Raw genomic sequence first — 57,671 nt, 5'->3', positions numbered from 1 at the left:
ACAACGTCTTCCATATTTTTCAGTATCTCTGTATTTGCTTTCCCCTCATCTTTTAACTGAAACCGTAAACGCGTTATACAATGTACAACACTATTTATATTTTCTCTTCCTCCAACATTTTTCAGTATGTCTTTTGCCAATTGTTCATACTTCATAGTAGTTCTCCCTCCTTACAATCATTCCATTTATCATTTTTATAAAAGAAAAAACCTAAACTAACCCTAACGCGTGATACATACGAATCACTCCATTAGAAGTCAATTTAGGTTTTGCCTGCCAAACAGTAACAATCCCGTTTATTCAATTACATAATTCATTGCGTTTCGTTACACGATGAATGTGCAACGTTAAATACACTTTTTCATCTTTTGAAAGATGATTATTATGTGCTTTTTGTAAGTATGCTTCAATTTTTTCTGTACAACAATATGCTTCATAATACTTACTTTTCACTTGCTCATATAAAAAATCATCATCTGCCGAATTTAATTCCTTCTGCATTAAACGCTGGGCGAAATATCGTAAATGCGTTACAAACCGACTATAATTAAATGAATTTTCATCTACGTTCATCTTATAGTGGTACTTTACAACATTTAAAATATCTTGGACGATTTTCGTCATTGCCACCGTTTGCTGCATCGCTGGTTCTCCTTGTTGAGCATTAACGAAATGTAGTGCAATTGATCCAGCTTCATCTTCAGAAAGTCTAAGCCCAGTCTCTTCCTCAATAATGTTCAAAGCTTGTAGACCGATTTCAAACTCTTTCTGATAGAACCTTTTAATTTCCCAAAGCAATGTATTTTTAAGATCCATTCCTTCTTTATGTCTCGTCAATGCGAAACTTAAGTGATCAGTTAATGTAAGATAAATATAATCACTTAAAGGTCCTGACAAAACTGTCTTAGCAGATTGAATAATTCTCTCTGTAATTTCAAGATTCTCCACAGGAATTTCAGTTAACAACCTAGCAAGTTTCTCTGATAATTCTTTTGTTTCTATAACAAAGGTTTTTTCTATCTTAGATTCATCAATTGTATCGCCTACTTTTTTCTGAAATCCTAAACCTCTGCCCATTAGTACTACTTCAGTTTCATTCTCCTTTTTCGTGCAAACAACATTGTTATTTAAGATTTTGTGGATCTTCATATTGTTCCACCTTCTTTTTCTTATAAAGTCACAAAAGGTAATAAAAAAACCTAAACTGATTCCAAAAACTACACATGTAGCCCCTTTGGATCAATTTAGGTTTTGCCTGCCGAACAGTAACAATCCTTTTAATTATTAACTTAACTTTATTATACACAACAAGTAAGCGTTTGCAATAACAAATTATTGAACATTTTTTTACAAGGGAAAACAAGTACATAATAATTTTTCAGTTTTTTCTTAAATTCCATAAAGGACTTCCCTTTCTTAATCCATATACTACACCAAATGTACGATTCTGAATAATTAAACGTAATTATTACACAAATTCCATATAGACCCATTATTGGTTAAAATGTTATAATTGAATTACCCTACATAGTTACTCATAGTCAGACTGAGAAACTAACGTCTTATTAAGCAATGCGCATAACTCAAATAAAAAAGGCACTGTAAAGTGTCTTTTTTATTTATATTCGATTCATTATTTTTTCATAGGAATTATCTCTTTTATACACAAAATCTAACAAACAACAAAGGAGACTACCAAATGGAAAATTCTATTGCAAGAGAACTGCGTTACATACGTGTATGCCTTATCATTTTGATCATTGCCGTTGCATTCTGGGACCGTGAAAAAGTTGTGGAAATCACTGATCATGGTAGCGATCCTACCTCAAACATCAGCAATATGACCCAAATCGGTGAGAATACATTTGCAGACAAAGATAACTTTGGTCAAATTAAAATATTTAAGTTTAACCCTGATACATACGAAGTACAACTAATAAGAGAGTTTACTGCTGAGGAATATTAATTAAATAAAGCTATAGATGAAATAAAGTGGATACTTCCAATCGATAAAAGCCTTTAGTTGCAATTGCAACTAAAGGCTTTTTTATATAAAACATAGTAAAAATGGAATACTTGCTTGAATTGTTTTTTCAATGTAAAAATCATATCCAAAAAGTTGGGTAACTTCTTTTACTACACATGTTATTAATAAATAAAGCAATAACTACAATAACAACGGAGCCAATTAAAACCAGCGTTATTAAATAACGCCAACTGTTCGCCCCTAAAATAACGATACTTGGATCCGCTCCTGCTGAAGGATGCGTTGTTTTCGTTAACATCATAATAGCAATCGCCAGCCCCACCGCTAAAACAATTGACCAATACTCATTCCAAAATAAATGATATATTGATAGACCGATGAAAGTTGAAATAAAATGCCCACCAATAATATTACGTGGCTGAGATAACGGTGCAACTTTTTATAAATTCATATCAATAAAAAAATCCCGTTACTAGAGCATCTCATTCACATTTAAAAGGAGATACGTATACCTTCTTTCCTTAAAATCAGTAAAATCCCATTTACAAATCTATAAAAATAGATATAATATCCTTATGGAACCTTCATTAATTTATAAAGCATTGTCAAATGAAACAAGATGCCAAATTTTATCATGGCTAAAGAATCCAGAAGACCATTTCGACGAAAAACCTTATTTAGAACAAGGGATTAATTTTCAGATTGGAGTGTGTGTAGGAGATATCCAGCTTAAAACTGGCTTAGCCCAATCGGTTATTTCTAGTTATTTATTAACTATGAAAAAGGCAGGGCTACTTGACTCTGACCGAATTGGAAAATGGACATACTATCGTCGAAATGAAGAAACAATACGAGAGTTTTCTGAATACGTCCAAAACGAATTATAAAAGTAAAAGCTAATAATCAATTAGCATACCAATTGATTATTAGCTTTACACATTCTGCTTTTTTACAGGTATCCAATTACTTTTTTATAAAATTACACTACCTATAAAAGCAAGAAACATAGAAAGGAGAAATTTTTTTAACATATCATATCTAGTTATTTAGATATCTGTTATTGTATTTAAAATTACATAATCCTGATAATATTGACATCCAATCATACTTGTAATGCACATTTCTTTGTTAATGAATTTACTTTCAAAATACTAATACGAATGGAGAGTTGTATAAATGAAAAAAGTAAATCCTTTACTTATTCTGACACTCGCAATAGGTGTGTTCGGAATTATTACTACCGAGATGGGTATTGTCGGTGTATTACCACAAATCACTCAGAAATTCGGTATTTCAACTGCACAAGCCGGATTTTTAGTAAGTATATTCGCACTAGTTGTTGCTATTTCTGGTCCGTTTTTAATTCTGCTCGTCTCTAGTATTAATCGCAAAATAATTTTATTAACAGCAATCTTTATTTTTGTTATTTCAAATATAATCTACGCTTATACAACACAATTTGAAATCATGCTTATTTTTCGTATTTTACCGGCAGCACTTCATCCACTCTTCTTTTCAATTGCTCTTGTAACCGCTGCTAAACTTGTCCCACCAGAAAAGAGTGGTCAAGCAGTTACAAAAGTTTTCATGGGCATTACTGTTGGATTTGCTCTAGGTGTACCATTAACCTCTTACCTTGCAGACCAGTTTTCACTAGAAATTGCTTTCTTATTCGGAGCGCTTGTTAACACCCTTGCATTCATTGGAATATTAATCTTCCTTCCTTCTATGCCTGTTAAAGAAAAAATGTCTTTCGGCAAACAAATTCGTATACTCGGAAAACCAGGATTATGGTTAAATATTTTAACCGTCACATTCCTTTTTGCAGCCATGTTTTCTGTATACAGCTACTTCGCCGAGTATCTTGCAAAAGTAACTTCCATGAATGGATCTCTCATCAGTATCATGCTATTCATATTTGGTATAGTTATGATTTTAGGTAATCATTTATTTGGTGGTCTCCTGCAAAAAAGCATAGTAAACACCGTAATATCATTCCCTATTTTATATTCTGTTGTTTACATATTGGTTTATTATTTAGGTTCCTACCTTGTTCCAATGATTTTTATGGTATTCATTTGGGGAATCGTACATGCTGGTGGATTAATTGTTGGCCAAACATGGTTAATAAGCGAGGCAAAAGAAGCACCTGAATTTGGTAATAGCCTATTCGTTTCATTCTCAAATCTCGGAATTACTTTAGGAACATCAATTGGAGGCTGGTTCATTTCAAACTTAGGTATTCACCAGCTTATTTGGAGCGGATTTATATTCACACTACTTTCATTTCTATTAATTATAATAAAACTAAAATTTTTCAATTCTAATAGCCAGGCTTCGTTATCAAGCTAGTACATTTTCAACTTAAATTTTATTCATAAAAAAAACATAAATTCTTCTCCATATAAAATACAGGTTATTCTTCCCGTAAGATTTTATAAACTAAACAGTATGATGATCGAAGCCTTTAGCCATAATTATGACTAAAGGCTTTTTTTGTAAAAAAATAAACACCTATAAAAAGGAGCTAATTTTATGGAACATAATAAAAATGGAATACTTGCTTTAATTGTTTTTGTTTTAGGATTAGTATTTTTTGTTAGTGGCATGGTCTATTTCTTATGGGGATCAGTTTAAAGCATAATGGAATTGCATTATTGTAGACGTTTATAAAATAAATCTACATACACAAAACTCCTCAAGTATATCATTCCGTATTTGAGGGGTTTCTACTTTCTGATTTAAAACATGTTAGTCTGTTTCGGAATAATTTGAAGATATTTTAAAACAAATAACAGACAACTAAAATATACAATTAAATATCATAAAATTTATATATACGCAAATTTTCATAGAATTCCTGATTATTAAATGCTATACTAAAACAGGAATCGACAATTGTTATTTTCTTCTTATTTTTAAAGCACTAGAATATACCTTATTAACTCATTTGGATTGTATAAGAAAAGAAGACATCTTAATTGATGTCTTCTTTTCTTATACCTTTATTAATCCTTTTGAGTAGATGCTCTCCAATCACGAAAAGATGTTGGGCGTCCAGAATACGCCATAAAGATCTTCCTTCTCCCAATTCACAGAATAAAATACAATATGTAAACAACATAGCACCCGTGAAAAAAACAAGACCATCAATTCTTTTAAAATACCGAGTGCTTTTATTTTTTCAAAAGGACCTGCTCCATTAATCCGTAAAAACATAAAGTGAATTAAGTCCATTAACGTACATGTGTGACCTTAAGTTTTTCTCTTTATGAAAGGAGGGATTGATATGGGCTATGGTGGTAGTTGCGGCGGAGGCTGTGGTTTTGGTGGTGGATTCGCCTTACTTGTTGTGCTCTTTATCTTATTAATTATAGTTGGAGCTAGCTGTTGTGGCGGCGGATTCGGCTGCTAAGAAGAGGCACTCTTGAGAGTGTCTTTTTTCATTTCTCAATATGCAACTAATATATATGTTACTATCAAAGTGCGAGATTCCCTAAGCGTAATATAGTAGTTTACCAACTCTAAAAGCCACTGTCATAAGAAAGCAGTAGGCTTTTATTTTTTTATCTAACAAAATTAGAAAAGGAATCACCAATTGCCCAATTATACTTTCCCCCTCGGTAACATTTGAAGTGCACATTTTATAATTGACATGGCATTCTATTCACCATATACTGTCATTAACAGTATACTGTTAATGACAGTATAAATTCAAATATCACCTTGAGGAGGTATATCCATGAAACATACAGGCAGACATACAGGTGCATTTCTTTTGTTATTTTTAGCAGAGGGAGATAACTATGGCGGGCAACTATTACAGAAATGCGAAGAAGAACTTCCGGTCAATCCAATCGATAGTGCGATCCTATACCGCACGCTGAAAAAATTAGAAAACGAAGGCGCTATTGAATCTTATGTAAATACATCCGTTCAAGATAAGCCGAGAAAGATGTACAAAATAACTACAGCAGGAAAAGAACAATTGGCAGATTTCCAAATGGATATTGAAGAAAAAATGAAAAACTTATCATTTTTCTTAGACAAATATAAAGACTTAAAGGAATCCGATCATGATTAATGGTGTTATCCTTTACACTTTAGCCATTATTCTTACGGGGATTTCTTTTATGAAGGATCGTAATAAAACGAAAGATGCTCTATTTAAGTCATGGAAAATATTTCGAAACCTTCTACCTGCCATGCTCTCCATTATGCTTTTCGTCGGACTATCACTTTCAATATTAACGCCATCCTTCATCTCTTCCATCATTGGAGAAAAGTCCGGATTTCTAGGTATTGTTTATTCAGCACTACTTGGCTCCATTGCACTCATTCCAAGCTTTGTCGTGTTCCCACTTGGTAATACATTAGTCCAACATGGCGCAGGCTTTCCTCAAGTCGCGGCACTCATGTCTACACTAATGTCAGTAGGAATTACAACCTTGCCGATGGAACAAAAGATATTCGGGCGAAGCTTTGCTTACGCTCGTAATGCATCTGCATTACTCATGTCCCTCTTATTCTCATATATCATTTGGGTGGTGATGGTATGAATGAACTAAAAAGATATCGCTTCTTTTTCATATTACTGTTCGGGCTCCTCTTATTAACTTTTATAAACCACTCTTTAGGATGGAGCGCATTACAATTAACGGGGAATAGTATTTTAGATATGCTGTTTCTCCTTCCTCCTGTCCTAGTATTTGTAGGGTTACTTGATCAATGGGTGAAGAAAGAAACATTAATTAAATATATGGGAGAAAAATCCGGTATATATGGAATCTTATTCTCTCTATTACTAGGAGGAATTGCAGCCGGTCCACTCTACGTCGCTTTTCCGATTGCAGCACTACTATTAAAAAAAGGCGCAAGCATTAGGTACATCGTATTTTTCTTAGGCGTTTGGACAACTGCGAAATTACCAATTATGGTGTATGAATTTTCTTCATTCGGAACTACATTTACACTCATTCACATTTGCTTCGGTCTAATATTCTTCTACGTAATGGGCATCATTTTCGAGAAATTTTATGATCAACGGCAACTGCTGCAGTATGATTTGACGAAAGAAATGTAAAAAGACATCTTTAATCGTAAAGATGTCTTTTTTTACATTAACCTTCAACTATATACCTTATTAATTCTCGCTCTGTAAAACCCCCGTTGCGTCTACTCCCTTCTTCTGTTCTTTTAAGAACAACGATACGATAAAAGCAACAACGATAAAGATTAATCCAAGTGTAAATGCACCTTGGAAGCCGGATGTTAAACCGTTTAACTTCTCTACTGGATCCATTGGATTTGCTGAACTTTCCATATACCGAGTTGTACCTGAAGACATTTTAGAGATAAATATAGCTGTACCAATTGCGCCAGCTACTTGTTGTAACGTATTAAACAGTGCTGTTCCGTGCGGATATAGCTCTGGTGTTAATTGATTTAAACCGTATGTTTGTGCTGTCATCACAAACATGAGTCCAACCATTAATACGCTATGCATGATAATAATTTGTAGCATTGTTGTGTCAGGAGTAATGCCTTTAAATAAAAACATTGCAATACCTACTAACACAATACCAGGAATGATAATAACTTTCGGACTGAATTTATCAAATAGTTTACCTGCGATTGGTCCCATTATGGCACTAATAATACTTCCCGGAAGCATTATAACTCCTGATTTAAAGGCTGTAACAAGTAAAACTGTTTGCAAGAACATCGGTAATAAAGTCATCGTTGAAAATAGCGACATCATAACAATCACGATTAGTCCAACCGATAACGTAAACATCGGAACTTTAAATGCGCGTAGTTCTAAAATTGGATTCTCAATTTTTAATTGGCGAACAACAAAAATGGATAGTGATATAAGCCCAACAATTAAAGAGCAATACACTTTCGCATCTGACCATCCTAAATCACCTGATGCACTAAAGCTATACACAATACCACCGAATCCTAATGTCGATAAAAGAATGGATGGATAATCAACTTTTGGCCTTGTTAGCTCTGTCACATTTTGAATGTACTTCATTCCAATTACAATGGAAATGATTACGATAGGAATAACAATGTAGAATAACCAGCGCCAGTTAAGTGAATCAACGATTACTCCTGATAATGTAGGACCAATTGCTGGAGCGGACATCATAACAAGTGCGATTAAGCCCATTGTAGCACCACGTTTTTCAGGTGGACAAATAATTAAAATCGTATTCATTAATAACGGTGAAATTAACCCCGTAGCTACCGCTTGGACAATACGGCCGACTAATAAAACAGAAAATGTCGGTGCGAATCCCGCAATTAATGTACCGACTAAAAATGTTACCATAGCAATCAAGAACATCTGTCTCGTTGTGAGCCATTGCTGAAGTAAAGCTGTAATTGGCACTAAAACCCCAACAACTAACATGTAAGCTGTAGAAAGCCATTGAATGGTTGAAGCTGTTACATCAAATTCTTTCATTAATACGGTTAATGCATTACCAAGTAATGTTTCGTTTAATAATGCAACCATTGCCCCTAAAAGTAATGCAATTAAAATGGGGGCATGTTTCATATTAGAAGTATCAACTTTGCCACTTGTAGGGCTCTTAGTTGTCATATTCATTTAGTAATTCTCCTCCTGTTTTTTACTTAAAAAACTTTATATACACCGGAACACATGTAATATAATATACATATGTAGATTAAAAAGGGAGAATCAATTTTCAGCCGTTGTATATTTAATCTACAAAAAAGGAGAATTGTAGATGAACGATAGTGAAAAACAACTTGATTTACGTATTAGACGTACACATAAATTACTATGGGATTCCTTATTTGAATTAATGACACAATCAAAACAGAAATATAGTTCCATCACGATTAACCAAATTTGTGATCGTGCGATGGTACATCGAACAACATTTTACAAGCATTTTGAAGATAAAGATGCTTTATTAACATTTGGATTTAAACGATATGGCGAGATGATTGCTGAAATACCGCTTTTAGATCGATTAAGCAAGCCGTTTCAAGTAATGGAACAATTCCTTCAGCATGAAGAAATCGGTAAAATATTAGAGGCACAAATGTCTGATGAACAATTTATTAGCCGTACACATTATTTAAGTCATGAAATAAGAAAACAGGAAACGGAAGCGTTAAATCGCCTTTGCAAAAATCATACGATGCCAAACGATTTAATAACGGAATTTTATTCAGGGGTAATCACATCATTAAGCGCATGGTGGTTTCAAAATGAAAGAAAAGCTTCTGCAGCAGAAATGGATAAATACTTCCACCAACTCATTAACCAAAGTATTTTTCAGTTTGAAAAAGAATAATTTTCCCAACAAAAAAAGCCCATATAAAATGGGCTTTTTTACATACTATTTATTCTCTTTTAACTTCTCTAACTCTCGCTTCACTTCTTCTTGCAAATTTTGATCTAACACTTCTTGTTGATTCGGAGACTTCAAATTATAAAAATAGTTACTAGCAGCTGTTTCTGCTTCTAGTTTTTGCACATAAGATTCAATGCGCGCAAAGCCTTTTGCTGAGCTTTCTGTATGGAACGAATCAATCGCTCTGTTGCTTTCTTTTATCGCTTGCGCTGCATTTAACCGCGAAACAAGAACTAGTTCTTTATATTGCAACTCTCCATATTTCTTTTGCAGTTTGTCAATTTGTTCATAAAGCGTCGCTGTTTGCTCTTTTGTTATTTCGTACTGCTTGCGATATAGTTCCGCTTTTTTCTCATTCACAATTTTTTCTTGTAAAGCTAACTGTGCCATATGATCTTCTTCGCGTGATACGGCAAGTTCAGCTTGGCGAGTTCTCTTCACAATAAGAGCATCCGTTTCTGAAATTAATGCTTCATATTTCTTTTCTAAATAATATTGGTGCGAAAGTGCTTTTTCAGCCTTCGTAATTTGCTGTTCTGTTTCGCGAAGATATTGCTTTAACATGTTAGTAGGTTTTTCTAGCTTATCTAACGTTTGATTCACATCCGCTACCACAATATTTTTAATACGTTTTAAAATACCCATTATTACTTCTCCTCCTTACGAATATTGCGTTCCCATTGATCTAAAATATCTACTTGTTTTTGTACTTGAAAATCGTTGTATAAATCTATATCAGTTGCCATTCTTTTTTCTTTTAATTTTTTATATGCCCAAACAATCGCTGCAACAAATGCAAGCATCGGAAGGACCGGTAATAAACCAATAACTAGGAGCAATATGCCTGTCCACTTTTTAACCATATTCCCTTCAGACTTACGAAGCATGAACCAGCCGAAAAGAACAAATCCAAACGCTAACAGGAATGGTATGAAGAATAAACCTTCAAACTCTTTTTCATGGTGTTTTTCATGATGCTGATTTCGCTCAAAGTTATTAAACTTTTCTTTTTGTGTAACGAAAGCTTCTCTTTCTTTATCGTGAGAAACAGTATACGCCGCCTGCTTATGCTTCTCATGATCCCACCTGTCAAACTTCATACTATGTAATCCAAACAATAGTAATGCCAGAAGTAACGGAAGGATCAAAATCCATTTTAACCAACGCAATTTTTTACGTTTATTCTTTTTCATCTGTTCACCACCATCTATCATTCGTTTTGAAATAAGTAAAAAATGTATTACCTCCCTTTACCTTTGATACATATGAGTTTAAAACTTAGACGTGAGAAGAGAATGAAAGAAACATGATGAATATATGAGAAATATATAAGAAATTTCTCATAATCATTTCAAAACGAAAGAACCCAACTTCTCCATATAAAATAGAGAAGTTGGGTTCTTTTTCATTACTTCTATTCACTTTAGAAACTCACATCTAATTTCTTAGCTACTTCTTCTATTTTATCCCGCATTAACGGGCAGTAATACTCCCAACTTAAAATTTGGCGAATGCAAGGAAGTTAGTTGGGAGATCCACTGCCCGTAAAAGCCCGATTGGTTCAACTAATAATCAGTGGAGATGGAAAAAACCCCCACTGATTAAAATTTCACTCTATCATCCACCTTCCACAAACCGTCCAAACTCCTTCAAAAATCTCAATTTAAAACTCCCAACAGGACCATTCCGATGCTTCGCCACATGAATCTCCGTCATCTCTTTCTGCATCGTTTCCTTATCGTAATAATCTTCACGATACATAAGCATAATGACATCCGCATCTTGCTCAATCTGTCCTGTCTCTCTTAAATCAGATAAAAGCGGGCGCTTATCTTGACGCGACTCTACTGAACGAGACAATTGCGACAACGCTACTACACATACATTTAAATCACGTGCTAATAACTTGAGCTTACGAGAAATCTCACTAATCTCTTGAAATCGATTGCCCTTATACTTCGGATCACCTGTAATGAGCTGCAAATAATCTACAATGACTAAAAGCTTTTTATCGCCATGCTTCCTCTTTAACTTACGAGCTTGCATCCAAATATCCTGCATTGTAACGCCAGCCTTATCATAAATCTCAAGCGGCAACTCCCCAATTTCCGCAAACGCCTTACTCACCTTTTCCCAATCCTCTATCGTAAAACGATGCTTCGGATTCTTTAATCTTCCCCCTGACACCTCACCTACACAAGAAGCCAGCCTTTTTAACAATTGCTTATTACTCATCTCTAGCGAAAACAATCCAACCGCTGATCCAGACTTCGCCGCATGAAGTGCAATATTTAACGCAAACGCAGTCTTCCCTATAGAAGGACGTGCACCAAGGACGACAAAATCACCTTCCTGCAAACCGCACGTCATCTTATTTAACGATTTATAACCAGTCTCAATGCCAGTATTCTCTTTCGTATCTTGATGAAGTTCCTCATACAACCCAACTAAAGCATCCTTCAAATCAAAATCACATACGTAGTCCTTTTCCTCTAACTCACAAAGTTCCGTAATCGTCTCGCCGATAATTTTCTCGTCCTTCTCCGCAATAAGACGCTCTCCCATCTTGTGCCCGAGAACACCAGCCTGATACATTTTCCACACACCTCGAACAAGCCCCTCATAATAAGAAAAGTTGGCAATCGTAGGCACGCCCTCTATTAAACCTATAAAATACTCCACTCCCCCGATACTCTCCAAAAAATTTGGATTCATTCTAGAAACGAGCGTCACAAGATCAATTGGTTGCCCTTCCTCTTCAATTTTTCGCATTAACCGAAATATAGCCTTGTGCACAGGCAACGAAAAATAATGCTCCGTCAAACGGCACTCCTTAATAAGCTCTCCTTCCATTAAAAGAGAACCTAATACCGTCTTTTCCGCCTCCACATTTTGAATACTCACGGTCGCCACCCGCGTTCACTCAAGAACCGCTGCAACTCTTCCTCTGACGGCGCATTCTTCTCCCACTCTTCACACCTCGCCAAAAACTTCTCCGTCTCCCCAGTACTAACAGGCGACTCCTTCTGTCGAAACTTCGACGTCGCCTCCTCAACCTCAGAAACCTTCGTAAATCCCTTCCCGTGCCAATCTCGTAAAATCCCCTTCACATAAGCAATCGTCCGCTTATTATTTTCATACGCAATTTGAAGAGCCTTCAGCACAAGCTCCTCTGACAAATCAACCATCCACTCACTCAGTTCCTCTGCCACATAAGGGGACAAACTACCGAAATGTTGCTCATAAAACGTGTACACACTACTTCCCGTTTCTTCCTGGATAACCTCCTCTTCTTCCTCAGCTTCACAAACAGGATCAGGATCAACATCAACAGCTAAATCACCAGGCATACCGAAATGTGCTAGAAGCATCGGAACATTCAGCTCCTCCTCTACACACTTACGAAGAAACATATGTACAAACTCCTTATTCTTCACACCCTTAAGCTCACGAAACACACACTTCTCCACATTCGTATTCGTCACAGGATTATAACGAAGCCAATTTAAAATAAATAACTCCTTTGTCTCTGCATCATACAGAACCTTTCCATAATCAATGAAGCGCTGCACTAACTTATCAACAGTCCCCCTGTTATAACCCGTCTCCATCTCAGCTAACCGCTTCGGAAACGGAAAAATACCGCACTGCGTCGTCTTCGAACAAGTCAACAAATACACATAAAAATACCGCTCCTCCGGCGTCAAATCCAAAACAAAATCATCCTGCCAAAAATTCACCTGCACATTACGATATACCGCCATCCCAATTCCTCCCGTCCCCATTCAAAAATGAAAATTTCCTCTTTGTACTATATATAGGAAGGAGGAATGGGTTTTTGGCGTGTTATTTCAAATTTTTTTTGACTACTACTACGATGCTTGTTCTTGTAGTTGTTTTTGTTTTGTTTTTTCTTAGTGATTTATTACTTGGTAGGGGCTTTGTAGGGGTATGGAAGGGGCTAGTTGTCGGTTACTTCGATTAGGAAGACTCGATTTTGGAAGCCACCTCGTTTTCTGTTGCTTTCTTTTTACGGATTTTGTTGATTTCTTTTAGTTTTGTGCCTTTTTGTTTGGCTAGGGCGTTTTTAGTTTTAGGAGGTTGGCATGGGATTCCTTCGTTACTTTTTTCTTCTAATATAAATAAAAAAGCAGTTTAACTAGTTGTTAAACTGCTTGATTGCTTCTTCTTATTAATTAATATCAATCTTTTCTACTAACATTGCTGGGATACTAATTTCTCCACCCATAGTAGATTTATAAGTATATATACCTGCAGATTTCCCTTTAATAGTAACATTATCATTTTCTAACACTCTTGAATTTATAATATCACTTTTATAGGCAATGTATAATACTTTATCATAATTTCCGTTAACTGCTACTCTTAATTGTGTCTCACCTTTTCCTTCCATTACTTGAAGGACTTTTCCTGTAAATTTAGCTTTCTTTCCTTTAAACTCATCTGGTGTTCTAGCTAATTGATCATATGTAATTCCTGTTTCATATCCAATTCGCTCTTCTTCCTCTTTCGCCGCTTTCTCCGCTGCTGCTTGTTCTGCTGCTGCCTTCTCCGCTGCTGCTTTCTCTGCTGCCGCTTTCTCTGCCGCTGCCTTCTCTGCTGCTGCCTTCTCTGCTGCTGCTTGTTCTGCTGCTGCTTTCTCCTCTGCTGTTAACTCTTTCTTCTGCTCAGCTTTAGCTGGCTTAGCCTCAGTGTTTGCCTCTTCTGTTTTTTTCGTATCATTAGCAGTCGCAATCATTAAAACAAACATTGCTATTAAGCCTATTCCGTAAAACTTTAATACGCTTTTTCTAGTTCTCTTTTCTACTGCTCCCCATCTAACTACTAGTTGAGGTTTAATAATCCCAATAATTAATGCTATTAAACATACAAAAAATAATAATGCAAATAAAGTATTCAATTCACTTAGTCCTCTCATTCTTTAATCTAATTACAATTAATTTCATACAAACCATATATTCCCATGTTTTAATGTTTTTTCAACAATAAATTATTTGATTGATTTGTCAGATAATACAAATTAAAATTCATCAAATGAACTACCTGTAAAAACACTTATAAAGGTAATAAACAGAAAAATTTATATTACGATGATACCCAATAAAAAAAGAATAAAGTATGATATGGAGAATAGTTTTTAACCTTAATAAAATAAAAGGACAGCTTCCCTATTTTATTACTAATGGGGAAACTGTCTACTTACGGACTACATCTTATTCATCACTTCTTTTATATACCGTTATTCCTTACTCGTAAAAAGAGAAGGAAATTGGACGATTGGGATTTTTTATTACCCTCCTTCAAAAAATAAACAGCAACGCCTATTTCACCGTTGCTGTTCTTCTTTCAAAATATGCATGAAGACGATACTCACATATCTCCTTCGTCCATTCGAATAAAATTTCTTCATCTTCTTTTCTAACATCCATATTTAGAGAAAATAAGTTTTCATCAAATGATAGTAAACCTTTCGAACTACCACTCCATTTTGTCATTGGCATTGTAGCGATTAGTTTACTAACTTTTTCTTCATCATATTCCCACATACGTTGTGCTTGCTTATCGCTAAAATCAATTCGCTTACGGTATTCTTTTTCCATTAAGAATTTATGGAAGAATGGTGCAACTTCTTCTGGAGAGATAGGATGGTACCATCTCTCTTTCCCGCGTTGTAACATCGCTAACAGTAACAGCATTTTATAGCTTTTTGCCATTCCTGTCTTTTCAACTTCTTGTAACCACGCTTCATAATGTAAAAATACTGCTTTTTCCTGTTCTGTTAATTCATCATTCCATGCCAAAAAGCCAACATATGATTTAAACTCTTGTCGATATTCTTTACTCTCTTCTGTACCAAGTTTATGTAATTCTAAATATATCGGTCTACGCCCAAGATCCATTTTTACAGTTTGATAGCTATGCTGCAGTTTTTCTTTTCTCGGCATTTTCTTTTTCATCAGTTCATCTAATAACTGCTTTGCTTTCAATTCAAACTCTACTGTACATCCATCTGGCAATATATTTTGTGTGCCGTTTCCTTTCGCCTTTCCATCATCAACTCGAAGCATTTGCATTTTTATATCTGCATTTCGGTAATTTGCAATTAAATCGATTACAACGCAAGACTCTTTTTGTTCATGTAATCGTAATCCACGACCAATTTGCTGTGTAAAAATCGTTAATGATTCTGTCGGACGCACAAATAAAAGTGTATCAACAGATGGAATATCAACACCTTCATTAAATAAATCTACTGTGAAAATAGCCTCTAATTCGTTACTATCCAGCTGTTTAATTGCATCTTCTCTCGAAATATGTTTTGTTTCCGAATGAAGCGATATTGTATTATATCCATTCTCATTAAAATATGTAGACAAAAAGACCGCTTGCCTAATACTTGAACAGAAGACAATCGTTCTCGTTTTCTTATATTTCTTCCAAGCCTCTAAAATATTTAAGGCTAGTTCCTCTCTTAACTGAACTTGTGCAAGTTCCTCACGATCATACTTATTACCTATCCAACGTATTTGCGAATAATCAGTCTCATCATGTACTCCATAATAATGAAACGGAGATAACCACCCACGTTGAATCGCCTCCATAAAATCAATACGGTATGCAACATTTCCATCACAAATTGAATAAATATCTCGAAAGTCATTACGATCTGGTGTTGCCGTTATTCCCAATAAAAAATTAGGTTTAAAATAATCTAGCACCCTTTGATAACTATTTGCTGCCGCATGGTGGAACTCGTCTACAATAATAAGGTCAAAATCATTAGGAGAGAAGTTTTCTAAATGACGCTTTCTACTCAACGTTTGAATAGATGCAAAAACAACATCCTTCTCGCCCTCTTTTTTCTTTCCATTATAAATTCCCGTAGTCTTATTATCGATTACACGCAGAAAAGATTTTTCTGCCTGATTTAATATTTCTTCTAAATGTGCAATAAATAGAACTCGTTTAAAACGTTCCGCAAAGAAAGCCGCTAAATACGTTTTTCCAAGCCCTGTCGCCATAACAACCATCGCTTTGTTGTATCCTTCTTCTAATACATTCTCTAATTGCTCTAACGCAGGGATTTGTGCAAAGCGTGGCGCAATCTTAGTTTCATATACAGCAGATTCCTCCGACTCAATTTCTGCTCCTGAGCTCGCAGTATAATCCTCTTTTCCAGAAGGCATCATCATCTCAATCTCTTCTTGCTTTGTCCAAGTTCGGACCAAATTCGAATGAGTTGTATGAAATTCTTCGTACAATTTACGATATTGTTTAATTGTTTCTATATTGATAGACTGAGTTGCTTCATTCATATGAATATAGAAAAATTGATCAATTGCCTCTGAAAAAGCTTCCTCCCCAACACTCTCTTTCACAAGCAAGCTCCACTCCACTCCACTTATTAACGCAGAACGAGACATATTAGAAGAACCAACAATCATAACTCCATCGCTCTCACGCTCAAATAAATAAGCCTTTGGATGAAATGATTTTCCTGCGCTCTTCCATAATCGAATCTCAATGTCAGGGTGAATTTGATACAATTTCTCTAAAGCATCTGGCTGCGTAATATACAAATAATCCCCTGTACAAATCTTAATATCCACATTTTTTTCCGCTGCTGCCCTTAAGAGAGAGGCTAACACATCTACCCCCGATTTCATAACAAACGAAGTTAAAATGTAAATCGATTTTGCATCACCCATATAACGCTCTAGCTTATGGATCAAATTATTCGTAACAAGCTGAACATTAGTCATCATGTACCTCAACTAAAAAAATTCTCTCCTGAAAACCACCACGTTTTTCTGCCTTCTGTTTACGCACTTTCTCAACATCTTCTAACGTTACACCTTCATATTGTGCTAATGCATTCACTAACTCTAACAGATCAGCTAATTCCTCTACTTTATGCTCTTTACTTTCGGCTTCTAAATACTCAGCTAACTCCTCTTGTGTTTTCTTGCTCACTTCTTCTATGTATTCTTTTTCATCTAGTATTCTAGTTGTAAATGTTTTTCCGTTATTCTCAATAATTTCTGGTATACGGTCTCTTACTAATTTGTTGTAGATTGGCATTTGAATTCCTCCAGGGTTAGGGATTTAATTCTCTAATTATACCATATAAGATTTAGTGCTTTTCTTTCTGTTTACATGCGATAGCTACTTAAACAATACATTCTAATCCAATAAATAAGGCCGTATCAAAAGCATACTACGATGTCATTTTGATACAGCCTTATCTTATCTACTAATGCTACTATCCCCTTAATCATTTTAGGGTCATAAAGGTATTAAAAATCAAATCTACCTACAAAACATTACCATCCTTTATATAATCATAGAGCTTATTATCAACTGATTTCTCCATAATCATATTCATCGTAACAACCGGTAGCTCTTTTCCATTTTTGTCTTGCATTTCAGTTTGTTCTACACTCGCTTTATCGGGTGTAGCCTTCCCTAAATAATAAAAGTCGCTTCCCTCGTCATCATCTTTTTTCACAAAAATATGCACATCGATATTATTTTCTTTAGCATCAATAATTGTATGAATTTCCTTTGACTTTAATGTTCTATTACTTCTTGTATACCATTTAAGAACATCTTGATTAAGGAATTCATCACCATAGTTCACACTGGATTCTACCTCATCATTTTTATGGTATGTGATAAATATTGGACACGTATAGTATTTAGTTTTATAACCATATACAGTTGAGCTCTCATCATTGTGCCAATTTAAAAGTTTACATACATCTTTTCTTGAATATTTTTTATATATAGTCAGGTTACTATCACACTCATAGTTTTTGCCCTTTTCTTTCGCACTTCTAATGATGTCCATAACCATATACTTAAAGTATTCGTTATGTTCTAAACTTTTCCGAATTGAATCATTAAACATATATGCCTTCTCATCCTGCAAAGTGAGAATTGGCTTTTCCCCATATTTTTTTTGGTTGTTTTGTGAGAAAAACTCTAATTCAAAAATTCGTTGCACAGAAGTAATCGTCTCATCATCTGTTAAGCAATTAGATTTTTCAAGTTGTTTTAAATACTCATCTTTATCAACTTTTCCTTGCTTTAGTAATAATTCTAATAAAACAATTTCATTTTTACGTTTTCCATTCAATACTTCCAACGAAAACATTGTTAAAACTTTATTTTCGTACTCTGTTAATGCAGGGACATCTTCTTTCATTTTCAATAGAAACTGATAATAGTTCGAATATCCTTCTGCAAGTACAACCGGATCAATAGAATGGTTTACTATAAAGTCATATAGATATGGAATTCTTCCTATTCTATTTTTCAACTCAACAAAAGCTTCCTTTAATACTTTCATTGCTGTTAAATTACTATTATTAATCGCTTTAAAGATTTGCTTTTTCGCAATCTCTTCAAAGTTAACTGTTGAAATACCTTTAATATAACTCGTATCATTTGTATATCTACGTATATTATCTTTATTTTGTGATCTATCTCCTGAAAGGGCAATCGGAATTAAATAGTTGTTTTTATAGTTTCCAATAAAATCAATAATCGTAACAAAATCTTTCGAATCGTGTTTTCGAAGTCCACGCCCCAACTGCTGTATAAAGATAATACTTGATTGAGTTTGTCTTAACATAACAACTTGATTCACACTTGGAATATCAATTCCTTCATTAAAAATATCTACTGTTAAAATATAATCAAGTATGCCATTCTCTAATTGATTCACGCGCAGTTCTCTTTCCTGTTGGGAATGATCGCCGGTTAATGCAAATGTGCGAAAGCCTCTATTATTTAAGGCATGTGACAATTGTTCTGCCTCATCTTTTCGACTACAAAACATTAGCCCTGTTACCTTTTCACCAGAAAAACCGTAATATTTTACTTTTTCAACTATATGATCCACTCGTTCTTCTGTAACAAGTTTAGATAAAACAGTAGTGTCATCTATCTTTTCACCATTATATTCAAAATCAGTTACTCCAAAATAATGGAAAGGGCAAAGCATATCTTCTTCAAGTGCTTCTTGCAAACGAATTTCATAAGCAATATTGTAATCAAATAGCTCATAAATATTAAAATTGTCTGTACGTTCAGGTGTAGCAGTCATTCCCATTAAAAATTTAGGTTTAAAATAATCAATAACCCTATGATAAGAACTAGCACCAGCTTTATGAACTTCATCTATTAAAATATAATCGAATAGCTCAGGATCAAATTGATGTAAAGTGTCCTCTTTTGAAATGGTTTGGATCGTCGCAAATAAATATTTAGCATTCATTTGCTTATTTGATCCTGATAAAATCCCAAAATCCTCATCGGCTCCACCAAGAACTTTTTGAAAATCTGATTTTGCTTTATTTAATATTTGCTCTCGATGAACAATAAATAGCATCCGTTTAGGTGCAAAATTTCTGACATCAAATGCTGAAAGATATGTCTTCCCCGTTCCTGTTGCAGAGATAACTAATCCTTTTTCTTTTCCAGCGTCTCGAATAGCTTGTATTTCTTTTAACGCAGCTTGTTGCATTTTATTTGGAGTAATTTTCAAAGCTTCTTCAATTGAATTATGATATTGACCAGGTAATTCTATACCTCGATCTAGTAACTTATTTTCTGCAACTTGTTCATATATTGTTTCGTAATTTCCAATTAACTCTTCAGTTAATACTTGAGAATGCTCCCAAACTTCTTCAAATTGATTCTTAAAATGCTGTACAATCTCTCCATCTTCATGCGATGTTAACTTAACGTTCCATTCATAGTTTACCTTCAAAGCATGTGCAGTCAGATTTGAACTACCGACAATTAATGAACAATGTGTTTTGTTATCAAATATGTATCCCTTTGAATGAAAACCAGATAAATTTGTTAATCTTACTTCTACATTTTCAAGTTTCATTAACTCTCTAAACACTTTTGGTGTATTAAAATTTAAGAATGTAGATGTTAATATACGTCCTTTAACCCCTTTTTGTTTAAGATCAAGGAAATGTGATTTTAAAGTCGCTAGCCCACTTTCCGTAATAAAAGCCACTGAGAAAATAAAGGCTGTACTATTTTCAAGTTCTTCCAACAATGAGCTTAAAACATTTTCATTTTTCTTCGTATTGTTTACTAATAATTTAGGCTTATATATTCCAGGATGATTATGTTCTTGATCAATAAATCCTTTATATAAAGACCCTTCTAACTTTTGAATGAAATTCTCCATATGATCACCATTTATGACAAATTTTTATACTAATTGTATTACTCACTGATTTAAAGTGCAAATTTATTACAATAAAAAAACTATCCGCATAAAACGAATAGTTTTTAATCAAATTACTTTACAATCGATTCCTTTGATAATTTTTCAATAGTTGGAATATCCGCAGGTGCCCACTCTAAAGCTGCTAGTTCATTCGGATATAACCATTTAATTGCTACATGCTCAGTTAAAACTGGGCTCCCTTCAACAAGCTTACAATAAAAAGTTTTCAAATGAACAATACCAAAATCATACTCATAGGCTGTATAATCAATTTGTTCACCGATCTGCACACTACAATGCATTTCTTCATTAATTTCACGTTTTAGAGCCTCTTGTGGAGTTTCTCCCTCTTCTATTTTCCCACCCGGAAATTCCCACATAAGAGGTAGCGACTTAGAAGCTCCTCTTTGCGCACATAAAATTTTCTCATCTTGAACAATTACCGCTCCAACAACATAAATATTTTTTTTCATAATGTCCTCCTTAACCTCACAGAAACTCTGTAATCGACGTTTCCATACCTTATAGACTGAAAAATACCTTATATATATTTTAACGACTAATATATTTTTAATCAGTAAGATAGTTTTTATCTATTTCTATCTATCACTTTTAATGTAATTAGCCTAACACTCTCATCTCTTTTATATTATATAGAAGTAACTACAAAAATAAAGAGTGATTGAATACTTCCCTCTTAAGCCTCTTTTTTCACCATCCCCCCATACCTTCCATCACACTCCTCCAAAAATACCCTACTCTCCCCACTATTCTTATAAAAACCCTCCCAACCCCTCTCCCTCAAAATCCCCTTCCAAGTATCACTATCAACCATCCTCCTAATCACATCATCCCAATAAGCTATCTCTTCCTCCGTCATATCTTTCGGACCCATAATTCCTTTCCAGTGCTGGAAAACAACATCGATTCCTTGTTCTTTCCAAGTCGGGATTTCTGGTAGTCGGTCTAGGCGTTTTGGTGCGGAGACGGCTAATATTTTTATTTTGTCTGCTTTGTATTGTTTTTCGGCTTCGGATAGGGTCATTGTTGCAGCGTTAATCTGTTTGTTCGTTAGGGCGTTTATAATTTTTTCTTTGTTTTCATAGACGAAGAATTCTAGTTCGGCAGGGTTTATGCCGAATGCTTTGCTTACTTGTACGAAGGATAGGTGATCGTCGTTTCCTAAGCCAGGGGCAACGCCAATTTTGAAATTTTTCTTATCTTTCTTTAGTTGTTCCATTAGTTGATTTGCGTTTTCTATGTTTGAGCCTTTTGATACGACAACGACTTCCCAATCTGACGCTAGTGTTGCGAGCGGTGTGAAGTCTTTATACGTTAGTTTACTGTGGCCTAGTAGGTTATTCGTTATGAGTAAGCTTGAATTTATCGCAAGTACGTGACCACCTTTTTGTTTCGTATATTTCCATCCGACATCACCGCTGCCGCCTACTTTGTTTGTGACTGTGATTGGTTTTGTGAAGATTTTTTCTTCAGTAAGTGCTTTTTGCATCGCTCGTGCTGTTAAGTCCCATCCAGCGCCCTGAACGTTTGGCGCAACGATTTCTACTTTGTCTATGTTTACTTTATTCGTGTGATTTTTTTCCGGGGAACAACCAGCTATTACTCCTGTCATGATCCATATACATAGCAATAATCTTTTTTTCATACCCCTCGTCCTATTCGATACTTTCGCTCTGGTCGTCCAATAATGCCGTATGTGTACTCTACTGTACACTCATTTGTCGCCACTAAGTATTCTAAATATCTTCTTGCGGTTGTTCTGGAGGCACCCATCTGTTCTCCCATTTCTTCTATTGTAATCCCCTCTTCGAATCCTTTTATAATTCCTTTCACCTTTTGTAGTGTTAACGGATCCACACCTGTCGGTAAGTTTTTCATGTCTGGTATTTGTGAAGTACCGAAAAATGTATCAATAAGCGCTTGGTTTACTTCACTGTGACTATGTAATAATTGTTTCTTTCTTTTATAGTCCTCAATTGTGCGAACAAATTTGTCTAACGTAACTGGTTTTATAAGATAATTGCTTACACCATTTCGAATTGCTTTTTCTAACATATGTTTTTCATTCGCCGCTGTAACCATAATTACGTCAACGTTAGGGAAATCAGCATGGATTTCCGGCAACAAGTCTATTCCGATTCCATCTGGCAAATAAATATCTAATAGAAGCAAATCGACTTTTTCCTTTTGTAATAGTTCCATCGTGTCTTTTGCGTTTAATGCTTTTCCGATAACTTTTACGTCCTTTATTTTTGATAAAAACTCCTCTTGAATTTGCGCTACGCGGAAATCATCTTCTGCAATTGCAACCTTCAACATATGTCCATCCCCCTGTTTGTCATTTACTTTCTCTTAATGTTTTCGGAAGGTAAATGGTAAAAATAGCTCCACCATTTTTCTCGTTCTGAATTTCAATTGTTCCTTCTAGTAGATTTACCATTTCTTTCACGTTTGCTAGCCCGTAACCACGATCTGTTCCTTTCGTCGAAAATCCTTTTTGAAAAATGGCACTTATTTTTTCTGCCGGTACTCCTATTCCACTATCTATCACTTCAAAAACAATATCGTGTCCAATATCAGTAACAAAGAAAGTAACACTCTTCTCCTCTTGCTCACTCACTGCATCAAACGCATTGTCGATAATGTTTCCAAGAATCGTAATAAGGTGCGAAACTTTTATATGGGCTGGTAACGGATTAAGGGTGCTATCTCCTTCAATATGAAAATCGATTTTCTTCTCAGACGCTGTTCCGAGTTTTCCTAATAAAATAGCTTGTACTTTTGCATCATGAATTTGATGGAATAAAATATGGTTTTGACTTTGATGAATATTAGATTCTTGCTGGATAAATTCAATTGCTTCTCTGTAGTGCCCTAACTGCAATAAACCAGATAAGACGAAAAGCTTATTTGTAAATTCATGCGTTTGAGCGCGTAAGTCCTCTGAATACTTTCTTACCTCAGATATTGTGTTAACAAGGTTTTGCAATTCCGTCTTATCTCTAAAACTACATACAACACCTACCGTACTGTTATTTTCGAGTATCGGTGTCATGTTTAAAATAAACACTTTATCTTGAAACGCTATTTCTTGATCGTTTTCTAGTACTCTTTCCATATTAAAATCCGGTAAAACTTTTGAAATGTGCTGATGCACATAATCATCATTTACATGCAGCATCTCTTCCGCAGAAATGTTCATCATAGTAATAAAGCCGTTTTGATCAATAGCGATGATTCCTTCTTTTATAGACAAGAGTATCGCGCTTCGTTCCCGGTATAACGCTGCAATTTCATTCGGTTCTAGGCCTAGTGTATCTTTTCGAATACTACGAGCTAAAAGTATGCCGCCAATGACTCCAACTAGTAACACCGCTAAGGAAAAGAGTATAATTTCTTTCGTTCTGTTCAATATGTTAGATTCAATACCTTTTATTAAAAACTCTACTGTAACAACGCCCACGACTTGATCATAGTCTCCGTTATGAACAATAATTGGCGCCTTTGCCATTAAGGCAGGACCGCTTGCACCTTTCCCTTCGAGCGTATAATAACCACCAAAAGTGAGCGCTTCATAGTTATATAGATTGTTGCTCTTTGTACCAATCAACTCCGAATTAAAATGTGAATAAATAACCCCATACCGATCTTCTACAATTACATAATCTGCATCCGCTTGCTCACGAACCTGTTCCGCAATTGATTGAATGGTACTTTTATGCTCGTTATATTGAAAGGCCTCCTTTATAGCTGGCATAAAAGAAAGAGATTTAGCCGTTTGCAGAGCTAATTGTTCAACTTGGCGCTTCGTATCAACAGACTGAATGTAAACAAATATTCCCGCTAAAAGGAGAACGACAAATAAAATTAATGTAATAATTAAGCCTAATATTTTCGTTTGTAGTGACACTTTCCGTGATTTTTTCATGCTCCATATCCTTTGATTAAATATTCAAAAATATCAATCTCCTATTCAATTATTATGACAAAACTCAATATTAATCAACTATTAAGATAAAAATGTCATGTACATAAAGTACAAAAAGAATAAAATTGTCATAATATTGAGATTACTATCCGAAAACAGTACAATTCAACTACAATGAACACGCTTTCATAAATATTATTTTATTTATAGCAAGAGGAGGAATTATTATGGCTCAAGTAAAATCTAGCCGAGTCACCGGAAACATCTTCAAAGGTTCCGTCGGCAATTTAATTGAATGGTACGACTGGTACGTTTACTCTGCTTTCGCTGTTTATTTTTCAGCAGAGTTCTTTCCTAAAGGAGATCCAACTAGTCAATTGCTAAACACAGCGGCTATTTTCGCAGTCGGATTTTTAATGCGTCCTATCGGAAGCTTACTAATGGGACGTTATGCCGATCGTCACGGACGCCGGGCAGCATTAACTCTTTCTATTACGATTATGGCCGGTGGTTCTTTAATCATTGCCTGTACACCTAGTTACGAAAGCATTGGTGTCATGGCCCCAATTATTTTAGTTCTTGCCCGTTTACTTCAAGGATTGTCACTCGGCGGAGAGTACGGAACTTCCGCAACGTATTTATCTGAAATGGCTAGTAGTGGTCGCCGTGGTTTTTATTCAAGCTTTCAATATGTAACGCTTGTCGCTGGACAGATGGTTGCGTTAGGCGTTCAAATTGTTCTTCAGCAAATACTAAGTGAGCCAGATATGAAAGCTTGGGGATGGCGTATTCCATTCATTATCGGAGCGATGGGAGCAGTAGCTGTATTATGGCTTCGCCGCACGATGGATGAATCAGAGCAGTTTTCAAAAATGGAATCTAAAAATCGCGAAAGCGCCGGAACCATTCGCGCGCTTATGAAACACCCGAAAGCAGTATTAACAGTAGTCGGACTAACACTAGGTGGCACTGTCGCATTCTATACGTACACAACATATCTACAAAAATTCATGGTAAACACAGTCGGTCTTCCAAAAGAAGTTGTAAGCTGGATTAACTTTGTCGCACTACTTATATTCGTAGTACTTCAACCGATTGCCGGGCTACTATCCGACAGAATTGGACGTCGCCCACTATTAATGGCCTTCGGTATTCTCGGAACTTTATTAACAGCACCACTCTTCTTCTTCCTGGAAAAAACGACAGAACCAATCGTAGCATTCTTACTCATGATGGTCGGTCTCATTATCGTTACTGGTTATACATCGATTAACGCAATTGTAAAAGCGGAACTCTTCCCAACTGAAATTCGCGCATTAGGCGTAGGCTTCCCATATGCACTAACAGTTGCGATATTCGGCGGAACAGCAGAGTTCATCGCATTATGGCTAAAAAGTATCGGATTGGAATCATTATTCTACTTCTATGTAGCTGGATGTATCGCAATAAGCTTTATCACGTATTGGCGTATGTCAGAGTCTTCGAAGACTTCGCAGATTGAGGCAGAGTTGAGCGGTGGAAATACTTTAAAGAACGGTACTAGTTCAAAATAATGAATTACAGAAGGCCACCTTGAAAGAGGTGGCCTCTTTGTATACTCTGTCAACCAATCCCACATCGACCACACATCCACCCACACAAAGAAAGACCACCAAAAGGCAGCCTCAAAACTCAATCATATTCCCCACTCCACGCTCCACCGCTTTTTCAAATAAATACTTCGCAACTATAATATCTACTACTGCTAAACCAACTGATTTGAAAACGGTAATCTCTTCATCGTTTTCTCGGCCGACCTTTTCCCCACTTATGATTTGACCAAGTTCGGCGTGAATGCCACTTGCATTAAATAAGCCTTCTTTAATCGGAACTTGGAGGTCGCCTGTTTCTTCTAGTGCTGCCTCTTTTGATTCGACTACTACTTTGTTTGCGGTAGCGATGGCGTGGGATGGTAGTTCTTGCATGCCCGATCTAAATGAGCCGACGGCGTTTACGTGGACGCCTTTTTGTAGCTTTTCTGAGAAGACTGGTGTGGATGCGTTCGTTGTTGTGACGATGATGTCTGCTTCGCTTATTGCTTCATCTGGACTTGCGTAGACGTAAGCTGGTTTGTTGAATGTCTCTTGTATATATTGCGCGAATGCATAGGCTTTTTCTTCCGTTCGGTTGTATAGGATGATTTTTTCAATATCCCTAACGGCGAGTACTGCTTCAGCAATACCTTTCGCCTGTTCACCTGTTCCGATAATGCATAAGCTTTTTGCGTTATGACGAGCTAAATGTTTTGTCGCTACACCTGATAAGGCACCTGTTCGAATCATCGTTAAGTAGGACCCTTCTAAAAGTGCGAGCGGTTCTCCCGTTTGAAAGTCTGATAGCATAACAATTCCGTTTATCGTTTTCTTTCCTATCTTTTTATTATGAGGAGCTACCGTTACTACTTTTAAACCGAGTGCCTCAAGTCCTTCCGCTACTGAAGGCATAATTAATGCGGTATTTTGCTCGCTCGCAAATGGTAATGAGCCGCGAATTGGTGTGATCGTTCTTTCTGCGGAAAATTCTTTTAAAGCAAGCGCCGCGTATTCAATGACTTCGCTCATATTTACTAAGTTTCTTTGTTCGTTCGCGCTTATAACTAGCATATTTGTTCACCTCCTCCTTTTATCCTAACAAAAACCCCCGCTTCAAAACATCTCTCGGATCTACAACAAACTGATGAAATCCTGTAATAAATGCCTGCCCCGTCACTTTCGGAACGACTGCTTCATATTTATCTACCGCTGTTACGGATAATACTTCTCCCTCAAATTGACCGTCCGTGATGCATTCGTGGATGAAAGTTTCTCCCTTTTGTAAGGCATCCTTTTCAAAAAGGGTTGCGATTCTTGCAGAAGTCCCTGTGCCGCAAGGGGAACGATCTACTTGCCCGTCAGCAAAGATTGTTACATTTCGTAAAGTGGCATCTTTTCCTTTCGGTTCATCTGAGAAAATAACGCCGTATATTCCTTTTAAATCTTCTTCAAGTGGATGTTTTACTTCCATTTGACTCTCGATATAATGTTTAATTTTTCCGCCCCACGTTTGAATAGCAGATAAATCTTTGAAATCCACTTTCAAACCAAACTCTTTACTATCTACAACAGCGTAAAATGCTCCGCCAAATGCGATATCTACTTGAAATTCATAGTTATCTATTTTGATAGGAACATCTTTCTTGTATACAAATGAAGGGACGTTTTCAAATGATACTGACTCGACTTCGCTCCCGTTATATTTTGCGTACGCAATGACTTCTCCGGCAGGGCTATCAATAATGAATTTTTGTTTTTCGCCTGTCACTTCAAACATACCAGTTTCAATTCCTACTGTAATAACAGCGATAATTCCGTGACCACACATCGTACTCCAGCCTTCATTGTGCATAAATAATACGCCAAAATCAGCATGGGGACTTGCTGGCGGAGTAATGATACAACCGTACATGCCGTGATGTCCTCTCGGTTCATACATAAGAACCTCGCGAAGATGGTCCAAATGTTCCATACAGTATGCGCGTCTTTCTAGTTGCGTTTCTCCCTTTATCTCTGGCACTCCGCCCGTAATGATTCGAAGTGGTTCTCCAGCTACATGCGCATCGATTGTTGTGTATATTTTACTAATCTTCATTTCTATCTCTCCCCTATATGTTGATACTATTTTCATTGCAAGTACTATGCCAAAGTACAGATCACTAAATTCTTTACACTTTTTCTGAAAAATGTAAAGAATTTTATATCCCACTGTCTACTTTTTTATACAGTAGACAGTGGGATATTATTAACCTCCAATCACCCACACACTCACCAAACCCCAATCAAAAAAATCCCCCGAAACCTCGGGGGACCCATCAAACCCTCACCGCCACCACATCCGGCACTTGCTTAGCAATCTCCTCACCAATCTTTATACTAGCCGTTGCGGCTGGGGACGGTGCGTTGCAAATATGCAGAGAATTGATGCCAGGGATAATGCAGAAGTCATCAACCATATTTCCGTTTGATAAAATAGCTTGTGCCCTTACACCTGCATGGGTGGGCACGATGTCTTTCTCTGTCAGTTCTGGTATTAAGCGCTGTAAGCTTTTTAAGAATGATTGTTTACTAAATGAGCGCACCATCTCTTTTATGCCTTCTTTCATATTTGGCATCGCCATTTTCCAAAATCCTGTGTATGTCATTGTTTCCATGAAGTCTTTTATGTTGAAGTCTGTTTTCGTATAGCCTTCGCGTTTGAAGCTTAATACTGCATTTGGTCCTGCATGTACGTCTCCGTTTATCATTCTTGTAAAATGAACACCTAAAAACGGAAATTCTGGATTTGGAACTGGATAGATTAAATGTTTTACAAGATGGCGTTTTTCTGGGACAAGTTCGTAATATTCACCACGAAACGGAACAATCTTCATATCCGTCAATATTCCTGTCTTTTTCGCGATACGATCGCTATGTAATCCAGCACAGTTAATGAGAAATTTCGTTTTGAATACGCCTTTGTTCGTCTCAATTGTTACGACATCTTTTTTCTCAGCAATATGTTCTGCGGCTGTTCCTAAATGTACTTCCCCGCCGCTTTCCTGAATCAAACGTGCAAATGCATAACTTACTCCTTTATAATCAGCAATCCCGCAAGAAGGAACACGGATTGCGCCAAGTCCTTTTACATGTGGCTCAACTTCGGCTAATTCTTCCTGACTAATTTTAGAAATATGTAAATCGTTTTGTAAGCCTCTCTCATATAAATTATGTAAAAGAGGAAGTTCTTCTCTTTCTGTAGCGACAATTACTTTCCCGCACATGTCATAAGCGATGTCATTTTCTTTACAAAATTGAACCATAGCTGCATTTCCTTCTTTAGCAAACTTTGCTTTATAACTCCCTGGTTTATAGTAAATTCCAGAATGAATTACTCCGCTATTATGTCCAGTTTGATGATGTGCAAGTTCCTTTTCTTTTTCAATGATCGCGATTTTCGCACGAGGGAATTTTTTCGTTAAAGCCATTCCAGTTGAAAGACCAACAATTCCTCCGCCAATAATTATAAAGTCATACATCCTACTTCCCCCTTAATATGATGAAAGGCAGGCCTTTTTTAAGACCCGCCATACAAACTTATTTAGAAAAACAACCACGCTGACGCATTAGTTCTCTATATAAATCTTTATTTTTCTCAAATGCAGCTCTTCCGTGCATCCAAAATAAATTGTTTAAAAGAACTAAATCACCAACTGGTAATTTCAATGCATGCGTTGCTGGTGAGTTTTCAACAGAATACGATAAATCTTTCAGATAGTTTGCTTGTTCAATATTATCCGGATAAGCGAACTGATCAATAAAGCAAATACAAGGTGCGTTATTTACATCAAAAAATGTTTCACGATAAACGATTTCTTGCGAATTTTTACTCGGTGGTGCTTTATACGTAACCTTAACAGATGCGAGCGAATGATCTCTAAACTTCTGCAGATCTTCCCAATCGTCTAAATGTAGTAAACGGGATTCTCCCCCTACTGCATTTTGCTCTTCAATTTTCATCATAAGAAGCCAATCTGTCGGTTCATCAACAAATGTACCGTCTGTATGAAGTGTGAATAAACGGTACGCTTGGCGAAGATAAGAATCACTACTATCCGTATCTTTCACATTAAATCTAGCATAATACGTTCCTGTCATTGCATCAAAGTTCGGCGTCCCGATTAAATGTGTTAATGCCGTTGCAAATTTCACATAGTCCGCTGCATCTGTCGTTTCACCTTGCATCCCAATTGTAAATCCGCCCGTTTCACGGTCATGAATAATGCCGCGGATGTTATCCATAAATGATTGCCCAAAAATCTTTCTCATTCCATCCGCAAGATTAAATCGAGAATACGGAATGTATTGTAATGATTGCTCCGAATGCTCTTTTACCTCTTCAAAAAACTGTTTAAGCAATTGCTGATTTAATAAAATATGATATAAACGTTTATGCTCTGGATGAGGAACAATCTCATATCCCTCATATTTCTTTGCAAATTTCATCTTCGTACTTTGTTCTGTAATAATCGACATTTCAATTCCTCCTAAATTTAAATATGAAGAACTTATTGACGCTTTTTACAGACAGTTATCCTTATCTTCTTATGCCGAGATACGGTCTTACTGCCCTAACATCGAAAAAGCCAGTCATACGCATCCACGACATAAAACCGTGAAAACGTACAACTGGCTAATAATTACGAGTGTTCTTTAATCTCTTAAAGTACAATAATAATAGACAGTTTATATGAAAATATGTGTAAAACAGGAAAGCAAGATCGGATATAGAGAAGGCTAATTTCTCGTATGGATCTTATTAATTAAATAATAATTCAAAATATTCTAACTGTCAATTTGTTTTTCACTTTTTTCTCTACACACTTTACACATTTTACAAATCCCCTTACTTTCCGCACATCCTCTTTTTTTCTCCTCTTGTTTTACAACTTGAACTTCACTTATTTTTTTCATGTTCCTTTCCTCCTCAATATAAAAAGCCAGTCGTATCCCTTTAAAGGAAATACAACTGGCTCTTGTTTATGGACATAAATGCGATAAACTAGACAGTTATTATGGAGTTGTTTCCTCGTACTCACCTTGAGGTTGTTCATCATTTAAATAACTTACATATTGGCGATGCAAATCTTTTACCGCACTAACGATAGCATTTTGCGCTTTTCCTTGATAATGATCCGTAATATCTTGAACGATTTCTTCAATACCATCTCGCAAACTATGTCCTCTCAAAATTTGAGCGACGAAGTCTCTACCGTGCTCTGTCGCAAGTGTACATGACGCTTCAATAATGACATGGTATTTATGATCTGCCTCAATTGTAATTGTTAATGTTTCATACATACTGCGAACAGCCATCCCTTTCGGAAGTCTCGAATGTCCCGCCATAAAAAAAGTCCCTTTACGCATATTTCATCCTCCGTTACTATGTTTTGTATCGCTTATACTTGATCTACGTATACTGTCTTTATTCTCGTATAAAATTCTTTAGCAGCTTTTCCTTGTTCACGTGGTCCAGCACTAGAGTTTTTCATTCCGCCAAACGGAACTTGTGGTTCTGCCCCTGCAGTTTCTGAATTCACATGAACCATTCCAACTTCCATATCATCAATAAACCTTTGTGACAAACTTAAATTATTTGTACAAATAGATGCGCTTAGCCCATATTCTGTATCATTCGCTAAAGAAACGGCTTCCTCATAACTTTTCACTTTAAATAAACATATAACAGGCCCGAAAATTTCCTCTTTTGCAATGCGTGCATCTTGATCTACATTTTCAAAAATAGTTGGTAAAACATAACACCCTCGCTGCAATTCAGCTTCTTTCGGCACGCTGCCTCCATAAAGTAAAGAAGCCTCGTGTTTTCCTACTTCAATCATCGATAAAACAGATTGCTGCTGCCCCTTGGAAACACATGGGCCCATAAATGTATCACTATCTAACGGGTTCCCAACTGTAAGAGCCTCGGTGCTCTGCAAAAGTTGATCGCGAAACGCTTCATAAATTTCCTCTTCCACTATCACTCTACTTGTTGCTGTACACTTTTGCCCTGTTGACATAAATGCACCCTTTATCGCAATATTTACCGCCTTTTCAATATCAGCATCCTTTAATACAACTAACGGATTTTTCCCGCCCATTTCTAATTGTACTTTTTTCCGCGTTTCAACGGCTGCTTTTTGAATGATGTTTCCAACGTGATTAGAACCAGTAAAGGATACCGCCTGTATATCCGGATTTCCCGTTAATTCTGCTCCAACTTCAGAACCTTTGCCGAACACACAATTTATAACGCCTACTGGAATACCTGCCTCATGAAATGCATTTACAAGATGGTACACCGATTTTGGCGTAACTTCAGCCGGCTTAATGACAATCGTATTTCCGTAAATAAGTGCCGGCGCCATTTTCCACGCTGGAATCGCAATCGGAAAGTTCCACGGCGTAATTAATCCAACTGGCCCTACTGCCACCCGTTTACTGTAAAGCATTGTACTTTCATTAGCAGACGGAATGAGCTCTCCTATCGGCTGATTTGCTTCCCCTGCATAATATTCAAGAATGCTAATAGCACGCTTCGTCTCTCCTATTCCTTCAGCAATCGTCTTTCCCTCTTCGCTCGTTACATCTTGACCAGTTTCATTTACCTTTTCTTTCAAAATAGCTGCCGCTTTCCATAAATAACTTGCTCTTTCTTGAAACGATAACCGTTGCCATTTTTGAAAAGCTTCTTTCGCTGATGCGATGGCTACTCGTGTATCTTCTACTGAACTGAACGGGAATTCACCTAGCACTTCCCCGTTATGCGGATTATAATTTTTAACGTATGCATTCGTGGAAGGTTCTTTCCACTCACCGTTTATATAATTGAAAAACCTCATTCCCCTGCCCCCACCATTTTTTTATTTTGATAGTTTCGCAATAGCAGCTTCAATAATAGTAAGCCCTTCTTCAAGTTGTTCATCTGTTATAACAAGAGGCGGCAAGAAGCGAAGTACATTACTATAAATACCAGCGCTTATTGTAATGACCCCTTTACTATGCGTTTCCTTCATAATCGCTTTAACCTCTTCTGTCGCTGGCTCTTTCGTTTCTCTATCCTTTACAAGCTCAATTGCAGTCATAGCGCCAATACCTCTAACATCACCAACTAATTCATATTTATCTTTCCAACTATTAAATACTTCCATCATACGCTCACCAATTTCTATCGCACGCTTTACTAAATGCTCTTCTTCGATTACATCTAAAACAGCTAATGCAGCAGCGCAAGCGACTGGACTTCCTGAAAAGGTACCACCTAATTGACCTGGGCCAGATGCATCCATCAATTCAGCTCTTCCTGTTATTGCGCTCAGCGGCATGCCGGCAGCGATTGATTTGGAAAATGTCATTAAATCAGGAGCTACACCGAAATGATCCATTGCAAATAAGCTACCCGTACGAGCGAAACCTGTTTGAATTTCATCCGCAATCATAACAATTCCATATTTATCGCAAATATTTCGTACGCCTCGCATGAACGTAGTCGTCGGAACGATAAATCCACCTTCCCCTTGAAGCGGTTCCAAAATAATCGCAGCAATATTATCACTTGCTACTTCCTCTAACATAAAACGCTCAAAGTACGCTAAAATTTGCGCGTCTACTTCTTCTTGCGTCAGTCCTTCGTCAGCACGGTAATAATACGGATATGGCAATTTGTATACTTCTGGTGCGAACGGTCCAAATCCATGCTTGTACGGTTTCACCTTACTTGTCAGTGACATCGTCATAAGTGTACGCCCATGATAAGCGCGCTCAAACGAAACGATAGCACTTCTTCTAGTTGCTTTTCTAGCAATCTTCACCGCATTTTCTACTGCTTCAGCTCCGCTATTAGCGAACATCGTTTTTTTCTTAAAATCTCCTGGCGTTAATTCATTCAGTCTTTCAGCTAATGCAATATAACTTTCATACGGCGCTACGTGAAAACAACTATGAATAGAAGATTCTACTTGATCTTGAATTGCCTTTACTACTTTCGGATGACAATGCCCAACGTTTTGCATACCAATCCCGCCCGCAAAGTCGATTAGTTCATTGCCATCTACATCTGTAATAATCGCGCCTTTTGCTGATTGCACATACAACTCTGTAATATTGTAAGGCCCTTCTGGCACTGCATTTTTTCTTCTTTCATGTAATATGCTAGATTTTGTAGTTGTAATATCTTTCTTTTCTTTCAACATGGAACATACCCCTTTTCTTATTCTTTCTCTAAGCTAATTTCCGAATCTTGTATAATCGTAAAATCATTTAATTTTTGCTTATCTAACTTTCTAACTCTTAGAAAATAACTTATTATTACTACAATTGTAGCTAGTAATGTCATGTAAAATTGCATACGCATATCTTCTATAAACGCTTGTGAAGCAAATATCGTAATAATCATTAAAAGCGTTGCATATGTGAGATAAGGGAATAACCACATTTTCACTTTTAGCTTTCCAGCTCCTTCTCTTTCCCTTTCTCGTCTTAACCGAATATGTGAAACTGCAACGAACATATACATAAGCATCGTTACACCACCTGAACTATTTGCTAAAAACGCAAACAGTTTATCAGGAGATATAAATTTCAACATCGCGCAAATAAATGCAAATACGATACTTGCAAATATCGCTACAACCGGTGTCCCTCTACCATTTAACCGTGAGAAACTAGCCGGAGCATCACCTTTTTTAGCAAGTGAAAATAACATACGTGAACTCGTATATATACCTGAGTTCATAACGGAAAGTAACGATAGAAATACAACACCATTCATAATTTCTGCGGCTGCAGGTATTCCTGCCATATTGAATAAACTTGCATACGGAAGTTTTAATAACTCCTTATCCGTCCACGGAATAAACATAACTAAAATCGTTACCGACCCGACAAAGAAAAGCATAAGGCGCCATACTACACTATTAATAGCTCGTATAACATTTTTCTCTGGATTCTCAGATTCCCCGGCTGCAATAGCGGCCACTTCACTCCCTGATAACGAGAAAGAAATAAACACTACGCTCAGTAATACAGGGACAATTCCATTTGGAAAGAAGCCTCCATTTTCCGTAATAATAGCAAGACTCGGTCTCTCTACTCCTGGAACAAGTCCAAAAAACATCGAAACTCCTAAAATTAAAAACGCAACAATCGCCACAACTTTAATAAACGCTAACCAATATTCAAACTCCCCGTACAATTTTACTGAATATACATTCGTCATTGTCATTAAAAGAATCATACATAAACTCGCCATCCATGCTGGAACCGAAGGAAACCAATTGTTAATCATCACACCTAAAAGTACCGCTTCAATTGCGATAATAATGACCCAATTAAACCAATATAACCAACCGATTGTATACCCTGCCCACGGTCCAATTGCTTTATTCGCATAAGTCGCGAAAGAACCGCTATCAGGATTTTCCGCTGCCATCTCTCCTAACATCCGCATCACGAGTACTACCATTAAAGCGCCGATAATATAGGAAAAAATCGCTGCTGGCCCCGACGCTTGAATAATCGTTCCACTTCCTACAAACAAACCTCCACCGATAACCCCGCCGATCGAAATCATTGTTATATGCCTAGTTTTTAAATCCTTTTGTAACTCCTTTTTCGCTTTAGCCAAACAATTCACCAGCCCCTCCATTAGCGTGGACACGCACTATATTCCATTACCCCTTGGACTTGATAGTGCTTTCTTTAAATCTCCTCCTGCTTTTAAAAAAATAAAAAGAGCCAGAAAAACAATGTACACATTTACATTGGATTTTACTGTCTCTATCCTTATGGCTCGTCCTCCTGCTAAGGAAGCTCAAGTGGAAAGAAGCTCCGCTATTAAATTGAACAAAAGTAACTTCGGGCTTACAGAGAGGCTAATCACTGTCATCCGATAATAAGTTAATCATAATACAAATAAACTGAATATTCAATGTTCAGTTTCGATAAATTTCCTTAATAAAAAAAGAAAATTACCCGCGGCCGAAACATATACTGTTCAAAAGCGAAAAAGGAAGTGGTCTCATGTACTACGGAACAAAAGGCTGGTACGTAGCTGAATTAAAAAAATTAGGTGTTCGTTATCATGAAGGACGAAAACTAGAAAGTTACCGCGGACACGTCTTACGCACTTTATTAACCGAACAGCAAGAGAAAATAAAAGAAAAGTAATTTACTAGTAAAATGATATTGACCGATTCTCTTAATATATCAACGATTTTTCAAATATATCGATCACAACTCGGAATATATCGACTTATCGACAAATCCCATCAAACTCACCCTCTATGCTGCCAACCAATTACACATTATACTCAGATAATGCAAACCAAAAAAGGTCACCCAATCATTAAATTTAGATAATAATTTATAGGATAGTTAGTCCATTAGGAGGGCTGATTATCCTTTTTTATTTACATAATGAGGTGAACCGAGATATCAATGGCTATCGTCAATATTCGGAAGCTGATATTTCTTGGATCAATTTCTTAATCCGTTTAAGAGTAACTGGAATGTCAGTCACAGACATGAAACTTTTTTCTGATTTACGAAGTCAAGGTGAACCGAGATAAGTGCTAGACGAGAATTGTTAGAAATACATCAAAACAAAATCCTTAAAGAAATTAAAGAGTTGAAGGATAACCTGGTGAAAATTGAAGAAAAGATTGATTACTATAAGAGGATGGAGGAACATAGGGAATAACCATTTTACATTATCATTTATGTCAAAAGTTTAGGGAAGTATCTACTGAAAGAACGCTATTCCTTCGGAAGAATGGCGTTTTTTTGTTTTAGGGGTATTAATTTTTTCTTAACTTGATGGGCATGGGGGGACCCCTTATACAAGATTTTTTAAACTTTATCTAAGTTTTTTAATAATAATACTAAGGTTGTAGAATTCCGTTTTTTTCCTTCAAATGTAACAATTTATGAGTATAAGAATATTCTCCAACTTTTAATGTAATGTAAAATTAGTAAGGAGCTTATTTTTTGAAAAAATGTTAACTAAAAAAAGAGTTAGAAGTGGTTATTTGAAGAAATTAATATTATCGTTTTTATTGGCTACATTCTGTCTAAATATTTCAGGATGTTCTAATAATATGGCTACACTAGGGGATAACTCTAAACCTTCAACACCTGTGAAGGTTAAATGCATCAACAAAGTGTGGTACAAAAAACATATGTTATGTAATAGTTTAAAGAAACTTTAAATAGTTGATGATAAAGGGGAATCGGCTTGAAAATGGACCTAGCGTTATAAATCCGCATTTTCCTGACTGTACCCCATGCCCATCAAGCTAAGATTTTGAGATACCCCCCATAACGAAATTTTTACCTTTTTACAGTTATTTATGAGAATTCAGCTCATTTTTTCGTTTTGGGAACAATCAATTTCTTAAGTTGATGAGTATGGGGTACCGCCAGCATTTCGGAAAAAAACCACGCTAAGAGTATGCAAGATTTTATTCAGTTTTTCGGCTAATCCAGTAACAAACGAGAACCCTAAAACCCACGTCAGGATAGAGATGTATAAAAAATTAATAGAGTCATAGAAAAAGAAAAAAGCGGATTCCTAGTAAGAGTAGGGATCCGTCTTTTTCTTGCTACTGATAATAAGTGATCATGTTAATTAGAAATGTATGCGATATTCATAAAATCCGGACTGTTCAATTTGTTATGATTAAAAAACTATAGTTGAAATTCTTTCTTTATAATCTGAGCTACTTCTGTAGCGTTTATATTCGTATTATTGATTCTTATATAATTTTCCTCTGTAATTTCTCCTTCTTTTGAATTCAATCTAAAACTTTCAAATGTGCTTAATAAATTCTGTTCAGATTGTTCAATATTTCTTTTCGTCGGTTTATGTTCAAGTCGATTAGGTGTTTTATTTCGTTGAAGTCTTTCTTCTACATCAGCTTCTAGTTCAACAAAATAAATATCAACTCCTTGAGAACGAAAAATATTACATATGCTTTCAACATCATCCCAATCTTTCTTTTCATCAAATGCCCATACGTATGTAAAAATCATTCCATAATGGTCACTTTTTGAAAATGATTGAAATATTTCTTTTCGAAAAAGATGTGTTAATCGCCACATTTCTGGAGAGAATCCATATAATGGCTCCAATAAATCAATGGTCATATGATTATGAAATAATTTTAAATCAGTTATCTTTGCTAGTTCTTGTCCAACTGTCATTTTCCCAACTGCTTGTGGCCCAAATATCAAAACAAACTTTTTCATCGAATCCCCTCCAAAGAATACTAAGATATCAATTTCAAAACAAAAGATTCTGTAAATGTATCATAATCAAGATGCTTTGTAGAATTTATATAATTTTTTTGTTCTTTGTATTTATAAAAACAGTTGTCTTCCAATAACGAAAATTATGTAAATAAGCTGTCCATATGGACAGCTTATTGTTTTTTTACTTAGCGGGGTAGCACCACATCTCCATCAAGCTAAGGTTTTGATGTCCCCCACAATGATAAAAATAAACTTGGTTGCCATAAAAAACATAATGCTTTCATTCTGAAAGCATTATAGAAGCTTAACCTAATGATTATATAGCAGGTACTGATTATTTCCTTTATGTCAATTAGTTAATGGAGTAACTAAATTTCTTGAATCATTTCCACTCTGTTTCCGAATGGGTCTCTAAACTCAAAACGTTCAAAACCAGGTATAGGTACTCCTTTAATTATCTGAATGTCATTTTGTTCTAACACATTTCTCCAGTACGATATATCCTCTACTTGATATGCTATATGGGCTTTTGTTTTTAATCGGTCAAAATCATCCTCTGTACCTATATGTACTTCTCTATCTCCGACTTTTAACCAAAATCCTCCACGCCCCTTTAGTGATTCGGGCTTTTCCTTCTCAGGTATACCGAGAATTTCGCAATAAAATTTTTTTCCCTCTAGTTCGGCACCTTTTGGAATAGTTATCTGAGCGTGATGTAAACCAAGAATCATAAAATCCTCTCCCATTATCAATTGAATTTGTATTGTTTTTCTCCTATAACCAAATATTTTTTTAAAACTTCTAAATACTCTCTTATTTTACAACACCAAATACAATAAACGGAATATTTATTAATTATAATGATTGATAAGTATTACCTATATGGGTAGCATCACATCGCCATCAAGCTAAAAAATTGTATCCATAAAACGAAAAAAACGCTATTCTTTTTGTAGAAATATACAGAAAGGGTGGCGTTTTTGGTATGAGTTTATCGATTTCTGATGAATTACAGCAACATATGTCACCACATGCTCTGAATCAGTTAGCTAGAAAAATCGGATTTGTTCAACGAAAAAGTAAATATCGTGCACAAGACTTAGTGGCTTTATGTGTTTGGCTAAGCCAAAATATAGCTCATACTTCATTGACACAATTATGTAGTCGATTAGACGCTAACACAGGCATTTCCATGAGTCCGGAAGGACTCAATCAACGCTTTAATTCTCGGGCTGTACAGTTTTTACAACAAATATTAGCACATTTACTTCACCAACAATTTTGTTCTTCTAGTAAGATTCCAACTTTGTATACAAACTATTTTCGTAGTATTCGTGTATTGGATTCTACACATTTTCAGGTTCCAGATAAATTTGCTTCTACATATCAAGGTTCAGGAGGTAGTGGTCATAGTGCTGGTGTGAAAATTCAATTAGAGTACGATTTGCTTAGTGGTCAATTTTTACATGTTCATGTAGGTTCGGGAAAGCAAAATGATAAAATTTATGGTTCTACTTGTTTAACGTCCCTTCAACCGAACGATGTATGTATACGTGATCTAGGATATTTCGATTTAAGAGATCTACATACGATAGAAGAGTGTAATGCTTATTTTATTTCAAGATTAAAGCTCAATACACTTATATATCAGAAGAATAAAGAGCCCGAATACTTTCAAAATGGAACAATAAAAAAGCACTCTGAGTACATCCAATTAGATATGGAGCAATTCATTGACCAATTACAGTCAGGTGAAACATATGAAATTCCTGAGATTTATATTGGAATGTATCAAAAGCTTCCTGCAAGACTAATTATGTATAAATTAACTGATACGCAAATGAAACGTAGACAAAAGGATTTGGCGGCTAAAGAAAACAAGAAGCAAATCACCTATAAAGAACGTAGCAAGCGGCTTAGTGCAATTAACTTTTACATTACGAATATTCCTTCGGAATATCTGCCAAAGGAACGGGTATACGATTTTTACTCCTTACGATGGCAAATTGAATTAATATTTAAAACATGGAAATCATTTTTTCGTATTCATCACTGTAATTCTGTAAAATTAGAACGACTAGAATGTCATTTATATGGACAATTAATTAGTATCCTTCTTTGCTCCTCCACCATGTTTCAAATGCGCCAATTACTCCTCATCAAGAAGAAACGAGAATTAAGTGAATATAAAGCAATTTATATCATAAAAGATTATTTTCTACTTATTTATCAATCTTTACAAAAAGACAGCCCAGACTTAACAAAGATATTGTTTCGTCTGTTCAAACTCTTACAGAAAAATGGACGAAAATCCCATAGGTATGAGAAGAAAACAGTATTTGATATCTTAGGCGTCGTATATAACTTTTCTATGTCTCACAATCATGTAGCGTAATCCAAAAAATTGAATCCCATAAGGTTTATTTGGTATGCAAATCTTTAAAGAACTTACACTGGATCTTTAGAAAAAAGAAAAATCTCACGTGAAATTAAACTTATATAAGCTTAGCTTGATGGTGATGTGGCGAGACCCCTAACAGAGTTCATCAAAATTAGTCAGAGAAAGTTCACCACGTTGGTGATTATTGAACATGTTTGTTTACTTTTTAGCAAAAACATTGGTTTAAAGCCTCTTTCTCCTCCCAAAAAAGATAACATACCGAAAAGTTCACCACTATTTTCACCATACCTTTCACCTCGTGAGTGAAACCTTCTAAAAAATATCACCACAAGTTTCATTATAACTATCACCAGGTTTTTCACTTTAGATATGATTATTTCGAACTTCCCCCTACAAACTTCAAATTTTGTCTAGAGAAATTTGAAGTTTCATTGGTAGAACTTCAAATTCAGCGTTTGTACAGTCAACATTCTTATGAACTATGATGAAGACGAGATGCAAAACAAAGGGGGAATTACTTTGAAGTTTCAAGAGTTTTTAGTGACGTTTCATCTATCACGAGGGAAAATGCAACAAGTTATATATGAGGAGAGTTGGTCTATTTTACGAAACAGACTAAGACACGATATTGCCGATGCAAACATTCACTACATAAAAATTGATGGAACGATCATTTTCACGCATCACATCAAGTCATTTGACATAAAGAGAGTATAAACAAAAGAGAGGTAATTTTTTACCTCTCTTTTGTTGTATATATTTCTTTCGAATATCGGTTTCATAACTAAAGAATTGTTGTCGATAATTCTTTAGTTTCTTTTTTTGACTACTATAAGAGCTAATATTATAATCAAATTGCATCAGACGAAAAACATTGATATAACAACAATATACCGCTGATGTATTACAATTAAACAATAGCTCTTTTTTGAGATAGAAGGGAGTTTAAAAAAGAATGAATATCCAAGATTTATTGGCTTCACTACCACCGGAACACAAACATGCTTTATCGTGGTTTGTCGAGCATGCAGGAGAAGAAGGAGTTCCGCATACTCCAAAAGTGAATGGAATACCAATCGTATCACCAGGTCAAGGAATTTTTAAACCAAAAAACAGTGATTACGTTCTTTCTGTTAAAGAAACTTTAAAAGAAAAGTACCCCGATCAAGAACCTGTTATTATGCCAGACGGTTCGTGGTACTACGCCTACCACCAGAGAGGCGACGATTCTGTTACCACACGAGATACTCTATTTGATAATCGTGCTTTAACGCTTAATATGAAGAATTCAATTCCTGTTGGTGTGGTTCTCGAACAATCCCCCGAAGGACGAAAAAAACGTTATAAGATTAACATTGCACTGCCTGTTGCTTGGGTTAATGGCTTTTTTATTCTTGCTGGTCCATCCCCGACAGGTAAAATCTCTGAAATGACTAGTTCTCCTGGAGAGATGTTGGCACACATTGTAATGGTAAATGAAAATCGATCAGTTAAGGATTTTGATCCACAATCGATTACCGATGAACGTAGAAGATCACTTCGTCTAATTGTTCAACGCCAAGGACAACCTGCATTCAGAAAGGATTTATTGAATGCTTATGAATGTCGTTGTCCGATATCTGGATGTAATGTAGAACAAGCACTTGAGGCAGCCCATATATTTCCTTACACTGGCCCTGATACTAACTGTGTTCAAAACGGCGCACCTCTTAGAGCAGACCTTCACACTCTCTGGGACCGTGGATATATTTATGTTGATTCTGCAAACATGACAGTTGTTGTTCACCCTAACTTACTATCAAGTCATTACGGTAAGTATCATGGAACCAGTTTCGATTTACCGAATGATCCAAATAATCACCCTTCAAAATTAGCACTAGATGCACACCGTGATTTTTGCGGATTTTAGTCTATGGTAAGAGAAAATAATAGGAGCAAAAGAGGTCATTCATTGAAATGGGAAGGAAGGCCGTTAAATAATGAAAAAAAGACCACCAATGGCTGCAACCTATGGAGGTCTGAGTAATAAACAACTAACTAAAAATTATACCTTTCCGTTTGTTATACTGCAAGGAGCGGCACTATAAATAACAAAGTAAAAAGAAACTGAAAATTGTTTAGAAATTAACGATATCCACCTCAAGCAAAAAGACAGGATCATAGTATCCTGTCTTTTTTTATTTTGATAAGTGTCATAACTTAATAGTTTTGACTATATTTTGACACTGTTAATATATCAATGGTCCATCGGTGTCAAAACATGGTATCATAAATGAAGTTAAAAAGGAGAAATGAACAATGACTAAATATGGGTATGCAAGAGTAAGTACAATCGCTCAGGATCTAACTGTACAAATTGAGGACTTGAAGAAAGAAAGTTGCGAGATAATCTTTGAAGAAAAATTCACAGGTACGAAAACAGACAGGCCAGGGTTTAGTAAACTGATAAATAAATTACAAGAAGGCGATACGCTTGTAGTGACTAAACTTGATAGATTAGCCCGTAACACAAAAGAAGGCATTGAAGTCATAGAAAATCTATTTGAAAAAGGTGTAAAGGTCCATGTCCTAAATGTAGGATTGTTGGAAAATACGACAATGGGAAGATTCTTTCTTACAACATTGTTAGCGGTAGCAGAAATGGAAAGAAATCTAATCGTAGAGCGTACACAAGAAGGTAAAGCAATCGCCAAGCAGCGTGACGACTTCAGAGAAGGTAGACCAAAGAAATTCAGAAAGAAACAAATAGAACACGCTTTGCAACTGCTTGATACACATTCATATACTCAAGTAGAGGAAATTACAGGTATAAGCAAGAGTACGCTAATCAGAGCGAAAAGAAAGTTAATAAAGGAGAAAACATGTACGAACTAACAATAGGACTAGCATATGATGATTTATTGATTTTAGAAGAAAAATACAGATACGATTTTGTGATTTTTAACTATCAACATTATGATTGGAATAGAGAAACCTTTGTACTTCGAACAATTAAAGAAGGCAAAGGTAAGGGTAATGTACTAATTGATTTAATTCACGAATCTAATATTAGTGCAATTCGTATTAATTTACACGGTGATTGTCATTTTCATATATTTAAGTACCAAGATTTCGAAAAGGTTAAACAAATTGAAATAACCGAGAACATTTCTTTAGAGAAAATAAAAAACACATCAAATGTTGAATACTATGTAAATTTAAAGGGGCAAAAGTATAAACCTAATAATGGTGAACCATTTAAAGATTCTGATTGTATACAGCTACCTGTTGTTAAATATCTATTATTGACTCAATATCACGAATCTGTTGTAAATATGAATAGCACTGAGTTGGCACCTATATTCGATTTACAGAGAGAACATATCTGGCATAATAACAGGTATTCGAATTATAATGATACCTCTAATCTAGATGTAGATAATAAAATAGTAGGTCATGAACTAGATCTTTCTACACCGTGGGGGAAAGTTAAAGAAATTGTTAAAGAAAATAAAGAAGTTTGGAGAGAAAAGAAAGATGAAAAATATAATCAAGTTTTAGAATTACATCGATCTCAAAAATACATTCCCATTCGATAATGAAGAGAAGATATTCGCCTCTATATTGAACAAATAATCTTCTCTTCATGATAATCTAATTAACGTACGAAATCCGCAAAGTGACTGCAGCTCTCCTAAACAAATATAAAAAGAGACTTCTGTATTAGAAGTCTCTTTTTATATAGGGTATTCCATTGACTTAATGTAATAGTAACAAAACATTGTGTATCACATGTAAATATTTATTGATTTTTTGTAAAAATGAGGTATTCCACTAGTTCTCACATTTGGATTAGGATAATCGCATTTTGTTGGTGCTACCCCATCGCTATCAAGCTAATAAAAAGAAATGCCCCCAAAACGAAAATTTCATCTTTTCATATGTGTCCATGAGAATTTAGTTCATTTTTTTCGTTTTGGGGAACATTTAATTTCTTAAGTTGATAACGATGTGGTGAGCCCCCTCATAGCAAAAAATACAAGAATCTACTACCATCCATGTTCTTCTTCATATATTCGCACCAAAACCCAATAATCTATATGAAAATAGACAGATTTGATTAGTAACTAGAATAATGTCGTATTTATCAGAATTTTGTATTTTTTTGTTGTTTTATCTTGTTATTAATGTTAAACTTATACTCACAAAGAAAGAGATTAAAGAGGAACCTTAATTGAATTAATTTTCTGATTTTTCAGTCTTCTGTGATTTTCCTCCACTCCGTTTGATTGGCATGTTTGTGTATTGCTTCTCTACTCTTTCTTTGTTGTACCCTTCAGAAGAAAACAATTTGTTCCTATCCAAGTTGTTTTCTTCATTAATATAAAAATAGCAAATTTGTTATTTTTATATTAATGAAGAAAATATTTTGAATTACTCACCACTTAACGGCCTAATGGGCTATTTGAAGTGGGAAATTCCTAAGTACAGGAAACTATCGGTTTCTAATCCATTAAGCTATTCCCGTAGTTCCTACGGTTAAGAGACGACTGCACCCAATGGCTTTAGCAATTTATCGCTTATTTAGATAGATACAAAACTTCTATACCTTATTTACCAACATGGGATGTACCTCGCTTTCTTGCATGATGCCTTCATTATATACGCCTACCAACATTCATTTCCCACCTGAAATTAGTGTTTCGTATATTCAAATTTCCGAGGAAAGGAGCTTCTGTTGAAAAGAGATAAAAAGGAGCTCAATTTTCATCACTACTCATCTCCCATTTCCAAATAAAAAGTCTAATCACCGTATAATTTGTAGAATTCTCGTACTTTTTTCTAATACATTTAATAAGGGGGAATGTGGCATGATTTTCACAGGATTCTTCATTAATCTATCTATTTTTGCTTTCTTAGTTAGTTCAGCTATTTTTATCCAAGTATTTATAAGGAAAATGGATTCCAAATCAATCAAGTTATTTGGAGGCATATTTGCAGGCATCATAGCTGCTATTTTGATGATTTTTAATTTTAAGCACATGGGATTGTTTTATGACCTTCGAGCGGTTCCTCTTATAATGTCGTTTATTTATTTTGGTCGTAGAGCCGGCTCGATTACATTAATGTTTATTTTATTTATGCGTATTTTATTTATGCGTATTTTTTACCTTGACGGTGATTGGGTACCTGCCTTGATAGCTGCCTTAGGAATAGCTACTATATATACCATATTTCAAACATATCTCAAAAATATCCATGCTTTTAAAAGTATCTTTCTTTATCTAGCTGTTTATATAGCTATAATCCATTTGGTATTTGGATTCTTTTTTCCTTCTATACCACTTATACTTCTTGACATCCAAGGTACGTTATTTATATCGTGCGGACTCTTGATTGGTGTTTTTCTCATAGAATCCTATCAAAATTTATATAGCTTAACACAAAATTTAGCTAAAGCGAATGAAACATTACTAGAATCAAAGCGAGAATTAAAGGATACCGTACATCAACTGCAAGGAGGTATTTTCAAATTTAAAAAAGTGAGTGGGAATTTTATTCATACTCTGTGTGATGGACAATTATTTTATCAACATGGGTTTCACTCTCAGCAAGTGGTGGGTAAAAGTTTACCTACTATAGATTCTTCCATCATTCCATTCCATTTAATTCCTCGACTACTAAAATATTATCAACAGGCATGGGATGGCGAGGAAGTAACTTTCGAACTACCATGGCCAAATGATGAGACTATTATACTTTTCTCCCTTAGGCCTGTTAAAAGAGAGGGAAAAGTGATTGAAGTAGTTGGTTCTACTGTTGATATAACACAGAGAATAAATGCGGAAAATGAGTTAAAGGTAACTAAGGAACGATTAGAATCATTTATTAATCATAACGTAGATGCTATCACTATATTTGATTTAGATGGTCATATGTTGCAAGCGAATAAAGCCTATGAGAGGATATTTGGTTGGTCAGAAAAAGAATCTATGGGAAAAAAATTACCTTGCGTACCTGAATTTTTAATAGATCAAACTTTGGAATATATAAACCACATTAAAAATACCAATATGAAAGACCCAATTATAACCTGTTTAGAAACTGTTAGACAAAAAAAAGATAAAACTCTTATTGATGTAAGCCTGACGATTTCACCTATTCTAGATTTTAGGGGTAATGTAATTGCTTTATCAGGAATTTGTAGAGACATTTCTGAAAGGAAACAAGCAGAAAGAGAACTGCATCAATTACACCAGCAATTAAGTGACAGTGAAATGAAATACCGTGCACTCATCGAACAAGCAACTGATGCAGTATATGTAGTGGAGCTGAATGAGGATCAATCTCCAACTTGCTTTATCGAAGTAAATCCTGTTGCGTGTGAAAGATTTGGATATAGTAGAGAAGAGCTTCTTTCGATGGTATTTCCTAGTAACGTTCCGCCAGATTCTCCAATGGTCCAAAGAATCATAGAAAAAATTAGAGAAGGGCAAACTGCTTTTACATTACAAGATGAATTTGTTTTTCCTAAAGGAAAGACCCTGACAATTGAATTTTCTGTTCGTGTGTTTAACTTGAATGGCAAAAAAGTTTTCTTGAGTATCTCTCGAGACATCACCGAACGGCTAAAAACAGAGGAATTATTACGAAAATCGGAGAAACTTGCTGTAGTAGGTCAATTATCCACTGCAATTGCTCATGAAATTAAAAATCCTTTAACAGCAATGAAAGGATTCATGCAGTTATTAAAATCAATGGAAAATAAGAGCACTGAGCATTATATAGATATAGTTTCATCAGAGATTGAACGTATAGATAGTATTACTAATGAATTTATGACATTAGCAAAACCCGAGGCATTAGAAATCAAAACTAATGACCTGAATGTATTAATGAAGCAAATTGTAATGTTACTTGAACCTCAAGCGACAATGAATTGCATACAAATTAAAACTGAGTTTACATCTGATACTTCATTCATACTTTGTGAATGTAATCAATTAAAGCAAGCTTTTATAAATATCTTAAAAAATGCAATTGAGGCAACTTCAATGGGAGGGGAAATCTTGATTCAAATCGAATATGTGCCTGATCAAAACCATGTAAACATTCGATTTACTGATTATGGGTGTGGAATTGAACAGGAACGTATACCTTACCTAGGAGAACCATTTTATAGTATCAAAGAAAATGGCATAGGTTTAGGATTAATGATCTGTTATAAAATTATTGAGAAGCACCAAGGAAAGATATTGATTGAAAGTGAAGTAGGTAAAGGAACAACAGTTAATATAAATCTTCCTATATCTACTCTCGAAAAAGAAAACTCTTATTCAACTTCTTAGATATATCCTAGAATCATGAAGTATAGTTATACAGTTAATAAAATTTCCCCCTTTAGATTTAAGTATAGGAGCACGTATTAAATTTCTAGCTGATGGTGTATTGAATGAAAGTAAACATAAAAAAACAATTGATTTTGAAGTAAACCGAAGATTAATCATCTTAATAAGATGATTAATCTTTTTTATAAAAACTTAAGGAATATAAAATTAAAACCCACACATTTTGATCAAACTTTTTTCAAAATGTGTGGGTTTCCTCTATTTATAAAATCAATATTTGCAGCAAGGCTTTGATCAGACTATAATTCAAACCAACATAACCAGTCTTTTTATCTCTTTCGTTGACGAGCAAATACGAATCCACCTAAAGCCACCAACAACATTCCAGCAATATATGAAATCATATCCATTGATGTTCCACCTGTTTTAGGAAGCCATACTGATTTCTCAGCATTTTCTTTAGTAGGTAGAACTTTTGACTCGCTATTTTTGTCTGTATTTATGTTTGGATCTGTACCTGGATCTTTCGGATCTGCACTTGGTTCTTTTGGACTTTCCTTGACTTTTATATTCGTGATGTCATAACCTTGAACCTCAGATTTATATCCAGCCACTGGTTGTTCTTTTACTTCATACTTGTATGCCTTACCTTCTGCATCGTAAGCTTGTAGTTTTTCAAACGTGTACTTCCAATTTGTTGCTTTACTTACTTCTTTCGTGTCAATTACTTGACCGTTTTGTAGTAAATCTACTTTGATTGTGCTTGGACGATCTGTTGCGTTGTTATCGTTCCACGTTTTTGTTCCTTCTACTTTCGTTTCGCCCACTTTTGTATTCGTGATGTCATAACCGTTTACTTTGGATTTATATCCTTCAACTGCTTGTTCTTTCACTTCATACTTGTATGCCTTACCTTCTACATCGTAAGCTTGTAGTTTTTCAAACGTGTACTTCCAGTCACTCGCTGCTGTTACTTCTTTTGTGTCAATTACTTGACCGTTTTGTAGTAAGTCTACTTTGATTGTACTTGGACGATCTGTTGCGTTATCGTCGTTCCATGTTTTCGTTCCTTCTACTTTTGTTTTGCCTACTTTTGTATTTGTGATGTCATAACCATTGACTTTTGATTCATATCCAGCTACTGGCTGTTCTTTCACTTCATACTTGTATGCCTTACCTTCTGCATCATACGCTGCTAAATCTTTGAATTCGTATTTCCAATCTGTTGCTTTGCTTACTTCTTGCGTCGCAATTACTGTACCATTTTGTAAAAGGTCTACTTTAATCATTTCCGGACGATCTTTCGCGTTATCGTCTTTCCATGTTTTCGTTCCTTCTACTTTTGTTTTTCCTACTTTTGTATTTGTGATGTCATAACCATTGACTTTTGATTCATATCCAGCTACTGGCTGTTCTTTCACTTCATACTTGTATGCTACTCCGTTTGCATCGTATGCTTGTAGTTTTTCAAACGTATACTTCCAGTTTGTTGCCGCTGTTACTTCTTTTGTATCTACTACTTTACCGTTTTGTAGTAAATCTACTTTGATTGTGCTTGGACGATCTGTTGCGTTGTTATCGTTCCACGTTTTTGTTCCTTCTACTTTCGTTTCGCCTACTTTTGTATTTGTAATGTCAGTACCATTTACTTTGGATTCATATCCGGCTACTGCTTGTTCTTTTACTTCATACTTGTATGCCTTACCTTCTGCATCGTAAGCTTGAAGTTTGTCAAACGTATACTTCCAGTTTGTTGCCGCTGTTACTTCTTTTGTATCTACTACTTTACCATTTTGTAGTAAGTCTACTTTGATTGTGCTTGGACGATCTGTTGCGTTGTTATCGTTCCAAGTCTTTGTTCCTTCTACTTTTGTTTCGCCTACTTTTGTATTTGTAATGTCATAACCGTGTACGTCAGATTGGTATCCCGCTACCGGCTGTTCCTTCACTTCATACTTGTACGCTACTCCATTTGCGTCATATGCTTCTACATCCGCAAATGCATATTTCCAGTTTGTTGCCGCTGTTACTTCTTTTGTATCTACTACTTTACCGTTTTGTAGTAAGTCTACTTTGATTGTGCTTGGACGATCTGTTGCGTTGTTATCGTTCCATGTTTTTGTTCCTTCTACTGTCAATTTCGCTACTTTTGTATTCGTGATGTCAATACCACTTACTTTGGATTCATATCCGGCTACTGGCTGTTCTTTCACTTCATACTTGTACGCTACTCCATTTTCATCGTATGCTTGGAGCTTTTCAAACGTATACTTCCAGTTTGTTTCTGCTGTTACTTCTTTTGTATCTACTACTTTACCGTTTTGTAAAAGATCTACTTTAATTATTTCCGGACGATCTTTCGCGTTATCGTCGTTCCATGTTTTCGTTCCTTCTACTTTTGTTTCGCCTACTTTTGTATTTGTGATGTCAGTACCGTTTACTTTGGATTCATATCCGGCTACTGGTTGTTCTTTCACTTCATACTTGTATGCTACTCCGTTTGCATCGTATGCTGCTAAATCTTTGAATTCGTATTTCCAGTCTGTTACTTTGCTTACTTCTTGCGTCGCAATCACTGTACCATTTTGTAAAAGGTCTACTTTAACCATTTCTGGACGATCTTTCGCGTTATCGTCGTTCCATGTCTTCGTTCCTTCTACTGTTGTTTTGCCTACTTTTGTATTTGTGATGTCAGTACCATTTACTTTTGATTCATATCCAGCTACTGGCTGCTCTTTCACTTCATACTTGTATGCTACTCCGTTTGCATCGTATGCTTGGAGCTTTTCAAATGTGTACTTCCATTCTGTTGCCGTTGTTACTTCTTTTGTGTCTACTACTTTACCGTTTTGTAAAAGATCTACTTTGATCATTTCCGGACGATCTTTCGCGTTATCGTCGTTCCATGTTTTCGTTCCTTCTACTTTTGTTTCGCCTACTTTTGTATTTGTAATGTCATAACCATGAACCTCAGACTTATATCCATCTACCGGTTGTTCTTTCACTGTATAGATGTAAGCTACTCCGTTTGTATCGTATGCTTGAAGTTTTTCAAATGTATACTTCCAGTTCGTTGCCGCTGTTACTTCTTTTGTGTCTACTACTTTACCGTTTTGTAGTAAATCTACTTTAACTGAGCTTGGGCGATCTGTTGCGTTGTTATCGTTCCAAGTCTTTGTTCCTTCTACTTTCGTTTCGCCTACTTTTGTATTCGTAATGTCATAACCGCTTACGCTAGATTGATATCCCACTACTGGTTGTTCTTTCACTTCATACTGATAAGCTACTCCATTCGCATCGTATGCTTCTAAATCTGCGAATATATATTTCCAACCCATCATTGCTAGTACGTCTTGTGTTTTGATCACGTTTCCGTTTTGTAGTAAGTCTACTTTGATCATCGCTGGACGGTCTATTGCATTTCCGTCCTTCCACGCTTTTGTTCCTTCTACTGTTGTTTGTGCTACTTTTGTATTTGTAATGTCATAACCATGAACCTCAGATTTATATCCATCTACTGGTTTTTCTTTTACTTCATACTTGTACGCATTACCTTCGGCATCATATGCCGCTAAGTCTGTAAACGCATATTTCCATTCACCAGCTGCGCTCACTTCTTTTGTTGCGATCACCTTGCCATTTTGTAGTAAATTAACCTTGATCATTTCCGGACGATTTGTTGCGTTTCCATCCTTCCACGTCTTTGTTCCTTCTACTGTTGTTTGTGCTACTTTTGTATTTGTAATGTCATAACCATGAACCTCAGATTTATATCCATCTACTGGTTTTTCTTTTACTTCATACTTGTACGCATTACCTTCGGCATCATATGCCGCTAAGTCTGTAAACGCATATTTCCATTCACCAGCTGCGCTCACTTCTTTTGTTGCGATCACCTTGCCATTTTGTAGTAAATCAACCTTGATCATTTCCGGACGATTTGTTGCGTTTCCGTCCTTCCACGTTTTTGTTCCTTCTACTGTTGTTTGCGCTACTTTTGTATTTGTAATGTCATAACCTTTTACTTCGGATTTGTATCCATCCACCGGTTTTTCTTTCACTTCATACTTATACGCATTACCTTCGGCATCATATGCCGCTAAGTCTTTGAATCCATATTTCCAACCTGTTGCTTCACTTACTTCTTGTGTCGCAACTACTTGGCCATTTTGTAGTAAGTCTACTTGGATCGTTGTCGGACGATTTGTTGCGTTTCCGTCCTTCCACGTTTTTGTTCCTTCTACTGTTGTTTGCGCTACTTTTGTATTTGTAATGTCATAACCTTTTACTTCGGATTTGTATCCATCCACCGGTTGTTCTTTTACTGTATAGATGTAAACTACTCCGTCTGTATCGTATGTTGGGATTTTTTCAAATGTATACTTCCAGTTTGTTGCCGCTGTCACTTCTTTTGTATCTATTACTTTACCGTTTTGTAGTAAATCTACTTTAACTGAGCTTGGGCGATTTGTTGCGTTGTTATCGTTCCAAGTCTTTGTTCCTTCTACTTTCGTTTCGCCTACTTTTGTATTCGTAATGTCATAACCGCTCACGCTAGATTGATATCCCACTACTGGTTGTTCTTTCACTTCATACTGATAAGCTACTCCATTCGCATCGTATGCTTCTAAATCTGCAAATATATATTTCCAACCCATTATTGCTAGTACGTCTTGTGTTTTGATCAAGTTTCCGTTTTGTAGTAAGTCTACTTTGATCATTGCCGGACGGTCTATTGCATTTCCGTCTTTCCACGTCTTCGTTCCTTCTACTGTCATTTTCGCTACTTTTGTATTTGTAATATTGTAGCCATTTACTTCCGTTTTGTATCCCGCTACCGGTTTTTCTTTCACTGTATACGTGTAAGCAACACCGTTCGCATCATATTGTGCTAAGTCTGCAAATGTATAATTCCAATTGCTTGCTGCTGTTACTTCTTGTGTTTGGATTACGTTTCCATTTTGCAATAAGTCCACTTGGATTGAGCTTGGACGATCTGTCGCATTGTTGTCATTCCAAGTTTTCGTTCCTGAAACAGATGTTTTTGCATCTTTTGTATTCGTAATGTTGTAACCACTCACTTCGGATTTGTATCCCGCTACCGGTTGCTCTTTTACTGTATACGTATAAGCAACACCATTTGCATCGTATTGTGCTAGATCTGCAAATGTATAGTTCCAACCAGTTGCCTCTGTTACGTCTTGTGTTTGGATTACGTTTCCGTTTTGTAGTAAATCTACTTTGATTGAGCTTGGACGATCCAGTGATGCGTTATCCTTCCAAGTTTTTGTTCCTTCTACTGTTGTTTTGCCTACTTTTGTATTTGTGATGTCATAACCGTTTACTTCCGATTTGTATCCCGCTATCGGTTGTTCCTTCACTGTATACGTATAGGCAACACCATTCGCATCATATGATTCTAAATTTGTAAATGTATATTTCCAACCATTTACCGCTGTTACGTCCTGTGTCTCGATTACATTACCATTTTGTAGTAAGTCTACTTGGATCGTTGCCGGACGGTCTGTTGCATTTCCGTCTTTCCACGTCTTCGTTCCTTCTACTGTCATTTTCGCTACTTTTGTATTTGTAATATTGTAGCCATTTACTTCCGATTTATATCCTACTACCGGTTTTTCTTTCACTGTATAAGTATAAGCAACACCATTTGCATCATATTGTGCTAGGTCTGCAAATGTATAATTCCAACCGTTTGCTGCTGTGACGTCTTGTGTTTGAATTACATTTCCATTTTGCAATAAGTCTACTTGGATCGAGCTTGGACGATCTGTTGCCTTGTTGTCATTCCAAGTTTTTGTTCCTGAAACAGATGTTTTTGCATCTTTTGTATTCGTAATGTTGTATCCATTTACTTCCGATTTGTATCCTGCTACTGGTTTTTCTTTTACTGTATACGTATAAGCATTACCATCATTATCATATGCAGGTAGATCTGCAAACGTATAGTTCCAGTTATTCGCTGCTGTTACATCTTGTGTTTTGATTGAATTTCCATTTTGCAGTAACTCTACTTGGATTGAGCTTGGACGATCTGTTGCCTTGTTGTCATTCCAAGTTTTCGTTCCTGAAACAGATGTCATTTTCACTTTATTCGGAATAGTAAGCTTTACGCCTTTTTCAGCATTTGCATCAATTGTAAAAGGCACTTTTACTTGAGGATCGAAATCCAAATAGTTTGGACCTGCAATCTCCTGTACATAGTAATTACCTGGGTCTAAATCTGGGACCTCCACCATACCTTGTCCATCCGTTATATACGTACCGCCTATTTGCTGACCTGACCCTGTATATAAGTTAAATGAAACATTCGGTATAAATTTCATCTCATCTCCGGCAATGTGCTTCACGATTCTTAACGTTCCTTTAGGAGGCAAATCGCCTTGTGCACCGCCGCCCTGATCTATATTTTTAACACTGGCACTACCCGACGTTGATACAGGATTTTCATTCGTAATCTTGTAATCAACCGTATATTGATTATCAAAATATGGTTGACTCTTTCCACTTGCAGTTATAGTAGATGTATAGGAGAAAGCAAAAGTAATACCACTTGCCTTATCCTTATTAATCACAACTTTAAACGCGTTATCACCGATAAAAGTAACCGTTCCATAACCTTGGGCTTCAAATTCTTGAGGTGGCATTGGAGCGGCAAATCCTCCAATACGGAAACTATCTTGATTAAGTGTTTGTCCCGGCCCCAAAGTATCTGTCAAAACAATATCTGTATCTACATTTTGCTTTGCACCATTTATATTTAACCACCAATTTACTATATTGGTATCTTCAGGTTTAATACTGCCCCCTTTAGAGTGAAATGTTCCAGGGCTACTCCCCCCATTATTAGTTGGACCGGTAATCGTTACTTTTTGAGCCTCTAAATTTGTACCTAGATCTGTATTGATTATTTTCTTTTCCCCCGCTGCTACATCCTGAGTCGCTTCAACTTGAAAATAGAAATCCCCTCTAACATTTAGAAGTTTCTCAGCTACATCACTAAATGTACATACCACATTAGTTGTATTTATTTGACAAGTACCAAAATTTTGCCCTTGCTCATTATTCAATGGAATCGTTCCTTTGAATCCTTTTAATTCCGGGGGCAACGTTAATGCTAATGTGTCTCCCGTTTTTATTTTCAATCCAGGTTTTTCACTAAAATTAACGCGTATTTTCGTCTGTTCACCGACACCTAGTTCCGTTTTATCGAATATAAAACTATCAACTAGTCCTGTTTTATTTAATTCTTGTGCACTTGCTATTATGGATGTGAAACTCTGACCTATAGTAAATATAAAAATCATTAAAATCGAAAAAATCGAGGTTACTCTCTTTATCATGTCATTCTCCTATCAATTATAATTAGATGGCTCCTAATATGAATATGAAATGACAATGACTTAATAGGTTGATGGCATTTTTCTCTTTTAATTGTTATACACTTAAAAACTTGAAAACAGATTTCTATAAACGATCCCTCTGTTCTCTATTAAACTTCATTTTTTCTAATGTAACATTAAATTCACCAAGTTTAATGTTTACAAGTTTAACAATTATTGATATTATTGTAACTGGCGAAGTTACGTTTTTTTCATCACCCCTATAAAATCTTGGGATTTTATATCATATCTACCATCTTATGTTGAGCATAAATCTCTGATTAATAATGTTTTCATTTCAATGCTATTAGTTTATTCATATTATTTTCCATTGTTTTCAGATTCATAACATCAATATGTCCAAATTTGATAGCACCTTTTTAATGATTCACACCTTTATTTACCAGAATCTTTTTCCCCCTCCTATAGGCATTTTTTTCATGCTCTCATCCGTAATATAGGACCTTTTGGATACCAAAGATAGTTTTTGTAACTTTTGTAATTGATTTTGTAATTAAAGAAACCAAACATAAATTAATACCTCTTTTGGGATAAACTTCTTATTTTATACTTCCTCCTACATACACCGAAACATCATCCCTAAATGCTTGTTCTAAATCTCTACCTAATTCTTGATTCATTCAGTAAAAATATAAAATCACAAACAATTTTGTTTATCCATATACCTCTTGGAAATCATTTCTCAGATTTGTAATTAGATAGTCTTATACTTTGTAAAAGAGTGAATAGCAACGTTCACCAATTTGGGTTAGCTTATGCATTTAGAATCTTAATCACAATCTACATGACTTGTAAACTTCATGGTTACATCTCGCTATTCCAAGTCTTCAATTAAATCCTCAGCTTGATGACTAGATTCATAATTACTTGTAGTTGCTTACTTCTTTATTTGTATGAAACTAAATTTTTCGTTGCTAGGTTGAAACAACGATCTCAATTTCCTTTACAAATATTTGTAATAAGTGTGCAATTAATTGATTAAGGTTTCATAAGAATAACAGAATGCTTACACTCTACTTTTACCAAATAATCACATCTCAGTCACCTCGCTATCAATTTATAATGCTCGATATAATATATAAAATAAAACAAAGAAAGAGTAGTAAGCGTAAATATGAATCAGACGAAAATTAAACTGAATTTTCAGTCTTTTTTGTTTGAAGGAGGATATTTTCAGCTACTCTTTCTTTGTATTTTGAGTTTAGCACTAAATATAAAGTATAACAAGACAAAAAAATGCAAAATTCCCATAAATTCGACATTTTTTTCACAAAAAAATAATACTGATCCTTAATTAGTAGAGATCAGCCGAAATACGCTGTACTTTCATAATTAGCTTTTAGGTAAGAATCCCCTCCACCAATAAAGCCAATTTCCTGTACGTTAAGGAAATTGGCTTATTAATGTAATTCATTGGTTATGTTTGTTTTTTTGAACGCTGAAATAATAGCCATAAAAGTATTTTTATCTCTTCTTGACTTATACAATGGAGAAATAAATTATAGAAAAATTCAAACAAACGTTTGTTTAAAACATTTTGGCGATGAGGAGCATGTAAGGCGACCCCTAAAACAAAAAAGAAAACAACTTGTATAAAAACAGGTTGTTTTCTTTTATAGGGTAAAACAAAGAAAGAGCGGAAAAGCAATACTCAAACTTATGAATCTAATGGAGTAAACTAACAAATAAGACTAAAGATTCAGAAAATTTAATCGCTAAGGGTTTTTGTGTACTCTTTCTTTGTTGTTATGAGTATAACATTAAAAATTTGATGAATCAACAAAAAATTACATAATTCTTATATTTTCGACATTTTCCGCAAAATGATGCTGGTTGTTAATTAGTGTGGGTTACCACACATCTCCATGGTTCTGATGCAATGATTGCATCTATTTGAAAGAGGTATATAGATTCCTAATGGAATCTATTCTTATGCAGCCATTCCGAATAGTTGATGGATATGTGGCGGTACCCCACATCCATCAACTTAAGGATTCAGACTATTCTTGAAGTTGAAAGTACGTTACTATTCTCTTATGTTAATGAGAAAG

Annotated in this window: 42 protein-coding genes and 3 pseudogenes (1 of these 45 running past the window's edge); 16 read left to right on the top strand and 29 right to left on the bottom strand. The window is 35.6% G+C overall.

The features are described from left to right. Both MR109_RS23375 and licT read right to left on the bottom strand, forming a co-directional pair. Positions 1 to 155 carry the 5' end (the start) of a beta-glucoside-specific PTS transporter subunit IIABC gene (locus MR109_RS23375; RefSeq protein ID WP_242274050.1) on the bottom strand. 1,738 nt of this gene lie to the left of the window's left edge, so 155 of the gene's 1,893 nt are visible here — the first part of the coding sequence; the start codon lies at positions 153 to 155; its stop codon lies off the left edge, out of view. 145 nt (positions 156 to 300) lie between these two features. Continuing rightward, positions 301 to 1,149, bottom strand: coding sequence for a BglG family transcription antiterminator LicT (gene licT, locus MR109_RS23370; RefSeq protein ID WP_242274048.1), 849 nt, complete (start codon positions 1,147 to 1,149; stop codon positions 301 to 303). A 550-nt stretch (positions 1,150 to 1,699) separates the two neighbouring features. Here licT and MR109_RS23365 point away from each other — a divergent pair. After that, on the top strand, positions 1,700 to 1,966 hold the full coding sequence (locus MR109_RS23365; RefSeq protein WP_242274045.1) for a YmzC family protein: 267 nt from the start codon (positions 1,700 to 1,702) through the stop codon (positions 1,964 to 1,966). Positions 1,967 to 2,105: 139 nt separating this feature from the next. Here MR109_RS23365 and MR109_RS23360 read toward each other — a convergent pair. Continuing rightward, positions 2,106 to 2,420 (bottom strand): annotated as a pseudogene (locus MR109_RS23360) (HPP family protein); the annotation flags it as partial. A gap of 142 nt (positions 2,421 to 2,562) precedes the next feature. Between MR109_RS23360 and MR109_RS23355 the strand changes: the two are divergent. The 6 genes from MR109_RS23355 to MR109_RS23330 all read left to right on the top strand — a co-directional run bounded on the left by MR109_RS23355 (position 2,563) and on the right by MR109_RS23330 (position 7,070). Continuing rightward, positions 2,563 to 2,874, top strand: a complete 312-nt coding sequence (locus MR109_RS23355) for an ArsR/SmtB family transcription factor (protein WP_002170651.1) — start codon at positions 2,563 to 2,565, stop codon at positions 2,872 to 2,874. Between the two features lie 289 nt (positions 2,875 to 3,163). Next, positions 3,164 to 4,339 carry an MFS transporter gene (locus MR109_RS23350; RefSeq protein WP_025149487.1) on the top strand — a complete coding sequence of 392 codons (1,176 nt, stop codon included), beginning with the start codon at positions 3,164 to 3,166 and terminating at the stop codon, positions 4,337 to 4,339. Between the two features lie 937 nt (positions 4,340 to 5,276). Continuing rightward, positions 5,277 to 5,402 carry a YjcZ family sporulation protein gene (locus tag MR109_RS23345; RefSeq protein ID WP_002170647.1) on the top strand — a complete coding sequence of 42 codons (126 nt, stop codon included), beginning with the start codon at positions 5,277 to 5,279 and terminating at the stop codon, positions 5,400 to 5,402. 327 nt (positions 5,403 to 5,729) lie between these two features. Continuing rightward, positions 5,730 to 6,071, top strand: coding sequence for a PadR family transcriptional regulator (locus tag MR109_RS23340; RefSeq protein WP_098474310.1), 342 nt, complete (start codon positions 5,730 to 5,732; stop codon positions 6,069 to 6,071). Next, positions 6,064 to 6,546 (top strand): hypothetical protein, encoded by a 483-nt coding sequence (locus MR109_RS23335; RefSeq protein ID WP_242274044.1) that lies wholly within the window; start codon positions 6,064 to 6,066, stop codon positions 6,544 to 6,546. The genes MR109_RS23340 and MR109_RS23335 overlap by 8 nt, the downstream gene beginning before the upstream one ends. Continuing rightward, positions 6,543 to 7,070 carry a permease gene (locus tag MR109_RS23330; RefSeq protein WP_242274043.1) on the top strand — a complete coding sequence of 176 codons (528 nt, stop codon included), beginning with the start codon at positions 6,543 to 6,545 and terminating at the stop codon, positions 7,068 to 7,070. Before MR109_RS23335 ends, MR109_RS23330 begins: the two co-directional genes overlap by 4 nt. A 60-nt stretch (positions 7,071 to 7,130) precedes the next feature. Here the strand turns inward: MR109_RS23330 and MR109_RS23325 are convergent, their stop codons facing one another. Then, the gene (locus MR109_RS23325; protein ID WP_242274041.1) at positions 7,131 to 8,606 is read right to left on the bottom strand and encodes an MDR family MFS transporter; all 1,476 of its coding nucleotides are present in this window, start codon (positions 8,604 to 8,606) and stop codon (positions 7,131 to 7,133) included. Positions 8,607 to 8,748: 142 nt separating this feature from the next. Here MR109_RS23325 and MR109_RS23320 point away from each other — a divergent pair, with 142 nt between their 5' ends. Next, complete coding sequence (locus tag MR109_RS23320) at positions 8,749 to 9,324, top strand: TetR/AcrR family transcriptional regulator (RefSeq protein WP_242274040.1); 576 nt, start codon at positions 8,749 to 8,751, stop codon at positions 9,322 to 9,324. Positions 9,325 to 9,369: 45 nt separating this feature from the next. Here MR109_RS23320 and MR109_RS23315 read toward each other — a convergent pair whose 3' ends face one another. From MR109_RS23315 to MR109_RS23255, 13 genes and pseudogenes are all read right to left on the bottom strand, one after another. Then, a complete protein-coding gene (locus MR109_RS23315; RefSeq protein ID WP_002170641.1) occupies positions 9,370 to 10,029 on the bottom strand; it encodes a PspA/IM30 family protein in 660 nt (219 codons plus the stop codon). A gap of 2 nt (positions 10,030 to 10,031) precedes the next feature. Continuing rightward, positions 10,032 to 10,577 (bottom strand): hypothetical protein, encoded by a 546-nt coding sequence (locus MR109_RS23310; RefSeq protein ID WP_178940692.1) that lies wholly within the window; start codon positions 10,575 to 10,577, stop codon positions 10,032 to 10,034. A gap of 424 nt (positions 10,578 to 11,001) precedes the next feature. Continuing rightward, a complete protein-coding gene (dnaB, locus tag MR109_RS23305) occupies positions 11,002 to 12,288 on the bottom strand; it encodes a replicative DNA helicase (RefSeq protein ID WP_242274039.1) in 1,287 nt (428 codons plus the stop codon). Next, a complete protein-coding gene (locus MR109_RS23300; RefSeq protein WP_242274081.1) occupies positions 12,285 to 13,148 on the bottom strand; it encodes a DnaD domain-containing protein in 864 nt (287 codons plus the stop codon). The genes dnaB and MR109_RS23300 overlap by 4 nt, the downstream gene beginning before the upstream one ends. Before the next feature lie 197 nt (positions 13,149 to 13,345). Then, a pseudogene (locus MR109_RS30275) lies at positions 13,346 to 13,470 on the bottom strand (nucleoside triphosphate pyrophosphohydrolase); the annotation flags it as partial. A gap of 106 nt (positions 13,471 to 13,576) precedes the next feature. After that, entirely contained in the window at positions 13,577 to 14,305 is a 729-nt protein-coding gene (locus MR109_RS23290) for a hypothetical protein (RefSeq protein WP_242274036.1), read from the bottom strand. A 421-nt stretch (positions 14,306 to 14,726) separates the two neighbouring features. After that, the gene (locus tag MR109_RS23285) at positions 14,727 to 17,168 is read right to left on the bottom strand and encodes a DEAD/DEAH box helicase family protein (protein WP_242274035.1); all 2,442 of its coding nucleotides are present in this window, start codon (positions 17,166 to 17,168) and stop codon (positions 14,727 to 14,729) included. Further along, positions 17,161 to 17,487: a nucleoside triphosphate pyrophosphohydrolase gene (locus MR109_RS23280; protein WP_001123433.1), complete on the bottom strand. Its 327-nt coding sequence runs from the start codon at positions 17,485 to 17,487 to the stop codon at positions 17,161 to 17,163. Before MR109_RS23280 ends, MR109_RS23285 begins: the two co-directional genes overlap by 8 nt. Before the next feature lie 232 nt (positions 17,488 to 17,719). Next, positions 17,720 to 20,620 carry a DEAD/DEAH box helicase gene (locus MR109_RS23275; protein ID WP_242274033.1) on the bottom strand — a complete coding sequence of 967 codons (2,901 nt, stop codon included), beginning with the start codon at positions 20,618 to 20,620 and terminating at the stop codon, positions 17,720 to 17,722. Between the two features lie 113 nt (positions 20,621 to 20,733). Next, on the bottom strand, positions 20,734 to 21,135 hold the full coding sequence (locus tag MR109_RS23270; RefSeq protein ID WP_242274031.1) for a (deoxy)nucleoside triphosphate pyrophosphohydrolase: 402 nt from the start codon (positions 21,133 to 21,135) through the stop codon (positions 20,734 to 20,736). 224 nt (positions 21,136 to 21,359) lie between these two features. Continuing rightward, entirely contained in the window at positions 21,360 to 22,328 is a 969-nt protein-coding gene (locus tag MR109_RS23265; protein WP_242274029.1) for a tripartite tricarboxylate transporter substrate binding protein, read from the bottom strand. Then, positions 22,325 to 23,002: a response regulator gene (locus tag MR109_RS23260; protein ID WP_242274028.1), complete on the bottom strand. Its 678-nt coding sequence runs from the start codon at positions 23,000 to 23,002 to the stop codon at positions 22,325 to 22,327. The genes MR109_RS23265 and MR109_RS23260 overlap by 4 nt, the downstream gene beginning before the upstream one ends. A 19-nt stretch (positions 23,003 to 23,021) precedes the next feature. Further along, positions 23,022 to 24,611, bottom strand: coding sequence for an ATP-binding protein (locus tag MR109_RS23255; protein WP_242274027.1), 1,590 nt, complete (start codon positions 24,609 to 24,611; stop codon positions 23,022 to 23,024). A 227-nt stretch (positions 24,612 to 24,838) separates the two neighbouring features. On the opposite strand from MR109_RS23255, the gene MR109_RS23250 reads away from it, so the two are divergent. Then, entirely contained in the window at positions 24,839 to 26,164 is a 1,326-nt protein-coding gene (locus tag MR109_RS23250; RefSeq protein ID WP_002170618.1) for an MFS transporter, read from the top strand. A gap of 111 nt (positions 26,165 to 26,275) precedes the next feature. Here the strand turns inward: MR109_RS23250 and MR109_RS23245 are convergent, their stop codons facing one another. From MR109_RS23245 to MR109_RS23210, 9 genes are all read right to left on the bottom strand, one after another. Then, the gene (locus MR109_RS23245; RefSeq protein WP_242274026.1) at positions 26,276 to 27,253 is read right to left on the bottom strand and encodes an ornithine cyclodeaminase family protein; all 978 of its coding nucleotides are present in this window, start codon (positions 27,251 to 27,253) and stop codon (positions 26,276 to 26,278) included. A gap of 19 nt (positions 27,254 to 27,272) precedes the next feature. Beyond that, a complete protein-coding gene (locus MR109_RS23240) occupies positions 27,273 to 28,277 on the bottom strand; it encodes a proline racemase family protein (RefSeq protein ID WP_242274025.1) in 1,005 nt (334 codons plus the stop codon). A gap of 220 nt (positions 28,278 to 28,497) precedes the next feature. Further along, the gene (lhgO, locus tag MR109_RS23235; protein ID WP_242274023.1) at positions 28,498 to 29,700 is read right to left on the bottom strand and encodes an L-2-hydroxyglutarate oxidase; all 1,203 of its coding nucleotides are present in this window, start codon (positions 29,698 to 29,700) and stop codon (positions 28,498 to 28,500) included. A gap of 58 nt (positions 29,701 to 29,758) precedes the next feature. Continuing rightward, positions 29,759 to 30,697, bottom strand: a complete 939-nt coding sequence (glaH, locus tag MR109_RS23230) for a glutarate dioxygenase GlaH (protein WP_242274021.1) — start codon at positions 30,695 to 30,697, stop codon at positions 29,759 to 29,761. A gap of 309 nt (positions 30,698 to 31,006) precedes the next feature. After that, complete coding sequence (locus MR109_RS30095) at positions 31,007 to 31,135, bottom strand: hypothetical protein (protein WP_277931082.1); 129 nt, start codon at positions 31,133 to 31,135, stop codon at positions 31,007 to 31,009. 99 nt (positions 31,136 to 31,234) lie between these two features. Continuing rightward, on the bottom strand, positions 31,235 to 31,588 hold the full coding sequence (locus MR109_RS23225; protein WP_002170612.1) for a DUF3870 domain-containing protein: 354 nt from the start codon (positions 31,586 to 31,588) through the stop codon (positions 31,235 to 31,237). A gap of 32 nt (positions 31,589 to 31,620) precedes the next feature. After that, positions 31,621 to 33,063 carry an aldehyde dehydrogenase family protein gene (locus MR109_RS23220; protein WP_242274019.1) on the bottom strand — a complete coding sequence of 481 codons (1,443 nt, stop codon included), beginning with the start codon at positions 33,061 to 33,063 and terminating at the stop codon, positions 31,621 to 31,623. Positions 33,064 to 33,084: 21 nt separating this feature from the next. Further along, complete coding sequence (gene gabT / locus MR109_RS23215; RefSeq protein ID WP_242274018.1) at positions 33,085 to 34,413, bottom strand: 4-aminobutyrate--2-oxoglutarate transaminase; 1,329 nt, start codon at positions 34,411 to 34,413, stop codon at positions 33,085 to 33,087. 17 nt (positions 34,414 to 34,430) lie between these two features. Then, positions 34,431 to 35,855: an amino acid permease gene (locus MR109_RS23210; RefSeq protein WP_025149520.1), complete on the bottom strand. Its 1,425-nt coding sequence runs from the start codon at positions 35,853 to 35,855 to the stop codon at positions 34,431 to 34,433. 289 nt (positions 35,856 to 36,144) lie between these two features. Here MR109_RS23210 and MR109_RS23205 point away from each other — a divergent pair. Beyond that, positions 36,145 to 36,388, top strand: a pseudogene (locus tag MR109_RS23205) (YflJ family protein). A gap of 1,518 nt (positions 36,389 to 37,906) precedes the next feature. On the opposite strand, the gene MR109_RS23200 reads toward MR109_RS23205, so the two are convergent. After that, positions 37,907 to 38,467, bottom strand: a complete 561-nt coding sequence (locus tag MR109_RS23200; RefSeq protein WP_090814191.1) for an AAA family ATPase — start codon at positions 38,465 to 38,467, stop codon at positions 37,907 to 37,909. Positions 38,468 to 38,838: 371 nt separating this feature from the next. Next, positions 38,839 to 39,201: a VOC family protein gene (locus MR109_RS23195; RefSeq protein WP_242274016.1), complete on the bottom strand. Its 363-nt coding sequence runs from the start codon at positions 39,199 to 39,201 to the stop codon at positions 38,839 to 38,841. A 254-nt stretch (positions 39,202 to 39,455) separates the two neighbouring features. Here MR109_RS23195 and MR109_RS23190 point away from each other — a divergent pair, with 254 nt between their 5' ends. The 6 genes from MR109_RS23190 (at position 39,456) to MR109_RS23165 (ending at position 48,199) form a co-directional block, all read left to right on the top strand. Beyond that, positions 39,456 to 40,865 (top strand): IS4 family transposase, encoded by a 1,410-nt coding sequence (locus tag MR109_RS23190; protein ID WP_242274015.1) that lies wholly within the window; start codon positions 39,456 to 39,458, stop codon positions 40,863 to 40,865. Positions 40,866 to 41,390: 525 nt separating this feature from the next. Further along, complete coding sequence (locus tag MR109_RS23185) at positions 41,391 to 41,588, top strand: hypothetical protein (protein ID WP_025147471.1); 198 nt, start codon at positions 41,391 to 41,393, stop codon at positions 41,586 to 41,588. Positions 41,589 to 41,826: 238 nt separating this feature from the next. Continuing rightward, positions 41,827 to 42,780 (top strand): HNH endonuclease, encoded by a 954-nt coding sequence (locus tag MR109_RS23180; RefSeq protein ID WP_025147470.1) that lies wholly within the window; start codon positions 41,827 to 41,829, stop codon positions 42,778 to 42,780. 389 nt (positions 42,781 to 43,169) lie between these two features. Beyond that, complete coding sequence (locus MR109_RS23175; protein WP_242274014.1) at positions 43,170 to 43,745, top strand: recombinase family protein; 576 nt, start codon at positions 43,170 to 43,172, stop codon at positions 43,743 to 43,745. Next, positions 43,733 to 44,449, top strand: a complete 717-nt coding sequence (locus tag MR109_RS23170; protein WP_242274013.1) for a hypothetical protein — start codon at positions 43,733 to 43,735, stop codon at positions 44,447 to 44,449. The genes MR109_RS23175 and MR109_RS23170 overlap by 13 nt, the downstream gene beginning before the upstream one ends. A gap of 1,272 nt (positions 44,450 to 45,721) precedes the next feature. Then, positions 45,722 to 48,199, top strand: a complete 2,478-nt coding sequence (locus MR109_RS23165; RefSeq protein ID WP_242274012.1) for a PAS domain S-box protein — start codon at positions 45,722 to 45,724, stop codon at positions 48,197 to 48,199. A gap of 329 nt (positions 48,200 to 48,528) precedes the next feature. On the opposite strand, the gene MR109_RS23160 is transcribed toward MR109_RS23165, so the two are convergent. Further along, positions 48,529 to 55,560 carry a Cna B-type domain-containing protein gene (locus MR109_RS23160; RefSeq protein WP_242274011.1) on the bottom strand — a complete coding sequence of 2,344 codons (7,032 nt, stop codon included), beginning with the start codon at positions 55,558 to 55,560 and terminating at the stop codon, positions 48,529 to 48,531. Positions 55,561 to 57,671: the final 2,111 nt, after the last annotated feature.

Origin of the sequence: Bacillus cereus group sp. BfR-BA-01310 (assembly GCF_022664325.1) — a bacterium.
In the GTDB taxonomy this organism is placed as follows: domain Bacteria; phylum Bacillota; class Bacilli; order Bacillales; family Bacillaceae_G; genus Bacillus_A; species Bacillus_A paramycoides.
Note: the sequence above shows the minus strand (reverse complement) of the source record. Positions and strands in the feature narration are given on the sequence as shown.

Excerpts from the sequence above, each read along its gene's own strand:
- licT (WP_242274048.1), bottom strand. The coding sequence starts at position 1,149 with ATGAAGATCCACAAAATCTTAAATAACAATGTTGTTTGCACGAAAAAG.
- MR109_RS23365 (WP_242274045.1), top strand. The coding sequence starts at position 1,700 with ATGGAAAATTCTATTGCAAGAGAACTGCGTTACATACGTGTATGCCTT.
- MR109_RS23355 (WP_002170651.1), top strand. The coding sequence starts at position 2,563 with ATGGAACCTTCATTAATTTATAAAGCATTGTCAAATGAAACAAGATGC.
- MR109_RS23350 (WP_025149487.1), top strand. The coding sequence starts at position 3,164 with ATGAAAAAAGTAAATCCTTTACTTATTCTGACACTCGCAATAGGTGTG.
- MR109_RS23345 (WP_002170647.1), top strand. The coding sequence starts at position 5,277 with ATGGGCTATGGTGGTAGTTGCGGCGGAGGCTGTGGTTTTGGTGGTGGA.
- MR109_RS23340 (WP_098474310.1), top strand. The coding sequence starts at position 5,730 with ATGAAACATACAGGCAGACATACAGGTGCATTTCTTTTGTTATTTTTA.
- MR109_RS23335 (WP_242274044.1), top strand. The coding sequence starts at position 6,064 with ATGATTAATGGTGTTATCCTTTACACTTTAGCCATTATTCTTACGGGG.
- MR109_RS23330 (WP_242274043.1), top strand. The coding sequence starts at position 6,543 with ATGAATGAACTAAAAAGATATCGCTTCTTTTTCATATTACTGTTCGGG.
- MR109_RS23325 (WP_242274041.1), bottom strand. The coding sequence starts at position 8,606 with ATGAATATGACAACTAAGAGCCCTACAAGTGGCAAAGTTGATACTTCT.
- MR109_RS23320 (WP_242274040.1), top strand. The coding sequence starts at position 8,749 with ATGAACGATAGTGAAAAACAACTTGATTTACGTATTAGACGTACACAT.
- MR109_RS23315 (WP_002170641.1), bottom strand. The coding sequence starts at position 10,029 with ATGGGTATTTTAAAACGTATTAAAAATATTGTGGTAGCGGATGTGAAT.
- MR109_RS23310 (WP_178940692.1), bottom strand. The coding sequence starts at position 10,577 with ATGAAAAAGAATAAACGTAAAAAATTGCGTTGGTTAAAATGGATTTTG.
- MR109_RS23300 (WP_242274081.1), bottom strand. The coding sequence starts at position 13,148 with ATGGCGGTATATCGTAATGTGCAGGTGAATTTTTGGCAGGATGATTTT.
- MR109_RS23285 (WP_242274035.1), bottom strand. The coding sequence starts at position 17,168 with ATGACTAATGTTCAGCTTGTTACGAATAATTTGATCCATAAGCTAGAG.
- MR109_RS23280 (WP_001123433.1), bottom strand. The coding sequence starts at position 17,487 with ATGCCAATCTACAACAAATTAGTAAGAGACCGTATACCAGAAATTATT.
- MR109_RS23275 (WP_242274033.1), bottom strand. The coding sequence starts at position 20,620 with ATGGAGAATTTCATTCAAAAGTTAGAAGGGTCTTTATATAAAGGATTT.
- MR109_RS23270 (WP_242274031.1), bottom strand. The coding sequence starts at position 21,135 with ATGAAAAAAAATATTTATGTTGTTGGAGCGGTAATTGTTCAAGATGAG.
- MR109_RS23265 (WP_242274029.1), bottom strand. The coding sequence starts at position 22,328 with ATGAAAAAAAGATTATTGCTATGTATATGGATCATGACAGGAGTAATA.
- MR109_RS23260 (WP_242274028.1), bottom strand. The coding sequence starts at position 23,002 with ATGTTGAAGGTTGCAATTGCAGAAGATGATTTCCGCGTAGCGCAAATT.
- MR109_RS23255 (WP_242274027.1), bottom strand. The coding sequence starts at position 24,611 with ATGAAAAAATCACGGAAAGTGTCACTACAAACGAAAATATTAGGCTTA.
- MR109_RS23250 (WP_002170618.1), top strand. The coding sequence starts at position 24,839 with ATGGCTCAAGTAAAATCTAGCCGAGTCACCGGAAACATCTTCAAAGGT.
- MR109_RS23245 (WP_242274026.1), bottom strand. The coding sequence starts at position 27,253 with ATGCTAGTTATAAGCGCGAACGAACAAAGAAACTTAGTAAATATGAGC.
- MR109_RS23240 (WP_242274025.1), bottom strand. The coding sequence starts at position 28,277 with ATGAAGATTAGTAAAATATACACAACAATCGATGCGCATGTAGCTGGA.
- lhgO (WP_242274023.1), bottom strand. The coding sequence starts at position 29,700 with ATGTATGACTTTATAATTATTGGCGGAGGAATTGTTGGTCTTTCAACT.
- glaH (WP_242274021.1), bottom strand. The coding sequence starts at position 30,697 with ATGTCGATTATTACAGAACAAAGTACGAAGATGAAATTTGCAAAGAAA.
- MR109_RS30095 (WP_277931082.1), bottom strand. The coding sequence starts at position 31,135 with ATGAAAAAAATAAGTGAAGTTCAAGTTGTAAAACAAGAGGAGAAAAAA.
- MR109_RS23225 (WP_002170612.1), bottom strand. The coding sequence starts at position 31,588 with ATGCGTAAAGGGACTTTTTTTATGGCGGGACATTCGAGACTTCCGAAA.
- MR109_RS23220 (WP_242274019.1), bottom strand. The coding sequence starts at position 33,063 with ATGAGGTTTTTCAATTATATAAACGGTGAGTGGAAAGAACCTTCCACG.
- gabT (WP_242274018.1), bottom strand. The coding sequence starts at position 34,413 with ATGTTGAAAGAAAAGAAAGATATTACAACTACAAAATCTAGCATATTA.
- MR109_RS23200 (WP_090814191.1), bottom strand. The coding sequence starts at position 38,467 with ATGAAAAAGTTTGTTTTGATATTTGGGCCACAAGCAGTTGGGAAAATG.
- MR109_RS23195 (WP_242274016.1), bottom strand. The coding sequence starts at position 39,201 with ATGATTCTTGGTTTACATCACGCTCAGATAACTATTCCAAAAGGTGCC.
- MR109_RS23190 (WP_242274015.1), top strand. The coding sequence starts at position 39,456 with ATGAGTTTATCGATTTCTGATGAATTACAGCAACATATGTCACCACAT.
- MR109_RS23180 (WP_025147470.1), top strand. The coding sequence starts at position 41,827 with ATGAATATCCAAGATTTATTGGCTTCACTACCACCGGAACACAAACAT.
- MR109_RS23175 (WP_242274014.1), top strand. The coding sequence starts at position 43,170 with ATGACTAAATATGGGTATGCAAGAGTAAGTACAATCGCTCAGGATCTA.
- MR109_RS23170 (WP_242274013.1), top strand. The coding sequence starts at position 43,733 with ATGTACGAACTAACAATAGGACTAGCATATGATGATTTATTGATTTTA.
- MR109_RS23165 (WP_242274012.1), top strand. The coding sequence starts at position 45,722 with ATGATTTTCACAGGATTCTTCATTAATCTATCTATTTTTGCTTTCTTA.
- MR109_RS23160 (WP_242274011.1), bottom strand. The coding sequence starts at position 55,560 with ATGATAAAGAGAGTAACCTCGATTTTTTCGATTTTAATGATTTTTATA.